At 60.5% G+C, this 54,669-nt stretch carries 58 protein-coding genes, 1 pseudogene and 1 riboswitch (2 of these 60 cut by a window edge); of the genes and pseudogenes, 27 read left to right on the forward strand and 32 right to left on the reverse strand.

The window, feature by feature from the left end; genetic code table 11:
• The 5 genes from ptsP to AC15MQ_RS17070 all read left to right on the forward strand — a co-directional run.
• Window positions 1–45: the final stretch of a phosphoenolpyruvate--protein phosphotransferase gene (ptsP, locus tag AC15MQ_RS17050; protein WP_287670038.1), read on the forward strand. 1,704 nt of this gene lie to the left of the window's left edge; the window shows 45 of its 1,749 coding nt (coding positions 1,705–1,749); its start codon lies off the left edge, out of view; the stop codon is at window positions 43–45.
• Window positions 46–75: 30 nt separating this feature from the next.
• Window positions 76–150, forward strand: a riboswitch (SAM riboswitch).
• A 53-nt stretch (window positions 151–203) separates the two neighbouring features.
• Entirely contained in the window at window positions 204–1,331 is a 1,128-nt protein-coding gene (gene metX, locus AC15MQ_RS17055) for a homoserine O-succinyltransferase MetX (protein ID WP_332336708.1), read from the forward strand.
• Window positions 1,328–1,951 carry a methionine biosynthesis protein MetW gene (metW, locus tag AC15MQ_RS17060; protein ID WP_287670034.1) on the forward strand — a complete coding sequence of 208 codons (624 nt, stop codon included), beginning with the start codon at window positions 1,328–1,330 and terminating at the stop codon, window positions 1,949–1,951. The genes metX and metW overlap by 4 nt, the downstream gene beginning before the upstream one ends.
• Window positions 1,951–3,210: an AmpG family muropeptide MFS transporter gene (locus AC15MQ_RS17065; protein ID WP_332336707.1), complete on the forward strand. Its 1,260-nt coding sequence runs from the start codon at window positions 1,951–1,953 to the stop codon at window positions 3,208–3,210. The genes metW and AC15MQ_RS17065 overlap by 1 nt, the downstream gene beginning before the upstream one ends.
• Window positions 3,177–3,911, forward strand: a complete 735-nt coding sequence (locus tag AC15MQ_RS17070; protein WP_483080767.1) for a uracil-DNA glycosylase family protein — start codon at window positions 3,177–3,179, stop codon at window positions 3,909–3,911. Before AC15MQ_RS17065 ends, AC15MQ_RS17070 begins: the two co-directional genes overlap by 34 nt.
• A 73-nt stretch (window positions 3,912–3,984) precedes the next feature.
• On the opposite strand, the gene AC15MQ_RS17075 is transcribed toward AC15MQ_RS17070, so the two are convergent.
• The 4 genes from AC15MQ_RS17075 to AC15MQ_RS17090 form a co-directional block, all read right to left on the reverse strand.
• Window positions 3,985–4,308, reverse strand: coding sequence for a YqjK family protein (locus AC15MQ_RS17075; protein WP_287670030.1), 324 nt, complete (start codon window positions 4,306–4,308; stop codon window positions 3,985–3,987).
• A complete protein-coding gene (locus tag AC15MQ_RS17080; protein WP_287655259.1) occupies window positions 4,305–4,700 on the reverse strand; it encodes a phage holin family protein in 396 nt (131 codons plus the stop codon). Before AC15MQ_RS17080 ends, AC15MQ_RS17075 begins: the two co-directional genes overlap by 4 nt.
• Window positions 4,701–4,716: 16 nt before the next feature.
• The gene (locus AC15MQ_RS17085) at window positions 4,717–5,037 is read right to left on the reverse strand and encodes an ElaB/YgaM/YqjD family protein (protein WP_287670027.1); all 321 of its coding nucleotides are present in this window, start codon (window positions 5,035–5,037) and stop codon (window positions 4,717–4,719) included.
• A gap of 217 nt (window positions 5,038–5,254) precedes the next feature.
• Complete coding sequence (locus tag AC15MQ_RS17090; RefSeq protein WP_483080768.1) at window positions 5,255–6,145, reverse strand: LysR family transcriptional regulator; 891 nt, start codon at window positions 6,143–6,145, stop codon at window positions 5,255–5,257.
• Between the two features lie 97 nt (window positions 6,146–6,242).
• Here AC15MQ_RS17090 and AC15MQ_RS17095 point away from each other — a divergent pair, with 97 nt between their 5' ends.
• The gene (locus AC15MQ_RS17095) at window positions 6,243–7,142 is read left to right on the forward strand and encodes a DMT family transporter (RefSeq protein ID WP_483080769.1); all 900 of its coding nucleotides are present in this window, start codon (window positions 6,243–6,245) and stop codon (window positions 7,140–7,142) included.
• A gap of 128 nt (window positions 7,143–7,270) precedes the next feature.
• Here AC15MQ_RS17095 and AC15MQ_RS17100 read toward each other — a convergent pair whose 3' ends face one another.
• Together AC15MQ_RS17100 and AC15MQ_RS17105 are read right to left on the reverse strand one after the other, a co-directional pair.
• A complete protein-coding gene (locus tag AC15MQ_RS17100) occupies window positions 7,271–9,004 on the reverse strand; it encodes a cytochrome D1 domain-containing protein (protein WP_483080770.1) in 1,734 nt (577 codons plus the stop codon).
• Window positions 9,005–9,341: 337 nt separating this feature from the next.
• Window positions 9,342–9,542: a hypothetical protein gene (locus tag AC15MQ_RS17105; protein WP_483080771.1), complete on the reverse strand. Its 201-nt coding sequence runs from the start codon at window positions 9,540–9,542 to the stop codon at window positions 9,342–9,344.
• A gap of 533 nt (window positions 9,543–10,075) precedes the next feature.
• On the opposite strand from AC15MQ_RS17105, the gene AC15MQ_RS17110 reads away from it, so the two are divergent.
• The 3 genes from AC15MQ_RS17110 (at window position 10,076) to AC15MQ_RS17120 (ending at window position 13,290) form a co-directional block, all read left to right on the forward strand.
• Window positions 10,076–11,392, forward strand: coding sequence for a cbb3-type cytochrome c oxidase subunit I (locus AC15MQ_RS17110; RefSeq protein WP_483080772.1), 1,317 nt, complete (start codon window positions 10,076–10,078; stop codon window positions 11,390–11,392).
• Window positions 11,389–11,964, forward strand: coding sequence for a TlpA family protein disulfide reductase (locus AC15MQ_RS17115; RefSeq protein ID WP_287655253.1), 576 nt, complete (start codon window positions 11,389–11,391; stop codon window positions 11,962–11,964). Before AC15MQ_RS17110 ends, AC15MQ_RS17115 begins: the two co-directional genes overlap by 4 nt.
• Before the next feature lie 186 nt (window positions 11,965–12,150).
• Window positions 12,151–13,290, forward strand: coding sequence for a hypothetical protein (locus AC15MQ_RS17120; RefSeq protein ID WP_483080773.1), 1,140 nt, complete (start codon window positions 12,151–12,153; stop codon window positions 13,288–13,290).
• Window positions 13,291–13,468: 178 nt separating this feature from the next.
• Here the strand turns inward: AC15MQ_RS17120 and AC15MQ_RS17125 are convergent, their stop codons facing one another.
• The 4 genes from AC15MQ_RS17125 to AC15MQ_RS17140 form a co-directional block, all read right to left on the reverse strand.
• Window positions 13,469–15,385: a 2Fe-2S iron-sulfur cluster-binding protein gene (locus AC15MQ_RS17125; protein ID WP_483080774.1), complete on the reverse strand. Its 1,917-nt coding sequence runs from the start codon at window positions 15,383–15,385 to the stop codon at window positions 13,469–13,471.
• Between the two features lie 96 nt (window positions 15,386–15,481).
• Complete coding sequence (locus tag AC15MQ_RS17130) at window positions 15,482–15,979, reverse strand: hypothetical protein (protein ID WP_483080775.1); 498 nt, start codon at window positions 15,977–15,979, stop codon at window positions 15,482–15,484.
• The gene (locus tag AC15MQ_RS17135) at window positions 15,972–17,525 is read right to left on the reverse strand and encodes a hydrogenase iron-sulfur subunit (RefSeq protein WP_483080776.1); all 1,554 of its coding nucleotides are present in this window, start codon (window positions 17,523–17,525) and stop codon (window positions 15,972–15,974) included. The genes AC15MQ_RS17130 and AC15MQ_RS17135 overlap by 8 nt, the downstream gene beginning before the upstream one ends.
• A gap of 267 nt (window positions 17,526–17,792) precedes the next feature.
• Window positions 17,793–18,206 (reverse strand): hypothetical protein, encoded by a 414-nt coding sequence (locus AC15MQ_RS17140; RefSeq protein ID WP_287655245.1) that lies wholly within the window; start codon window positions 18,204–18,206, stop codon window positions 17,793–17,795.
• A gap of 653 nt (window positions 18,207–18,859) precedes the next feature.
• On the opposite strand from AC15MQ_RS17140, the gene AC15MQ_RS17145 reads away from it, so the two are divergent.
• Together AC15MQ_RS17145 and AC15MQ_RS17150 are read left to right on the forward strand one after the other, a co-directional pair.
• The gene (locus AC15MQ_RS17145) at window positions 18,860–19,120 is read left to right on the forward strand and encodes a hypothetical protein (RefSeq protein ID WP_483080777.1); all 261 of its coding nucleotides are present in this window, start codon (window positions 18,860–18,862) and stop codon (window positions 19,118–19,120) included.
• A 287-nt stretch (window positions 19,121–19,407) separates the two neighbouring features.
• Window positions 19,408–20,013: a trimeric intracellular cation channel family protein gene (locus AC15MQ_RS17150; protein ID WP_287670013.1), complete on the forward strand. Its 606-nt coding sequence runs from the start codon at window positions 19,408–19,410 to the stop codon at window positions 20,011–20,013.
• A gap of 855 nt (window positions 20,014–20,868) precedes the next feature.
• Here AC15MQ_RS17150 and AC15MQ_RS17155 read toward each other — a convergent pair.
• From AC15MQ_RS17155 to AC15MQ_RS17185, 7 genes are all read right to left on the reverse strand, one after another.
• Window positions 20,869–21,477: a hypothetical protein gene (locus tag AC15MQ_RS17155; protein WP_483080778.1), complete on the reverse strand. Its 609-nt coding sequence runs from the start codon at window positions 21,475–21,477 to the stop codon at window positions 20,869–20,871.
• A gap of 31 nt (window positions 21,478–21,508) precedes the next feature.
• Entirely contained in the window at window positions 21,509–21,793 is a 285-nt protein-coding gene (locus AC15MQ_RS17160) for a hypothetical protein (RefSeq protein WP_483080779.1), read from the reverse strand.
• A gap of 6 nt (window positions 21,794–21,799) precedes the next feature.
• Window positions 21,800–23,566, reverse strand: a complete 1,767-nt coding sequence (locus AC15MQ_RS17165) for a zinc ribbon domain-containing protein (RefSeq protein ID WP_483080780.1) — start codon at window positions 23,564–23,566, stop codon at window positions 21,800–21,802.
• Window positions 23,563–24,804, reverse strand: coding sequence for an N-6 DNA methylase (locus AC15MQ_RS17170; RefSeq protein ID WP_483080781.1), 1,242 nt, complete (start codon window positions 24,802–24,804; stop codon window positions 23,563–23,565). Before AC15MQ_RS17170 ends, AC15MQ_RS17165 begins: the two co-directional genes overlap by 4 nt.
• A 388-nt stretch (window positions 24,805–25,192) precedes the next feature.
• A complete protein-coding gene (locus tag AC15MQ_RS17175) occupies window positions 25,193–25,807 on the reverse strand; it encodes a tyrosine-type recombinase/integrase (protein ID WP_483080782.1) in 615 nt (204 codons plus the stop codon).
• 398 nt (window positions 25,808–26,205) lie between these two features.
• The gene (locus AC15MQ_RS17180) at window positions 26,206–27,264 is read right to left on the reverse strand and encodes an EF-hand domain-containing protein (RefSeq protein WP_483080783.1); all 1,059 of its coding nucleotides are present in this window, start codon (window positions 27,262–27,264) and stop codon (window positions 26,206–26,208) included.
• A 317-nt stretch (window positions 27,265–27,581) separates the two neighbouring features.
• Window positions 27,582–28,229: a Spy/CpxP family protein refolding chaperone gene (locus AC15MQ_RS17185; RefSeq protein ID WP_287670001.1), complete on the reverse strand. Its 648-nt coding sequence runs from the start codon at window positions 28,227–28,229 to the stop codon at window positions 27,582–27,584.
• 48 nt (window positions 28,230–28,277) lie between these two features.
• Here AC15MQ_RS17185 and AC15MQ_RS17190 point away from each other — a divergent pair, with 48 nt between their 5' ends.
• From AC15MQ_RS17190 to AC15MQ_RS17205, 4 genes and pseudogenes are all read left to right on the forward strand, one after another.
• Window positions 28,278–28,964 carry a response regulator transcription factor gene (locus tag AC15MQ_RS17190; protein WP_287653604.1) on the forward strand — a complete coding sequence of 229 codons (687 nt, stop codon included), beginning with the start codon at window positions 28,278–28,280 and terminating at the stop codon, window positions 28,962–28,964.
• Window positions 28,964–30,073 carry a HAMP domain-containing sensor histidine kinase gene (locus tag AC15MQ_RS17195; protein WP_483080784.1) on the forward strand — a complete coding sequence of 370 codons (1,110 nt, stop codon included), beginning with the start codon at window positions 28,964–28,966 and terminating at the stop codon, window positions 30,071–30,073. The genes AC15MQ_RS17190 and AC15MQ_RS17195 overlap by 1 nt, the downstream gene beginning before the upstream one ends.
• Before the next feature lie 225 nt (window positions 30,074–30,298).
• Window positions 30,299–30,900: pseudogene (locus AC15MQ_RS17200) on the forward strand (tyrosine-type recombinase/integrase).
• A gap of 371 nt (window positions 30,901–31,271) precedes the next feature.
• The gene (locus AC15MQ_RS17205; RefSeq protein WP_483080785.1) at window positions 31,272–33,335 is read left to right on the forward strand and encodes a M13 family metallopeptidase; all 2,064 of its coding nucleotides are present in this window, start codon (window positions 31,272–31,274) and stop codon (window positions 33,333–33,335) included.
• 426 nt (window positions 33,336–33,761) lie between these two features.
• Here AC15MQ_RS17205 and AC15MQ_RS17210 read toward each other — a convergent pair whose 3' ends face one another.
• From AC15MQ_RS17210 to AC15MQ_RS17235, 6 genes are all read right to left on the reverse strand, one after another.
• Window positions 33,762–33,887, reverse strand: coding sequence for a hypothetical protein (locus AC15MQ_RS17210; RefSeq protein ID WP_483080786.1), 126 nt, complete (start codon window positions 33,885–33,887; stop codon window positions 33,762–33,764).
• A 118-nt stretch (window positions 33,888–34,005) separates the two neighbouring features.
• Window positions 34,006–34,890, reverse strand: a complete 885-nt coding sequence (locus AC15MQ_RS17215; RefSeq protein WP_483080787.1) for an SCO family protein — start codon at window positions 34,888–34,890, stop codon at window positions 34,006–34,008.
• A gap of 17 nt (window positions 34,891–34,907) precedes the next feature.
• Complete coding sequence (gene cyoE, locus AC15MQ_RS17220) at window positions 34,908–35,873, reverse strand: heme o synthase (RefSeq protein ID WP_483080788.1); 966 nt, start codon at window positions 35,871–35,873, stop codon at window positions 34,908–34,910.
• Between the two features lie 63 nt (window positions 35,874–35,936).
• Entirely contained in the window at window positions 35,937–37,631 is a 1,695-nt protein-coding gene (locus AC15MQ_RS17225) for a cbb3-type cytochrome c oxidase subunit I (protein ID WP_483080789.1), read from the reverse strand.
• Window positions 37,632–37,647: 16 nt separating this feature from the next.
• A complete protein-coding gene (locus tag AC15MQ_RS17230) occupies window positions 37,648–38,187 on the reverse strand; it encodes a cupredoxin domain-containing protein (protein WP_324573169.1) in 540 nt (179 codons plus the stop codon).
• Window positions 38,188–38,218: 31 nt separating this feature from the next.
• A complete protein-coding gene (locus AC15MQ_RS17235; protein WP_287669996.1) occupies window positions 38,219–38,368 on the reverse strand; it encodes a hypothetical protein in 150 nt (49 codons plus the stop codon).
• A 296-nt stretch (window positions 38,369–38,664) separates the two neighbouring features.
• On the opposite strand from AC15MQ_RS17235, the gene AC15MQ_RS17240 reads away from it, so the two are divergent.
• Window positions 38,665–39,714 (forward strand): COX15/CtaA family protein, encoded by a 1,050-nt coding sequence (locus AC15MQ_RS17240; protein WP_287653591.1) that lies wholly within the window; start codon window positions 38,665–38,667, stop codon window positions 39,712–39,714.
• Window positions 39,714–40,676, forward strand: coding sequence for a COX15/CtaA family protein (locus AC15MQ_RS17245; RefSeq protein ID WP_483080790.1), 963 nt, complete (start codon window positions 39,714–39,716; stop codon window positions 40,674–40,676). Before AC15MQ_RS17240 ends, AC15MQ_RS17245 begins: the two co-directional genes overlap by 1 nt.
• 26 nt (window positions 40,677–40,702) lie before the next feature.
• Here AC15MQ_RS17245 and erpA read toward each other — a convergent pair whose 3' ends face one another.
• The 4 genes from erpA to rplM form a co-directional block, all read right to left on the reverse strand.
• The gene (gene erpA / locus AC15MQ_RS17250) at window positions 40,703–41,053 is read right to left on the reverse strand and encodes an iron-sulfur cluster insertion protein ErpA (RefSeq protein ID WP_034941160.1); all 351 of its coding nucleotides are present in this window, start codon (window positions 41,051–41,053) and stop codon (window positions 40,703–40,705) included.
• A 268-nt stretch (window positions 41,054–41,321) separates the two neighbouring features.
• On the reverse strand, window positions 41,322–42,350 hold the full coding sequence (gene argC, locus AC15MQ_RS17255) for an N-acetyl-gamma-glutamyl-phosphate reductase (RefSeq protein ID WP_287653613.1): 1,029 nt from the start codon (window positions 42,348–42,350) through the stop codon (window positions 41,322–41,324).
• Window positions 42,351–42,443: 93 nt separating this feature from the next.
• Window positions 42,444–42,836 carry a 30S ribosomal protein S9 gene (gene rpsI, locus AC15MQ_RS17260; protein WP_287653589.1) on the reverse strand — a complete coding sequence of 131 codons (393 nt, stop codon included), beginning with the start codon at window positions 42,834–42,836 and terminating at the stop codon, window positions 42,444–42,446.
• A gap of 9 nt (window positions 42,837–42,845) precedes the next feature.
• The gene (gene rplM, locus AC15MQ_RS17265; RefSeq protein ID WP_287653588.1) at window positions 42,846–43,274 is read right to left on the reverse strand and encodes a 50S ribosomal protein L13; all 429 of its coding nucleotides are present in this window, start codon (window positions 43,272–43,274) and stop codon (window positions 42,846–42,848) included.
• A 790-nt stretch (window positions 43,275–44,064) separates the two neighbouring features.
• Here rplM and AC15MQ_RS17270 point away from each other — a divergent pair.
• Window positions 44,065–44,484: an OsmC family protein gene (locus tag AC15MQ_RS17270; protein WP_483080791.1), complete on the forward strand. Its 420-nt coding sequence runs from the start codon at window positions 44,065–44,067 to the stop codon at window positions 44,482–44,484.
• A 36-nt stretch (window positions 44,485–44,520) separates the two neighbouring features.
• Here AC15MQ_RS17270 and coq7 read toward each other — a convergent pair whose 3' ends face one another.
• The 3 genes from coq7 to AC15MQ_RS17285 all read right to left on the reverse strand — a co-directional run bounded on the left by coq7 (window position 44,521) and on the right by AC15MQ_RS17285 (window position 46,308).
• On the reverse strand, window positions 44,521–45,144 hold the full coding sequence (coq7, locus tag AC15MQ_RS17275; protein WP_287653586.1) for a 2-polyprenyl-3-methyl-6-methoxy-1,4-benzoquinone monooxygenase: 624 nt from the start codon (window positions 45,142–45,144) through the stop codon (window positions 44,521–44,523).
• 46 nt (window positions 45,145–45,190) lie between these two features.
• Window positions 45,191–45,673, reverse strand: a complete 483-nt coding sequence (locus AC15MQ_RS17280) for a CNP1-like family protein (protein ID WP_287653612.1) — start codon at window positions 45,671–45,673, stop codon at window positions 45,191–45,193.
• An 89-nt stretch (window positions 45,674–45,762) separates the two neighbouring features.
• Window positions 45,763–46,308 (reverse strand): RNA pyrophosphohydrolase, encoded by a 546-nt coding sequence (locus AC15MQ_RS17285; protein ID WP_287653585.1) that lies wholly within the window; start codon window positions 46,306–46,308, stop codon window positions 45,763–45,765.
• A 230-nt stretch (window positions 46,309–46,538) separates the two neighbouring features.
• Between AC15MQ_RS17285 and AC15MQ_RS17290 the strand changes: the two genes are divergently transcribed.
• On the forward strand, window positions 46,539–48,263 hold the full coding sequence (locus tag AC15MQ_RS17290; RefSeq protein WP_483080792.1) for a proline--tRNA ligase: 1,725 nt from the start codon (window positions 46,539–46,541) through the stop codon (window positions 48,261–48,263).
• Entirely contained in the window at window positions 48,251–48,853 is a 603-nt protein-coding gene (locus AC15MQ_RS17295; protein ID WP_287669987.1) for a lytic transglycosylase domain-containing protein, read from the forward strand. Before AC15MQ_RS17290 ends, AC15MQ_RS17295 begins: the two co-directional genes overlap by 13 nt.
• A 21-nt stretch (window positions 48,854–48,874) precedes the next feature.
• Here the strand turns inward: AC15MQ_RS17295 and ffh are convergent, their stop codons facing one another.
• Window positions 48,875–50,230, reverse strand: coding sequence for a signal recognition particle protein (gene ffh, locus AC15MQ_RS17300; protein WP_287653581.1), 1,356 nt, complete (start codon window positions 50,228–50,230; stop codon window positions 48,875–48,877).
• 30 nt (window positions 50,231–50,260) lie between these two features.
• On the opposite strand from ffh, the gene AC15MQ_RS17305 reads away from it, so the two are divergent.
• From AC15MQ_RS17305 to AC15MQ_RS17330, 6 genes are all read left to right on the forward strand, one after another.
• A complete protein-coding gene (locus AC15MQ_RS17305; RefSeq protein ID WP_287653580.1) occupies window positions 50,261–51,100 on the forward strand; it encodes a cytochrome C assembly family protein in 840 nt (279 codons plus the stop codon).
• A 146-nt stretch (window positions 51,101–51,246) separates the two neighbouring features.
• On the forward strand, window positions 51,247–51,477 hold the full coding sequence (locus AC15MQ_RS17310) for a hypothetical protein (RefSeq protein ID WP_287653579.1): 231 nt from the start codon (window positions 51,247–51,249) through the stop codon (window positions 51,475–51,477).
• Between the two features lie 3 nt (window positions 51,478–51,480).
• Window positions 51,481–52,377 carry an MbnB/TglH/ChrH family RiPP precursor modification enzyme gene (locus tag AC15MQ_RS17315; protein ID WP_287653578.1) on the forward strand — a complete coding sequence of 299 codons (897 nt, stop codon included), beginning with the start codon at window positions 51,481–51,483 and terminating at the stop codon, window positions 52,375–52,377.
• A gap of 7 nt (window positions 52,378–52,384) precedes the next feature.
• A complete protein-coding gene (locus tag AC15MQ_RS17320) occupies window positions 52,385–53,056 on the forward strand; it encodes a hypothetical protein (RefSeq protein WP_287653577.1) in 672 nt (223 codons plus the stop codon).
• Window positions 53,046–53,339, forward strand: a complete 294-nt coding sequence (locus tag AC15MQ_RS17325; RefSeq protein ID WP_483080793.1) for a hypothetical protein — start codon at window positions 53,046–53,048, stop codon at window positions 53,337–53,339. Before AC15MQ_RS17320 ends, AC15MQ_RS17325 begins: the two co-directional genes overlap by 11 nt.
• Complete coding sequence (locus AC15MQ_RS17330) at window positions 53,323–53,706, forward strand: VOC family protein (protein WP_287653575.1); 384 nt, start codon at window positions 53,323–53,325, stop codon at window positions 53,704–53,706. Before AC15MQ_RS17325 ends, AC15MQ_RS17330 begins: the two co-directional genes overlap by 17 nt.
• 109 nt (window positions 53,707–53,815) lie before the next feature.
• Here the strand turns inward: AC15MQ_RS17330 and AC15MQ_RS17335 are convergent, their stop codons facing one another.
• Window positions 53,816–54,295 (reverse strand): OsmC family protein, encoded by a 480-nt coding sequence (locus AC15MQ_RS17335; protein ID WP_287653574.1) that lies wholly within the window; start codon window positions 54,293–54,295, stop codon window positions 53,816–53,818.
• 209 nt (window positions 54,296–54,504) lie between these two features.
• Here AC15MQ_RS17335 and AC15MQ_RS17340 point away from each other — a divergent pair, with 209 nt between their 5' ends.
• Window positions 54,505–54,669, forward strand: the beginning of a protein-coding gene (locus AC15MQ_RS17340; protein ID WP_287653573.1) for a hypothetical protein. 273 nt of this gene lie beyond the right edge of the window; only the first 165 of its 438 coding nucleotides appear in the window; the start codon lies at window positions 54,505–54,507; the stop codon falls past the right edge of the window.

The raw sequence follows: 54,669 nt of genomic DNA on the forward strand, positions 1-54,669 counted from the left end.
GCAAAGATTCGCGAGCAACTGGAGAAACTCAACAACCTCGCCTGATTGACTTTTCCTCCGGCTGCGGGTAACTTTCGCCGCCTTGGCGCCGATTTGAACGATCAGCTTGCGGGCGCCTTACAAATACGGCTAAAGCGCGGCAAGCCCGGTCCGCTTTGGCAGCCGACCGGGTTTTTTCTGCCCTTGGTACCGATACGATCACGATGTCACAAGAGAATTCTGTCGGATTTGTCACGTCGCAGCGAGCGTACTTCAACGAACCGCTGAAGTTGAAGAGCGGTGCCGAGTTGCCCCGCTTCGAACTGGTATTCGAAACCTACGGCACGCTCAACAGCGAACGTTCCAACGCCGTGCTGGTTTGTCATGCGCTTTCCGGTAGTCACCACGTGGCTGGCCGTTATGCAGACGACCCGGAGAACGTCGGCTGGTGGAATAACCTTGTCGGCCCGGGAAAGGCGCTCGACACCCGGAAGTTCTTCGTGGTCGGCGTCAACAACCTGGGTGGGTGCTATGGCTCGACGGGGCCACTATCGATCAATCCGGAAACCGGCAAACGTTACGGTGCCGTCTTTCCGCTGGTGACGGTCGAGGACTGGGTGGCAGCACAGGCCCGGCTGGCCGATTATCTGGGCATCCGGACATGGGCCGCGGTCATCGGCGGCAGCCTCGGTGGCATGCAGGCGCTCGAATGGTCTCTGCAATTCCCGGATCGCATCCGCCACGCCATGGTCATCGCCTCGGCACCGAAGCTCTCGGCCCAGAACATTGCCTTCAACGAAGTGGCCAGGCAGGCGATCATCTCCGACCCTGATTTCCACGGCGGTGACTACGCGGAGCACGGCGTCGTTCCGACCAGGGGTTTGCGGCTGGCGCGCATGATCGGCCACATCACCTACCTGTCGGACACGCAGATGGCCGAGAAATTTGGTCGGCAGTTACGGCATGGCGAACACAAGTTCAGTTACGAGGTGGATTTCGAGATCGAGTCCTACCTGCGCTATCAGGGCGACAAATTCGCCGCTTTTTTCGATGCCAATACCTATCTGATGACCACCAAGGCGCTCGACTATTTCGATCCCGCCTACGACTTCGACGGCAATCTGGCGGCGGCTCTGGCGCGTGCCAGGGCCAGCTTTTTTGTTGCCGGCTTTTCGACCGACTGGCGTTTCGCGCCGGCGCGTTCGCGCGAGATTGTCTTCGCCCTGCTGCACAACCGCTTGCATGTCGTTTACGCCGAGATCGACTGCAGTGCCGGGCACGACTCGTTTTTGCTGGACGATGCACATTACCATGACCTGCTGCGCGCCTACCTGGAGAACATCGCCACATGACCGAGCACGACAGGAGAGTCAGGGCCGAGCAGCGCGAACGCTTCGACTTTGCGGTGATTGCCAACTGGATCCCGCCTGGCGAGCGTGTCCTCGATCTCGGCTGCGGCGACGGCAGGTTGTTGCGCTACCTGAGCGAAACCCGTGACGTCACGGGCTACGGTGTCGAAATCGACCGCGAAAGCGTTCTGGGGTGCATCCGCAACGGCGTTGACGTGATTCAGATGGACATCGAGTGTGGCCTTTCGGGATTTGAGGACGCTTCCTTCGAACACGTGATCATCTCGCAGGCGCTGCAGACGATGCACACCACCGAGCGCATCCTGGGCGAAATGCTGCGCGTCGCGGCCGAGGCGGTCGTCAGCTTTCCCAATTTTGCCTACCGTACCAATCGGGCGGCGATTGCCGCTGGACACATGCCGGTATCCGAGGACCTGCCGTATGACTGGTTCGATACGCCGAACGTGCGCTTCTTCACCATCGTCGACTTCGAGAATCTTTGTGCTCGGCTCGGTATCGAAATACGCGAGCGACTGGCCTTCGACGAGGCCGGGCGTGCGGTTTCCGAGGATCCCAATCTCAACGGCAGTCTTGCCTTTTATCGCCTCGGACGAAGAACCTGATGCCGGGCTGGCTGCGCCTGCTGCTGACCCGGCAGATGTTGATCTGTGTATTCACCGGTTTCAGCTCGGGCCTGCCGCTGTACCTGTTGCTCAATCTGCTGCCCGCATGGCTGCGCAGCGAGGGCGTCAATCTCAAGACCATCGGCTTCTTCGCATTGATCCAGTTTCCGTACACCTGGAAGTTCCTCTGGTCGCCGTTGCTCGACCGCTATCGGCTGCCACTGGGGCGCCGCCGTGGCTGGATGCTGCTCTCGCAACTGGGGCTGTTGTTCACCATCGGTCTGCTCGGAGGCTTCTCGCCGGGCAGCGATCTGGTGCCGGTGATCTGGCTGTCGGTTGTCCTGGCTTTTCTGTCGGCAACCCAGGATGTTGCCCTGGATGCGTTTCGCCGCGAGATCCTGAGCGATCAGGAACTCGGCCTCGGCAACTCGGTGCACGTCAACGCCTATCGGATTGCCGGTCTGGTGCCGGGATCACTGTCGCTGATTCTCGCCGACCTGCTGCCCTGGTCGCAGGTGTTCTGGATTACCGCAGCTTTCATGCTGCCGGGTATGGTGATGGTGCTGGTCGTCCGCGAACCGGCCGTGCTGGGGGTGCCAAAGACCCTGCGGCAAGCGGTCGTCGAGCCATTTCACGAGTTCATTGGCCGTCAGGGCTGGCGCGGCGCCATGCTCGTGCTCGGTTTCATCTTTCTCTACAAGCTCGGCGATTCGCTGGCGACAGCCCTGGCGACTCCCTTTTATCTGGATCTCGGCTACAGCAAGACCGATATCGGTGTGATTGCCAAACATGCCGGACTATGGCCGGCCGTCTTCGGGGGCCTGCTCGGTGGCCTGTGGATGGTCCGCCTGGGCATCAACCGCGCGCTGTGGCTGTTCGGTATCGTCCAGATGGTGACCATTCTGGGCTTTGCCTGGCTGGCGTGGCACGGCGTGCAGTCGCCCGTCGATGCCGCTGATCGGGTTGCGCTGGCGGCGGTGATCGCCGCCGAGTGTCTGGGCGTCGGCCTGGGCACCGCCGCTTTCGTCGCCTTCATCGCGCGCGCCACCAATCCTGCATTCACGGCGACGCAGTTCGCGCTGTTCACCAGCCTCGCCGCCGTTCCCCGGACCTTCATCAACGCCACGGCGGGCGCGCTGGTGGAGTCGATGGGATGGATCAGTTTCTTCCTGTTGTGCTTTGTGCTCGCCGCGCCGGGCATGCTGCTGCTGCTGAAGGTTGCGCCATGGAACGAGATTCGCTCATCGCCGCAAGGCTGATCGACGCGGCCCGGCAGTTGTCGGCAAGCCTGGCGTCACTGCATTTCTCGGCTCCGGTCAGCCACATCTACAACCCGCTGACCTATGCCTGGGGTGCGCACGAGCTGTACTTGCGCCGTTATGGCGCTGGCCCCAGGCGCGTGGTCTTTCTGGGCATGAATCCGGGTCCTTTCGGGATGGTGCAATGCGGCGTTCCTTTCGGCGAAGTGACGGTAGTGCGCGACTGGTTGGGAATCGCATCCGGCGTGCAAAAACCGGAACTCGAGAATCCCGCCAGACCCATTGAAGGCTTTGCCTGCCGGCGTTCGGAAGTCAGCGGAAAACGCCTGTGGGGCTTGTTTCGGGAGCGCTTTGGTTCACCCGACGTGTTTTTCAGGGAACACTTCGTGGCCAACTATTGCCCGCTGGCCTTCTTCGACCACGCACGCAATCTGACCCCAGACAAACTTGCCGCAGCGGAGGCGGTACCATTGCGCGCGGTTTGCGACGCCCACCTGCAAGCGCTGGTCAGCGCCTTGCAGCCCGAGTGGGTGATTGGCGTCGGTGCCTTTGCGGCAGCACGTGCAGCCGAGGTGCTGGCCGGGAGCAGCGTCAGGACCGGGCGCGTGCTGCATCCCAGCCCGGCAAGTCCGCTGGCCAATCGGGGCTGCTGGGCGGTGGCGGCGACGGAGCAGCTTCAGGCGCTCGGCGTCTGGCGGTGAGTTCCTTGCCGTGCAGGTAGTGCACCAGATGATCGCATCAGGGCGATGTGCTCGGACCTGCTGCGTTTGTCCGTTATGGGCGGTCGGGGACCAGACCGAGGTCTGCCATTTGCCTGTGCAGCAGGCGCCAGGTGCGCCACACGAAAAGACCGCGTGTTGTCCAGCGCCAGACCCGCCGAGGATGCAGCACGACCAGCACGGCGACGGCGGCAGTGACCACATGCGGGTGTTGGCGGACGTAGAGGCAACCGCTGCGCACCGTGGCGACGACTCGGTCGGTGGCGTGCAAGGTGTCGCCAATGGGCTGCAGTTGCTGGCCAAGCAGTTGCCGCTGGCTGCTGATCCGTTCGATCAGCCTGCCGCGCTCGATGGCCAGATCAATCAGCTCTTGATTCACTTGCGGGCAGTGTCGTGCAACCGACGAAGGTCTTCTTCCAACTCGGCAATGCTGGTGCTGAAAAGGTTTTCGGGCGCTTCGGTCAACCGTTTCAGGGCCAGGTACGCGAGGCCGGCGATAACAAAGAAGAGGCAGGAAAATGATCCCAGGAGGACCACCCGGTTGTCCCAGAACAGGACCAGCAGCAAGGCGATGGCCAGGAGTGTGCCGACCAGTAGACAGAACGCCACGGTCTGCGACACGAGCAGCAGGTGGACCGCGCGCAGCTTCTCCGCCTTGATCTCGTTGCCGAGGAGTTCAAGGCGAGTTCGCCCACTGGCCAGCAGGGTGGCGGCGCTGTTTCTGGCGGCCGCCAACAGACCGCCGCCACCACCGCCGGTAGTTTCGCTCATGTCCTGGAGGTGTCGTTCAGCGGCGGCCGATGATCACGCCGAGCAGCAGACCGATGCCGGCGGCAACGCCGACCGCCCGCCATGGATTCTCGTGGACATAGTCGTCGGTGGCGCGGGCTGCGGCTTTGGTACGGTCGACCAGTGCGGCTTCGGCATCGGCCAGGCGCAGTTTGGCGTCGCGCAGCCGCTCACCGAAGCGCTCGCGCAGATCACCCATCTTGTCGTTGGCCACGCCGGCGGTGGCGCGCAGGATTTCCTCTGCGTCTGCGACGACGACCTTCATGTCGGAGACGAGTTTTTGCTTGTTGGCGGTGGAAAGTTCGGTTACTTCGGACATGATGAACCTCGCAGTGGAAGGTGATTTCAGGAAGAGCCTGGATGTCGCAGCCGTAACGCCTGCAACTAGGTTATCAGGTTATACAAATCGCGCGCCGAGAGCAATGCCAACCGCCACAAGCGGCCGCGTTCATTGCGGGGTGCGCTGACCGGAGGTTGAGTTTGACCCTGGTGGGTCCTTTGCCCGCTGCTCCGGGCAGGACGCGGGTTTCCAGCCGTTAGCCGGTGGCGCCTGCAAGGCTGCGCACCAGATCTGCGGCGAATCCCGACAGGTCCTCGCGCCTGCGCACGCACACCTGCAGGTCGCGCTGTGCCCAGGTCTCGTCCAGGGTTACCACGGTGGGTGGTTCGCGCAATCCTCCCTGTGGAACGGCGCTGCGCGGGACCAGGCCGATGCCGATGCCGGCTCCGACCATACGGCAGACGGCCTCGAAGCTCCTGACCTGGATGCGCACGTTGACGTGGCGACCGAGGGTGGCAGCGGCATTCATCGTGAAGGTGTGGATAGCCGATCCCGCGTGCAGCATCACGAAGGGGTAGTCAAGCACCTCGGCCAGGCGGGCACTGGTCTGTGTCGCCAGCGGGTGCGTGCCGGGGGTGATCAGCACCAGGCGGTCGGCGCGGTAAGGGAGCATTTCCACCTCGGCCCCTTCGACGCGTTCGGCAACCACGCCGACTTCGACCTCGCCGCGTGCCACGGCCATGACAATCTCGGGACTGGTGTGCTCGGCCAGCGTGACGCTGACCTGCGGGTACCGGCGCAGGAATTCGGCCAGGTCGTCAGGCAGGAAGCTGTGCGTGGCGTGCGTATTGGCCCACAAGGTCACGTGCCCACGCACGCCTTTCGCGTAGGGTGCGAGGTCGGCGTGCATTTGCTCGAGTTGGGCAAAGACCTGTCGCGCATGTCGCAGCAGCGCCTCGCCGGCGCGGGTCAGGGAAACGCCACGTGCCTGTCGAAGAAGCAGTGGTGTACCGATACCCGCTTCAAGCAGGCGCATGCGATGGCTGGCCGAGGAAGGCGCGAGGTGCACCCGTCCCGCGCCGCGGCTCAGGTTCTGTGCCTCGGCGATGGCCACGAAGAGACGCAGGTCGGTGAGGTCGTAATTCATACCATTCGTTTCTGACGAACACAGGCTTGTCAATATAGCAATTGTTTGGCGGCTTGGAGAGCGGCATCATTCGTTTTTTACTAATTCTGGCTGAGCCATGCCCTGGAAAGACTGGTCCGCCGAACGCCTCGGCGTCGCCCTCGCCGTGCTTGCAGCACTTGGTTTCTCGTTCAAGGCGATCTTCGTCAAGCTGGCATACGGGGCTGCCCCGGTCGATGCGGTCACGCTGTTGTCGCTGCGCATGGTGTTTGCGCTGCCGGCCTTTCTCTGGGTCGGCTTCGTCGCAAGCCGCTCGGCGCCGCCGTTGACGCGCCACGACTGGGGTATGCTGGTGGCACTGGGTCTGCTCGGCTACTACGGTGCGAGCATCCTCGACTTCATCGGCTTGCAGTACATTTCGGCCGGCCTTGAGCGTCTGATCCTGTTCACCTACCCCACGCTGACCGTGCTGATCGGTGTGTTGTTCATGGGCAAGTCGCTGACCCGGCGCGAGATCGGTTCCCTGGTGCTTTCGTACGCCGGTATCGGCCTGGCCTTTGCGCACGACCTGCAGGTGGCGGGCGAGATGGCGGCGGTACTGGTCGGCGTGGCTTTCGTTTTCGGGTCTTCGCTGTCCTACGCTTTCTATCTTTCCGGCAGCGCGCCGGCCATTCAGCGGCTCGGCGCAGCCCGCTTCACGGCGCTGGCGATGCTGGTGTCGACGCTGGCAACGCAGTTGCATTTTGTTGCGACGCAGCCGCTCTCGGCGCTGATCCAGCCGTTGCCGATATACGCCTATGGCGCTGCGATGGCCCTTTTTTCGACGGTCCTGCCGGTATTCATGCAGTCGGCGGCGATTCGTCGCATCGGCTCGGCGAAGGCCGTGCTGATCGGCACGCTGGGTCCGATACTGACCATCTTCTTCGGCTGGTGGTTGCTTGCAGAGCCGCTGTCGGCGGCGCAACTGGGCGGTGCCGCTCTGGTATTGGCCGGAGTGCTGCTGGTCAGCCGGAGGTAGATTGCGGTGGTGCGTCGCCGGTTGGTGGCGCGGTGCTCTTGACGGACGCAGGATCGCACACTCTGCGCAAAGCCGTAGGCGACCGGACGGGGTCACGATGTCCCCCGCCGGTCGGTGCCCGGTATGCCTCAGTAGATGTCGTTCTGGGTGTTGTAGACGTTGAATTTTCCGGTCGGCGTAATCACGCGTGGGTCCTTGATGACCGCCTTGAGCTTGCGCGTCTTGTCGTCGACGACGACGATCGCCGACTCCTCGCTGCCTGCACTCCAGACGGAGAACCAGACCTCATCGCCATCGCGGTTGTACTCGGGTTGTACGACGCGTTTGGAACCCGGCTTGACACCGGCCCATTCTCCGATCGGCAGGAGAGTGAAGCCTTTGTCAAGATTGTTGATGTCGAACACCGCGACCGACTGCGAAATTGCCGGATCAGGATTCAGCGGTGCGTCGACCCACAGGTTTCTCGACTTCGGATGGGTCTTCAGGAACAGCGATCCGCCACCAGAGCCCTTGAGGGTTTGCACCACTTTCCACGCGGACTGGCTGTGTTTCACCGGATCGGTACCGATCAGCGACACGCTGTCGTCACCGAGGTGGCTGGTTGCCCAGACCGGTCCGAACTTCGGATGCACGAAGTTTGCACCGCGCCCGGGGTGCGGCGTCTTGCCGACGGCCACCACCGCTGCCAGTTTGCCCTCCTTGGTGTCGATCACGGCAATCTTGTCCGATGCGTTGGCCGCATCCATGAAGTAGCGACCGGTGGACTCGAAGCCGCCATCGTGCAGGAAGCGAGGCGTCTTGATCATCTTCACCTTGAGGTTTTCGAGATCGCTGTAGTCGACCATATGCACCATGCCGGTTTCCTTGGCGTTGACCAGGAACTCGGGGTGATAGTGCGACGCGACGATTGCCGCTACCCGCGGCTCGGGGTGGTACTCGTTGGTGTCCGAGGTCATGCCGCGTGTGCCGATGACCTTGAGCGGCTTGAGCGTATCGCCGTCCATCAGCGTGTATTGTGGCGGCCAGTAACTGCCGGCAATCGCGTAGCGGTCCTCGTAGCCCTTGTACTTCGAGGTTTCGACCGACCGCGCTTCCAGGCCGACCCTGATTTCCGCAACTGGTGCCGGTTTCTCCATCCACAGATCAATCAGGACGATCTTGGCATCACGGCCAATCACATAAAGGTAACGACCGGACTTCGATATGCGCGAAATGTGGACGGCGTAGCCGGTATCGATGACGTCGATGATCTTCTTGCTGCTGCCGTCGATCAGCGCGATCTTTCCGGCGTCGCGGAGCGTCACCGAGAACAAATTGGCCAGGTCGAGGTTGTTCATTTTCTTCGTCGGGCGCTGCGACGGCGGAACGATCAGCTTCCAGGTCGCGTTCATTTCCTTCAGGCCGTACTCCGGCGGGGTCGGCGGTTCGTGCTGGATATAGCGCGTCATGATGTCCACTTCCTTCTCGCTGAGCGTGCCGGAAGTCCCCCAGTTTGGCATGCCCTGTGGTGAACCATAGAAGATGAAGGTCCGCAGATAGTCGGACCCGCGCTCCAGGGTGATGTCCGTCGTCAGCGCCTTGCCGGTCGCGCCCTTGCGCAATACGCCGTGGCACCCCGCACAACGCTCGAAGTAGATCTTCTTGCCGACCTCGAAATCGGCCTTGGTCATTGGCGGTGATTTCGGGTTCAGCGTATGTACCATTTCGACGCTCCCGACTGGCGACGAACCACCAATCTGCATCGGCCCCTCTTCGAGCGCTTTCTTCTTGCCGGGTTGTGCATCCTCCGCATGCAGGCTACCGATTGCCAGCGCCATCATGGCAATTGCGACGGCGTGCTTTTTCGAAATCATCTGCTTCATTCGTGCCTCCAATTTTTCAGTCAATCGGAATTTTGGCAGCAGGGGCAAGATCCGCGCGACGAGGATGTTGTTGTGGTAACCAGAGACGCAGGCTTCCGGAGCGCCAAGGTCCACATCAAAGCATTGTTTTCTTTACGATGCATTGATTCAGGTCAACTAACCGATTACCCAATGGTGGTAAATCCCACGGCTCTACCAGGGGGGACTGGAAAAGTTTGACATTTCAGAGGGGCCATCAGGGACCTTCAAGCCGTGCGTCGCCAAGCCCACGAGAGACCTGCCAGTCTGCTGCCACCATTACCCAGCCGAGTCCACCGGCCTGCCGGTGGAGTTGCGATCAGTGGGCCTTCGGGCTGAAAAACTTGACGAGTTGGGAGATTCCCCAGACCATCAAGGTTGGCAAGGCGGCAATGATCGCAGCGCTTATCGCGAGCCTGGAGAAGGTGCCGGCCGTCAGTGCCGGGACTCGCTGAGCGATGGTGGCGAAGGCCACCACGAAGGCGGTGGCGAAGACGAAGCCCAGGGTTTTCATGGTCATGTTTTGCGGGTCAGGAAGGGGTTGGAAGGCGAGTACTCAAAGGTGGGCGGTGCGTGCTCGGTTTGCGAAGCGTGTCGATGAGGCGTCAGAGCACACTACGTTTTGGTGCTCGGCGGTGCCTTGGGTCCGTTCATGAAACTGCACCAATTATGTGTTGTGGGTTTCGCGACACCAGGAACTATTTCTCGGCTCTTGACGAGTTGTGACATCGCTTGCGCCAATATTGCGGGCGTGCCCGCGGCCGGCTTTGGCGGCAGCGAGTTCTCGCATACAATCGCCGTGCCCGTCAGTCCGGTGCTGGCACGGAAGAAGTTTCCGGCCCCGCGTCCGCTGGTGGGTGGGCGCCTCGTTGCTGGGGCGGCCGAGCCAGCGCAATGACCGCTGGATGGAAGGCGGCGGCGGAGGTTTGTGAATGGCGTGCGTTGTGCCGCTTTCCCGCCTGCCGCGCATGCTGTTGTTGACCCATTGGAATGCGTGAGGCAGTTGTGGATTCACAAGTGGTGACGGATTCTTCAGGAGCGCCTGCAGTACCGGTGCTTGTTTCAGGAACACCGACCCGGCTGGCTCGCGCCTGGCTGTGGCTGGGGGTGTTGGCGCTGATCGGCTCGGGTTTGCTCGCCGTGCTGCTGGTGCTGTCACGCACACCGGGCATTCAGGATGTCTTTCCGCTCAAGGATCTGTTCCGGGCGGCGCTGGTGGTGCATGTCGATCTTTCGGTGGCCGTCTGGTTCATGGCCTTTGCCGCCGTGATCTGGTGTGCGCTAGGCTCTGCCGGACTGGCCTGGCTGGGCTGGGGTGGCTTTGGGCTGGCGGCGCTGGGGACGGCGCTGATGAGTGTCTCGCCGTTCTTTCCGGACGCCGATCCGGTGCTCAACAACTACATTCCGGTACTCAAACAGACGCTGTTTTTTGTCTCGATCTGGACCTTTGGTGCCGGCTTGAGTCTTACGGTGCTGCGGGCGCTGCTGACCACCTGGCCACAACGCTTTCTGGCCGAGCCGCTGCGGCTGGGCGCTTTTCTGGGTGCTGTCGCGGCCTTCCTGTCGTTGGGCGCTTTCGTCTGGTCGTGGGCGATGGTTCCCTGGATCGAGGGGGTGATCTATTACGAGGTCGTGTTCTGGGGCGGCGGGCACACGCTGCAGTTTCAGCATGCACTGCTGATGGTCGTCGCCTGGTTGTGGATCGCGACACGGCTTGGTAGCCCGTCGGTTGCGTCGGCGCGCGCGGTGTCGGTTCTGTTTCTGGTGGCTGCCCTGCCGCTGCTGCTGGTGCCGGCCATCTATCTGCTGGTGCCAGCCGGTTCGCTGCCGCACATGGAGCTTTTCGCCAAGTTGATGCTCTGGGGCCATCCGTACATGGGGCCGCTGATTCTGCTCGGTGCGGTTTCACTGTGGGCTTTGCGCGGCCGGCCGGCGGACCCCGCCAAATCCGCCCTGCTGGCCTCCTTCACGCTGTTTGCGTTGGGTGGTGTGCTGGGTTATTTGATCCAGGGGGTCAACGTGGTCATCCCAGCCCATTACCATGGTTCGACGGTCGGCGTAACGCTGGCTTTCATGGGTCTCGCCTATGTACTGCTGCCGACCCTGGGATTCGGCCGTGCCGAGGGCCGGATGGCGATCTGGCAACCGTACGTCTATGGCGCAGGTCAGTTGATCCATGTCCTGGGGCTGGCGTGGTCCGGTGGCTACGGTGTGCAGCGCAAGGTTGCCGGCGCCGAGCAGATGCTGACGACGCTGCCGCAGAAGGTCGGTATGGGCATGATGGGCCTCGGTGGTCTGATCGCGGTCATCGGCGGACTGATGTTCGTTCTGGTCTGCCTGCAGGCGATGTCGCGGCGCGGCGCGCGATGAAGCATGCATGGAGTCTGGCACTGGCGGCTGGTATGGCGACGCTGGCGACCATCGGCTGGCTGGGTTATCGTTTGCTCGATCAGAACCGTTCGCCGGCCGGTATTCCTCCCGGCCTGGTCGCGTCGCAGGAGCTACCGCCGGAGCAGGCGCAGGCCGCGGCCGACGCGATCATGGCGCTGACGCTGCCTGATCTCGATGGGCGTCCGCAGGCGATGGCACAGTGGCGAGGCAAGGTTCTGGTCGTCAATTACTGGGCCAGCTGGTGCGCCCCCTGCGTCGAGGAAATGCCCGCTTTTTCGCGCCTGCAGAGCCGCTACGCTGCGCAGGGTGTGCAGTTTGTCGGCATCGGTATCGATGAACTGAAAAACATGCGGACTTTCGTCAAGGCAAATGCAGTGGCGTATCCCTTGCTGGTTGGGGACGCTGCGGGCACTCAGACCCCGGCCCTGCAGGTCAAGGGTCTGCCCTACACGGTGGTGATCGGCCGCAATGGGCAACTCGCACATAGTCGCCTGGGTCGCCTGGACGAAGCCAGGCTTGAGCCGATCCTGCAACGGCTGAGCTTGCGGTGACATAGGTGATAGATGGATGGCTGCGCAAGGTACGCGTCGAGGTTTGTGAACAGCTTGCCTGATCCGCTCCTTGAGCGGGTCAGGCGGAGAGCGTCGGAGTTGAGAATCGCCTGGACGCCCGGCGCTGTTCACTGAGGCGAATTGCGATGAATTGTCGATAAAATAGCAGTTGCTGATATTTCGACAATGAACGACAATCCCGGCATGGACACCTTTGACGACATCGAGGTCAGTCGCCCAGCCCTGGCGGAGAGTTATCTCGGCCTGCTCGCGGCGCAGCCCGGTCGCCCGCTGGCGCTGTTCGCACCGCGGCGGGTCGGCAAGACTTACTTCCTTGACCATGACCTTGCCCCGGCGGCGAAGCGAGTGGGCCTGGTACCGGTCTATGCCGACGTCTGGTTGCACAAGGCGGCGCCGCTGGTAGCGATCAACCATGCACTCGAAGAAGCCATCGATGATCTGACGGTACCATCGGGGCCCTTGGGGCGGCTGGCGAAGACACCGGTCACGAAACTGGGGGTGCTTGGCACCAGTCTGGAGATCGGCAGCCCTCCGGAACGGCGGCCGCTCCCGAACGAGCCGGAATTGCGCCTGGACGCACTGGCCGCCCGTTTGGCCGAGAAGTCGGGCCAGCAAGTGCTGTTGATGCTCGACGAGATCCAGTCGCTTGGCGACTTGCTGAACGGAGAAGCCGCCATCGCGACCTTGCGCGCTGTGCTGCAGAAACGCAAGCGACAGCTCATGGCGGTGTTCACCGGTTCCTCGCAGGATGCTCTTGCCGCGATGATGACGGCAGTGGGTGGACCAATGTACCAGTTTGCGCAAATCATCGACTTTCCGGTACTCGGTGTCGAGTATCTGGAACGTCTGGCCGATCACTTCGAGCGAGTCCATCGTGGGACGAAGCTTTCCGTCCCTGATCTGCAGCGCGTGTTCGGACAGATCGGCTGCAAGCCGGCGCTGATGAAAGACCTGGTCAAGGCCATGTCGGCCGAGGGTAGCGCCGATGTTGACCTGGGACTGAAGCGGTTCATGCAGGATGACCGACAGCTTGCCGGATGGCGAGCCCTGCTGCTCTCGCTCCAGCCCTTCGAGCGTGCGGTGCTGGTGATGATCGCCCAGGGCTATCCGCCCCTGGGGCGGGAGACTCTGGCGCGATTGCGAGAGGTTCAGGGATTCAGCGCGACGGTGGCCAAGGTGCGCGTCTCACTCGACAAGCTCAAGAAAGCGGGAGTTCTCGCCAGGCCGCTGGTCGGCGGCTACACCATCGAGGATCGCTTGCTTGCCCAGTACCTCGCCGACCTCGAACTCAAGAAGGTCGTGTGAAGCACCGGTGACAGCGGGCTATCGGCGAGTGTCGCGGTGCTCGGGGCAAGCGCCGTCAATCGAGCATTTGCCCAACCGGACGTGCCGCCAGGGGCCGGAGTCTGGTTAGCCGTCGGCGGCACCCGCTGCGGGTGCCGATCGTGTGCCCCTTGTGCCTGTTGCACTCCGGATTGCGCGCCTACCCCTGCCGCGGTTGGAAAGCCATGGACCGTGCCGAGACGCTGAAGGCATCCGAGAAGCATGCGCCGTCCTCGGCGCCGTGTTGCTTGAGGAAGGGGAAGATCGCCTCGACCATCCGCACCGAACCGCAGGCGTAGATCTCGTGCTGCTTGAGTTCCGGGAAGTCTTCCAGAATCGCTTCATGAACCAGGCCTGTGCGCCCCGTCCAGTCGTCCTCGGGCACCGGATCGGAGAGTACCGGAATGAAGTGGAAGTTCGCGTGTTCGCGTGCCCACAGCGCGGGCAGGTCGGGAAGGTAGAGGTCCTTGAGGCTGCGCACACCCCAGTAGAGATGGATTTGGCGTTTCAAGCCGCGCTGGAAGGCGTCCTCGACCATGCTCTTGACCGGGGCGAAGCCGGTGGCGCCGGCGACGAAGACGATCGGTCTCTCGGATTCGCGCAGGGTGAAGTCGCCGATCGGCCCCTCGAAGCGAATCTGGTCGCCTTCCTGCATCCTTTCGAAAACGTGTGTCGTGAAACGGCCACCGGGCATCAGACGGATCTGCAGTTCGACGAATTCCGCCTGTTGTGGCGGGTTGGCGAACGAGAACGCTCGCCGCTGGCCGTCCTCGAGAATGATGTTGATGTATTGCCCGGCCTTGAAGGCGATCCGCTCTCCTTCCGGCAGCTTGAGGAGCACCTGCATGACGTCGTGCGTGAGCTTCTGCATCTTCACCACGCAGGCCTGGTACTCCTGAAAATTCTTTGGCGCCGTGCTGGCCTGGTACTCGATTTCGACATCTTCGAGTGCCGTGGCGCAGCACAGCAGAACCTTGCCCTGCGCCAGTTCTGCGGCCGACAGCGCGCTCGGCTGATAGAGGCCGGGGTCGACCCTGCCCTGCAGGACGGTGCACTTGCATACCCCACAGCCGCCGTTGCGGCATTCGTAGGGAAGATCGATGTCCTGCCGCAGACCGGCGTCGAGCAGCGTTTCGCCAAAACGTGCGCTGACCGCCTGGTGATCCGGGTGGAAGGTGATCGAGGTTCGTGCCAGCGCAGAACCCCGCCGTTTCGGTGGTAGCCAGGGAGTCAGGAAGAGGACGGCAGTGAGGCCCAGTACCCAGTACCAGAGGTGCAATGGGTTGACGACATAGACCAGCGCCAGGACCGGCAACTCGAACCAGTCGAAGTCGATGTTGCTCGGCACGACCGACATGTCGGCCTCGCCACCCTGGCTGAGGATCGGCTTGACCAGGGCGAGCGCGAGAAACATCAGGGTGACCGCGATGGCGATCGGACGCGGCGGGTTGATGTGCGCGCGCGGTACGCGCTGCACATGCACCCACATGATGAAGGCGACGATCAGCGGCGCACCGAGGTGGATGAAGGCGAGCAGCGTAAAGAGGCGGCTGTTGACGCTTTCGAGGTACAGGAAGTTGCGAATCAGCGTGCCGTTGAACATCGGCAGGACATCGAACCACTCGGCGGCGGCGATGACCACGAACTGTGCCAGTTTGTCCCAGACGAGCATGAAACCGTTGACGCCGGCGATGTAGATCAGCCACAGCAGGGCGACGCCGGTCAGCCAGGAGAACGAGCGAAAGCCACGGTAGCGGTCATAGGCGAAGTGCCGAAGCATGTGCAGCAGCATGGTCAGGATCATGCCGTCGGTCGCGTAGCGGTGAATGCTGCGCAGGATGCCACCTGCCCACCACTGCTCGTGCGTGATTCGCTCCACCGATTCGAAAGCGTCATGCACCCCGGTATCGGCGAAGATGTAGAGATAAAAGCCGGAGCCCACCAGCAACCAGAATTGCCAGAAGCTGATTGTCCCCAGGTGATAGAAAGGGTTCATCTTGTCGCCGAAGGCGACGTTGAAAAGATTCTCGATGCGCATGAACAGCCAGCGCAGGATTTGTTGCAGGACTTTGACCATGGTCGATGCCGGTTCAGGAGATGGGTGCGGCGTGCGGGGCTGCTGGCAAGGAGTGGTGCTGCCGGCAGCGTGCAGCTTGGTTGGCAGGATTGGCGATCATTTGAAGAACAGGCCACCGCGGTCGGGGTTGAAGTCGATCACCATGACCTGGCCCGGCGCAAGCTTGATCTGCGCTTCCTTGACGAAGTTGAAGCCAGGTTTGATCAGGTTGTCGTTCATCCTGACCGCGAGCTGGTAGGTGCCGGCCTTTAGCTCGAAGCGTTTGTATACGGTCGACACGCCATCCTTGTAGAGCCCGGTGGGGTGCATGGTCGTGCGGAAGGCGGCCTGGCCGTCGAGATCGACCTCCAGCCTGATGTCCGAGCGCTCGCGCGGGCAGTCCATCGGAGCACGCATGTTTGGCGGTAGCTTGGCGAGTTCCTCCGGCGTGCGCTTGCGGCATTCGCGATCGCCGAGGTGGCTGATCGACAGCTTGATCAGAGCGATGTCGTCGGCAACCTGCCGGTACTTGGGCGAGGTCGCAAAGTAGCCAATGAAAGCGGCGAAAGCGCCGTAGAGGATCACCTGACCGACGATGGCGACGGGATTAAGCATGACGTGAGGCTTTCCTGTGATAGGGTGGAAGTCTGTCGCTGGCATCCGCCTTGTTTTCGAGCCGGCTTCTGAAACTGGCCAGACTGTCGGCGAGTGCGCTGCGATCGTGCACCGTGGTGGCCACCAGGAGTACGCGTGAGGCCGGTACCGTTCGACGGAGATGGGGCTCGCGCCGGCCTTGCAGGCGATCCCCGGTCCACCGCTCGCCGAGGCGGAAATCGCAACCGCCGCTCCGGCAGGAGGTCAGGAGAACCCCGTCGGCACCACCGCGCAGCGCGTATTCGACGAACGCCGGCGGCAACATGCCAGTGCACAGCAGGGGAATCACCGCCGTGTCGGTGGCGCCCAGGAGGCCTGCGTCGGCACCGCGCGCGCAACTGAAGACGACGATTCGCGTGCGGCCAGCGAGGCGCGCCAGGGCTTGTTCGAGCTGTTCGCGCAGCGCGTTGACCGGCTGCTGCGGCATGTCGATGCCCGTGACCAGCATTTCCTGTCTTCGGAACGGCGTCGACGACGGGCAGGACCCGGCGCAGATTCCGCAACTCGCGCAGAGATCAGGATCGACAACGGCGAGCTTCAGACCAGGCCGTTGCGGGTGCGCCTGCATGGCGATCGCGGCATAGGGGCAGTCGGCAAGGCAACGGTCGCAACCGGTGCAATTGGCTGCATCGACGACGGCTGCTGGCTGCGGCCGCGGGTGCGGCAGCACCGGCAGGGCGAAGAGCAGGGCGGTCAGGCCGAAGAGCAGCGCCCAGACGATCGCCGGCGAAGTGAGGTCGGTCAGCGGGTGGACGAACAGGATGAACCAGTCCATGCCGAGTTCCCCGGGCGTCGTGGCCAGGTTGGCCGGCGGGTTGCTCAGCGCCGGGGCGAATAGCGAGAGCGCGATCAGCACGGCCAGCGTGGCCAGCATGACCCGCCGGGAAGGCAGGTAGTCGACATGGCCGATGCGATGGACGTGCGCCCAGAGGCCGAGAATCAGCAGCAGCGGCACGCCAAGGTGGATGAACACCAGCATGGTGAAGAAGCGGTCGCTGAGCGAGTCCGGAGTCAGGAAGTTGCGCGCCGATGGTTCGCTGAATATCGGCAGCCAGTCGAGTAACTCGGTCGTCGCGATGGCCGACAACTGCGCGAGCTGGTCCCAGACGATCCAGTAACCGCCGATGCCCGCAATGTAGGCCAGCCAGAGCAGTGGCACGCCGGTCACCCACGAATACAGGCGGAACCCGAAATACCGACCGTAGCACCATTCGCGCAGCAGGTGCAGCAACATCACCAGCATGAAGCCGTCGGACGCATAACGGTGCAGGCTGCGCAGGATGCCACCGAAATACCGCTGCTGGAGAGCGAGATCGCCAATCGAGCGGTACACGGCGTCGATGCCGGTGTCGAGCACGGTGTACAGATAGAGCCCGCTGCCGACGACGATCCACAGGAGATATAGTCCCATCGCGCCGAGGTGACGCAACGGATTGTCCTCGCCACGGAAGAAGGCATCAAGAACCTCTTCGCAGCCCAGGAAGACGCGCTTTACGCCTGTACGCAATGCCGCATGCAATCTCAAGTCGCTGGATTCCCAAGCCGGTACCGGCCACAATAATTAGCTGTTGATGATATTGATGGCGTGGCTGTAGGGAATTGACGCGTGTCAATTCTGGAAAAAGCAGTCCGCGCAGCCGCTGAGGCAGTTTTCAGGCCTTCGCGGCTGGCGATGCCTTCCTGACGTTCCTTCCTTGCATGCGACCTTGTGGCCAGAGTGGGCCCCGGATCAGGCCGGTGAGCGACTCGCCAAGCCCGCGCTCGGGTGCTTGCCTCAGGTCCCCTGCAGTGTGCAAGGGTCATACTCCGGGGATCGTCTGCGGTCGGCGCAACTACGGCGTTCGACATCACCCGGAGCCGCCGCGAAGCCGTGCAGGATGGCATTCCAACTGCGCCGTTCGTCGTGACGGCGGTCGTCGTAGTGTGCGTAGCGGCATCGACAGCTTGATGAATCGCAGACATTCATCGGCAGCAGGGGTGCCGCATAGGGCAGAAAGCGCCGGCCCTCGATCAGCCGGGCTCCCGCGCAGGCTTCGTCGTGGGGCTTGATCGAGACACAGTGATACGGCTGAAGCGGGTGCGCACGTTCCGCGCCAGGTACCGGGGATGGCACGCGACGCGTGCGTTTCCACCACAGCCAGAGAGATGCGCCGACGAAAGCAAAAGGAAACAGTATCCAGATAGACATGGCATGGTCCTCCTGACGATTGCCTGGTTGGTGATGCATTGGACTCGTGTTTGACCCGTGTACGTCCGCTAATTCCCGATGGATGCGCCGTGACGATCGTCAGGAGTCAGCCTGGAACGGTGCGTCGATCATCGCGAGTTTCTCTCTGAGAGTGATCTGGCGTGCGCAGACCCTGTGCGCGGGTATTCGCGGCAATGCCCTGATTCGGTGCAAATTCTCGGGCGCGGACCGGCTTGCCGGGTAGTGGAAAAACTCCCGGAATTTCCGGGAATGTTTCCCGGATTTCTCCAGGGCGGGCGATCAATGACGGATCGCGACGGCGATCCCGGCGCAAAATCCGCTGACGGTCAATCGGGAATGATTCCCCGAGGGAACTATCGGTCATCAGCCGACGGCGGCGACCTTGCCGCATAGCCGGTGTTGACCGCGGAGCGATCAGCCCGAAGCGGCCCATTCGACGGGGGATGTCAATTTTTTCTCGCCTGGTCGGTTGCCAGGCCGCGGGAAGCGGCCCGTACGTGTAGGATAGCGTTAGCCGGCAACCGGCCAACACCTGCCGTTGGGGTCTCCGATGCGGACGTTGGTTCAAGCCTGGCAACGGTCGATGGGCCGAGATGCGGCGCTGACCGGTTCCATACAAAATGGAGAATATGATGACTAAATGGATTGCGTTTGCTTTGTTGAGCCTTGCGTTTGCTGTTCCGCCGGCTGGCGCGGTTGTCTATTGCAAGGCCGTGGGCGTACCCAAAGGCTGTGTCGCACGCCCGGTAGCGTCACCCGGCGTCGGCGCTCCTGGTGTGGGCGTGGTCGACCCCGGCATCAACCAGCCCGGTGCTGCCGGGAATGTCGGCGCCGGGGCGGTGGGTGGACCGGCCAACCGCGGTGGCCCAGTGGACCGCGTTGGCCGCCGCTGATTTCTCGTCTACCTGGCGCCGCCAGAGTCGGGAGGCTCCAGCAGCACGGCCCGTTCGATCTCCCCGGGTGCGATGGTCGGGCGGCAGCAAGGCGTCATTAGGCGCCAGGCCGTTATTCCCAGTCCCCGCCCAAACCGACGCACACCAATGACCCCGCGCCTGCGACCCGGAGTCTCCGAACGTGTCATCGTATCGAACTCCGGATACGTGACCCGTATATCCGGTGGGGTGGGAGGGAGGCGTCGCGAGGCTTCTTCCGATCCCGATTCGGCAATGTAGGACGGCGCGTGCTCTTGTATTACCTTGACCTTGCCGGCGTGGCCGTGTTTGCCGCGAGCGGTGTACTTGCGGCGCGAGATCGGCATCTGGACCTCCTCGGGGTGATCGTGGTCGCGGCGATTACAGCCATCGGAGGAGGTACGCTTCGCGATCTCCTGCTGGACCGCCACCCGATATTCTGGGTCATCGATGCCTGGTACCTCGTCGTGATCATCGCATCCGCCCTGTTGACGGTCGTGTATGTACGGATATGGCCACCGCCGAACGCCACACTCCTCGTGGCCGACGCGTTGGGACTGGCGCTTTTCGCGCTTTCCGGGGCCCAGTTGGCCGAAGCGGCGCAGTGCCCAGCGCTCATCGTGGTGCTGATGGGCACGATGACGGGTGTTACCGGAGGGGTCTTGAGGGACGTCATCACGGCGCAGGTACCGCTTATCCTGCGGCGGGAGATCTATGCGACGGCCGCCATCGTGGGCGTCGCCGTGTACCAGACGTTGCACGCGCTCGGGACGCCACGTGCAGCGGCGTTTTGGGCCGGAATGATCGTGGTCGTGGCGATGCGCTTGCTTGCCATCCGATGGGGCCTGCACCTACCCGTGTTCCGCAAATTCTAGCGTCAAAGGTCAGATGCGAGAGGGGTGTCGAGCAGTTGCACGGAGTCGACGCGCGCAAGCGCGCCGCTCACACTTGCCCTTTCTTGGCCAAACCGATGCTGCCGCGACCCAGGAATCCGCGCCGCGGGAGACGGCCTGCGGCGACGTCCTGGAAAACTTGCCCAAGATCGATGCGACCGGACGGCAGTCTGGTGATGGCACCAGACGATCGGGAGACCCGGGCGGGATCGAGACCCTACCACCGCTGCCGATTTCCTGCTGACCTTTTCGGTGGCGCACGCGCAAGTCCAGTTGAAGGAGGGCTGCAGCGAGCGATCAACGCCTACCTCCATCGCCTGGGGCAGCACATGGGCGGGTATCAGTCTTGACGTGGTGACTGCAGGCAAAGTGTGTGTCAGTTTTGAAGTGCCGTTGACCACCGGGAATCGACAGCATCAGTGACCCGAGGTCGGCTTCTGCGGACAGTCGCAAACAACGTCGGTGGTGCGTCAATGGCTGCTTTGCGGGTGTCTGGGTTCAAGGGATACTATCGGCCATGAGCGGCAGTAGCGGACCCGAAAAACGAGCTGCCCGAACGACTGGAAACTGATCAGAGATCGGCCGCTCGGCCCTGCAGTAGGTCGGCCCGTTCATCGGCCAATGCCGACCTTGGGTATCTCTCCAGACTCGGGCGGCAATGTGCCGGTTACCTGCCGTTCAGCCGAAAATTGCGTTGAAGGGCCGCTTGCCAATCAGGTGAACTCACACTACCGACCCGTAGCCGCCTGATGACGATTTCATGATCAATGGCGGCTTACTGATCCGCAAGCTGCCGGTCACGGGAATCTGGGCCAGCAGGCCGGATTTTATGAAAGATTACTTCTTGTTTTTGTTAGGACTAGTGTCGTAATCCTTCACGAAGGCCATGAAAGCCGAATATACACGCTCGATTGGTTGAGATTTCTCAGCTGCTTGCGAGGATGAGAATATGGAGTAGTACTTTTCAAACCGTGCCCTATCCACCTCAAATTCCATCTGCCAGCTCTCAGCATAAAATCTATCTCTATCGCGTCCTGCGGGGCTAGCAGTATGGGTCCGCTTAATAATATCTGAAAAGCAATATGAGTTAACACCACTTATTAATGCCTCCAACGCCTCTGCAATGTCCTGCAGATGTGTAATGTTGAGATTAAGTGGTTTTTCAAGCAGTACTCGGAATTTTCCTATTCCAAGCCGAAATGCTTGCTGACTTCCCAGCTTACCGAAGCGATGAATGCCACAATGCCTTATCTGGCAAATGTCTTCAAAATTATCGAAGAGCAATTGTAGCTGATGAGGAACGCTCTCTTTATTCATCTGAGTAACACTGCAAAGACCTTTTAATTCCCCCGCTACTGCTTTGGCCGATGCCAAAGAGATGCCTTCAAGCAGCGCCTCTGGAAGCAGGTCCGGCTCATGGTGAACCGCAGCGCCGTAACTGACCATACGGCTAGACGCGTTGGCTTGGCACACTTCATCAGTTAGAATTAACCTGCGTAGCAGAGACCGCAGAGCATCCCTCGGCGGCAGATACCATGCCGAGGTAAACTAGAGAACCCAGCATTGACGTATAGTCACCGCGTCCCTGTGCTTGCAAATAAAGCTTGTTGATGCTGTACAAATTCTCCAAAAATTCGTCGATTGGAGAATGTGCTGGAGCCGCATGCGCGCTATCGAACCACAATGCAGTATCCAATCTGGCAATTGCCGGAGCGGCTGATGGGGTTAGAGTCCCCAGAAGTTCTTCTTCGTCCTTTGTCATGGGAGCTCAGGAAAGGTATTCTTCAAGGAAGGCTTCTACTGCGTCAATGACCGTTTTTGCACGTTTTTTACCAATCCGGGGTATTGTCCTTAGCGCAGTTCCTCGGTCTTGGAGTGCCAAAAATTCTCCTACTGTTTTGGGCACCGAACCAGATTGACTCAGTTTTTCTCGCTGCCAATCGGTAAGACCCGGCACATCCGAGAGCAGGGATTGCATGATTCGATCATATGACGATTCGTCGGTGAGCTTTGCGCCACAAGAGAAGCAATACTTCGCACCTTCAACTCGCTTAGTTTGGCAGTTTAGGCAATTGGGCAAGTCAAGCCCAAGCCCTTCGAAAGTCGCAGTTAGCAGCAGTGTTGAGATGGAGCGGCGTACCGGATGTTTTTCATCTGGACGCTGTAGCATCTCAATCGATAATTTTGGCGAAAAACCTCCTTTGCGCGAAAACGCACGTCGATTTTGCAGTGCTGCTAAATGTGGAACATAGCGAATGTAGTCGCGATCACCGTGGGATACGGTGGGATATTTGTAGACCAATCCAACCTCTTCAAGCAACCTCAACATACGTTCCACGTAGGGCTTGCCGTTGACGCCTGCGGTTGCTAAGCCAATGTGTATCTGCCGAGTACTTGCCTCAGCGAGCGCTTGACTCGCCTCTGCTACATCAACGACCATTTTATTAAAACACTCAGCACCAGCAGTAATGATAGTTGCCAATTGTGGTTTTTTCTCTCGAAGGCTCCAGTACTCCTTCATCTTGTCAGAGCAAAAATCCTCGATCACGCGATTCAATAAACTCTGTGGTGTCTCAGATGGCGAAGACTTGTTTATCTTGAGATAGCTTCTGACAAGTGACATGAACGAACGTGGCACCCCAAATGCCGCGTAGGCTAGTAACATACGGATTTCTTCAGGCAGTTCTACAACGTCAGGAAAACGTTTATTACCAATATTTTGCATAAATGCTTGGTAATTCCCATCCGTGACCGCCTTCCAGACAAAGACAGATTCTGCATCGTGGGCCACATGGAAATTTGGGCCATACTCAGTCGTTCCCGGGTATACGGATGCCTTTGGTGCAATACGAGCGGACTTCAGCGCCCGATAGATGTCGAAAAAATTCGAAAGGTATTCTGGCGTCAAAGTCAGAGCCGCATCATCGAGAAATAGCACAGATCGACGCCTGCCCAATGATTGCGTTGCGCGGACCAATAAAACTTTAACTCTATCAATATTCAACCGAGCAGCGATAGCATTTTCTGCCTCGTCGAGTGGGCGCGACTGCTCCAAGGTTCCAATCAAATCTCGCATTACATTTACGTCAAATTCTAGCAACGTGTCCAAATCGATTGGAACGCTTTGGGACAAAGCGAATTCGCTTACTGCTTCGTGCAAGCCAACAAAGACGTTGGACAGTACCCACGTATAGAACATTGCAATAGCATCTGGACGCTTACGCAACAATGGCTCAAGTCGGTAATACCTGTTCAGGTTTATGTAGATAGCGAACGGATAGTCCGGATTGTCTCTACACTGTGAGAAGGCAAAACGCATCAAGTGGGTCTTACCGCAGCCCCGTGGTCCCACGAGCAGTTTCGCTCCTGTTCCAGTGAGTGCTTCTACCCAGCCTTCGGAATCGCTGGTCAAAACGGTGTTGTGTTTGAATTCTTCGAGTTCAAGGTGGTCGGCACGTTCCTCGTAGAACTGAACAACCTCTTGCTCTTCAGCTAGGGATAAAATCGTGTCCACATTTAATTCTCGCTCGCTCATGGGCAATCTAACGGAAAATTTAATAGGTCACTCTTGCTGATATGGCGAGCAGCAACGCCATAGGCATGCATCTCAAGCCATCGCTCTCCGGCCTCAGATGCAAGGCAACGTAACACCTGTTCGCGATACTCTGGAAGAATTCGTAATCGATAAAGACAATCGCTAAACATAACATGCCCTTTCGAAATGCCTATGACTTTACCTGCAGCATTGCGCCCGACACGAGCCAGAATCATGTCTCCCGGTTCGGCAATGGTTGTGCTCAGCGAACCATTGCTTGGCTTATAAAAGCGCCGGCTGAAGTCGGTCCATTTACCGTGCATTTCAGTGGTGATGTCGGTGGTGTGTAATACGAACGACTCTGCTGACCGAACCTCTGCGCTATTTAGGGTGCCGCGTCTCAGATCAATGACGACGTCACCTAGCTTTGTTAGGCCATCGCTCCCGGTCATTTCGGATGCATGGTAAGCATAGTCCAGTCGGCGTATCGCTCGGTCTCTATGTACATCAATAGTGTGTGTTAGGCCACCTTTGGACGGTAGACATGACAGGTGAACAAAATCGGACGTCGGAAGGCGCTTGCTGAGAATAAGTATGTGTGCCAGTGCATCAGTTCCCGCGAAAGATCCGCGTGGTAAGCGGATAGCGTGCAAGATTTGATACTTTTCAAGCAGCGAAGCCCTAAATCGCAGGTATTTGTCAGCGCAAACCAGAGAGTCGGGGACGATGATGCCAACGCTGCCGCCGTCGGCAATCAATCGCAGGTTTTGAGCCAAAAACAGCACCGCAGCATCTGTTGAGGTAATGGCAGGAAGTGAACCACTAAAACCCGCGTCTTCTATAATCTCACTGTATTCTTTGCGCCATTCGTTAACCAAAAATGGTGGGTTGCAAACAGCTACTCCGGGAAGAGCGCAATTGTAACGAGTTAGTACAGACCGAAGCCCTGCACCTAATGCGTCTTGGGGAAAATGGTGATGATGCCCTTTGAATCCGCCGCATTTTAATCGGTGAGTCAGTACGCTCAGTGCTTCGACATCGACATCTACCGTAATGAGCGCTGCATCCGACCATTTCGAGGAAGCTGCAATGGTTAATGCGCCTTCACCCGCCCCTAAGTCGAGCACCGCACCCGGTTGCTCGGCGGGCAAATGCTCCACCAGAAAGCGGCTGATCAAACTCTGTGTGTAGTATCGGCCGAGGTAATCCGTCAACTTTGCATGTTGGTAAGTGCGCATTTGTTGTTCTCTCTTAGGCGCCAGAGCAAGCACCAACCCTGCGATTTGGTATCTAGATCCCAGCTACTGCTCACTCAAATTTTAACATTGGAATGCTGCCCCGAATTGGCAGAATACACCTGCTCACCCCGGTTAGATCAGCGCTCGGAAAGACCTTCTGTCACCAAATCCGCTTTTCGGGGAAGTCGCGCTTCAAATAGCCGCCACGGCCGAGAACTGGACCGACAGCGAGCAGAGTGGAGCGGCGGGTTCCGGATCAGCTAGCCGTCGTTCGGTCCGGGCGATTTTTCGCTGCCGCTACGTCTCTTGATGGCCGAAAGCACGAATTCGACATGATGCCAGAAAGCGGCCGCACGGGTAATGTGCTTGTGCAGCCGCAAGGTGCTGGTTAGATCTCAGTCTGCTCCGAAATCTCCAGCGCATCGTCAACCTCAATGCCGAGGTAGCGAACTGTACTTTCTAGCTTGGAATGACCAAGTAACAACTGGACAACCCGCAGGTTCTTCGTGCGCTTGTAGATCAGCGTTGCCTTGGTTCTCCGCATGGAATGCGTCCCGTAGGCCGATGAGTCCAGGCCAGCAGATTCGGCCCAATGATGCACGATACGCGCATATTGGCGTGTCGAAACGTGGGGCGACTTCGCCACTCTGCTTGGGAACAGGAACTGATCGCCTCGCAGATGCGATTTTTCCAGCCAGGCAGACACCGCCGCCCTTGTAGGCTCCGTTAGCTCGAACTGCACCGGCCGTTGCGTCTTTCTCTGAATCACCATGGTCCGTGGGAGAACCTGGTTCCCATGCGTAACGTCGCGAACGCGTAGGCCGACAAGATCGCAGCCTCGTAGCTTGCTGTCGATGGCCAGATTGAACATGGCGAGGTCGCGAACCGCATGTGCATTCTGGAGGTAGATACGGATGGCCCAGATGTCCTTCGGCTTGAGGGGTGGCTTATGGCCGACGAGCTTTCCCTTGTTCCAGGCTCCGCGCTTGTTGATGGTTTCCATGACTGACTCCTTGTTTGTTGATCGGAGTCATATTGTTCGGTCTGTGCGGGAATGGCTGCTGTGGGGTAGGATGCTGTATGCGGGCTATCGGCCAGTTGGAGTCATTCGACCGCTGAAGCTGTCGGGCCGCTCCAGACTGTCAACGGACGGTCAGATTTCCGTAGACACCGGCAAGTCCGTGCCCTTTGGCGACTGATGACATTTAGAATGTCGGTCGGCCGGTTGCGCCATCAAACAGACATTCGAAATGCGGAGGCGGACGCGGATTGGGCCTAGCACAAAGGAGTAAGCCGCCCGCCGTGCGCTGAGGGCCAACTTTCCAAGCAGGAAGTCCGTATTGCGCTTGATACGAGCGATCATCGCTGGCGAGCGTTCCGTTACGCTCGCCAGCAGCTTCATTAGACCGATACCGATATTTTGAATTGCTGGTCTTTTCCGGAAGTCTCGTCCCCGGCGCTGTAAGCCTGCAACAATTTCATGATCTGCATCATTACTCGGGTATCGAGATCGTTACTGGATGCAGACGAAGCGTCGCTGGCTGATGATGGTGAAGAACCCGAAGCGGCGGTCTTCTGTTGGTAGTTCATTGCCTCCTGAAAACTGACCTTGCCGTCGCCATCGGTGTCGGCCTTGTCAAAGTTGTTGACGAGATCCTTGATCGAACTGGAAGCCGAGCTGTTGGATGAACCGATTGCATCGGCCACGCTGCTCAGTTGATCTTTACTCAGCCCGCCGCCTTGCCCGCCTGGCGGCATACCGCCCATGCCGCCAGGTGGCATCCCTCCCATACCGCCCGATGGCATTCCACCCATGCCGCCACTCATGCGACTGCTCATGAACTGATTGTCGAGTTCTTCGGCAACCTTCTTCAAGGCGTCGGTGAATTCCGATTTGGTGACCTTGCCGTCACTGTTCGTATCGATTTTCGTGAACAACTCGTCAACGCTGGACGACTGGTCCGACGAAGACGAAATCTTGTCGAAGGCGGATTGCAGGTCGGACTTCTCGACATAGCCTTGCCCTCTGGTGTCGAGCTTGGCGAACAGATTCTCCGCCATCTTCGCCGGATCGGGGCGGTGCATGCCCTGCATCATCATTCCATTGCTACCACTGATTCCTCCGATGCTACTCATGATGGTTTCCTTTCTGGTGAATGAATCAGCGTGCCGTTCTTGGCACGTGGGTTTGCCGATGCAATTTAACAGCCTGCGATGCTTGAAATGAACTGGGGTTGGGGTAAATCCCGGTAAAACCGGGTAAAGAAAACTGCTGATTCGCGGGCAATTCCACTGACCACCTCGGCGCGCTTCGCCGGTAACGGAACTTGCTGCCACCGCGCGGCAAAACGTGTGGCAAATATCCGGCATGTAAATCCGGGTTAATGCTGTTTTGAAATCGCGACTTGGGACGAACGATCTGGCTATGACAGCCCCTGCTGCGGCAATATTTGCCTTCACTTCGCCTCCAGCTTCGCCAGCGAGACGTGCTCGACGATCACGGTTTGACGCTGCATCCTCTGGCGGCAAAGCTGCGAGTCATCGCTTCATCAGGGGGGGCGTTGTGAATTCTGCCGGGGCCACCTATTCCACCCGGCTGTCAAAATTCATCACGCGCCACTTTGACAAAGTCGCCGCTGCGTCCTGCTTCGTTGGTCCACAGGGCGGTTGCCGGATCGTCAGCTACGCAGCAGCGCCGGCTGCTATTGCGCCAACAATCCGCCGGCGACAACGGGAGACCGGTTCGCACCTAGTCTCCCGGCGTACACCGCCGCAATTCATGGCCGTTTGAAAACAGCTCGCGGATCGGATGCTTTGCCGGCGGCGTCGAATTGCGTGCGTTGTTCTGGAGTCATCAGCTCACGCACGCTAGCATCGCGTTTCACATGCATCAGCATTAACTGGGCGACGGCCTGTCCGTGGCGATCGGCGAGTGCACGCGCCCGCTCAAGGTCAAGCGGCTGCGTGGTGGCAAGACCTCGCATCTCCTCCATCGTCTTGAACACCCGCTTCATCACTTCCCGCTCGGCCGGTATCTCGGCGTGCAACAGTGCGAACACTTTGTCCCGCTGTGCTTCAGTCAACTCCACGCCGCGCATCGGATCGAGCATCACCATCGGCAGCATGCCGGGCGGCATGCCACCCGGAAGAAAGGGGGCTGCGCCGGCCATCATGGGCGGCGGCAGGCCGATGCCCGGCGCGTCGGGTGTCGGGCCATGCGCTGCCACCACGAGCGGCACGGCGACGATCGCGAGCCCCAGTGCCCAGCGTTCCAGCATTTGCTTGTGTTTCAACTTCATGTCGTTTCTCCTTGGTGAGTTGAACTGCCCGATTGGCAGCTCTGTGTGACGACCGTATTTTCTGAGCTGGCGACGTAAAGGGCCGTTAATCAGGCAGTAAAAACCGGTAAAGAGATCCTTCGGCATGGAGCATGCGGCCTATGATTGCGATCATCGGTTTTCACGGATTGGAAAATGAAGCACCGGATACTGCTGGTTGATGACGACGTCGAACTCGTCGAGTTGCTGCGCGATTATCTGGAGCGCGAAGGGTTTGCCGTCACGGCCGCGCACGACGGCATCGCCGGGGCGGCCTTGGCGCTTTCGGGCGAACACGAGCTCGTCGTGCTCGACGTGATGATGCCGGGCATCGACGGTATCGCTACCCTGGGCTTGATCCGCGCCGGCAGCAGCCTGCCGGTGATCATGCTGACGGCGCGCGGCGATGATCTCGACCGCATTGCAGGGCTTGAGCTGGGGGCAGACGATTATGTGCCGAAGCCCTGCTCGCCACGCGAGCTGGCCGCACGAATCCGTGCCATTCTCAAGCGCTCAAGTGGGCAGGTGGCGGCGATGCCTAGCGTGATCGTCAGCGGTTCCCTCACTGTCTGGTCAGCACAGCGTCGCGCCGAACGCGACGGCAAGGCTCTCGAACTTACCAGCACGGAATTTAACCTGGTAGAAGTACTCGCCCGCAACGCCGGGCGACCGGTCAGCAAGGCCGAGCTGTCGGAAGAGGCGCTGGGCCGTGCCCTGACGCGCTTTGACCGCAGCATCGATGTGCACATGAGCAGCATCCGGCAGAAGCTAGGCAATCTGGCCGACGGGCGATCGTGCATCCAGACGGTTATCCGCAAAGGCTATCAACTGGTTGTCGAATAATGGGACGTCTTTTCTGGAAATTCTTCTTCATTTTCTGGTTGGCCCAGTTCGTCACCGCGGCGGGCGTCGGAACGGCGATCTGGATACTCCGGCCGCAGCACTTTCCTGGCCCCGGACTGGTCGTTCCCGGCCCGCCACCGCCGGAGTTTTCCGGCATGGAGGGTCACCCGCCACCCCATCGCGGGCCGCCCATGGAACCGGGGATGTCGCTGCCCTTGCTGCCGATCGCGGCCGGAAGTCTGGTCAGCCTGCTCTTTGCCGGCTTGCTGGCCTGGTATTTCGCCCGCCCGATCCGCCTCTTGCGCGGCGCTTTTGCCGCGGTTGCCAGTGGCGAAATTGACACGCGGGTGGGCCCGGCGATGGGGGGGCGAAACGACGAACTCGCCGATCTCGGCAAGAATTTCGATGACATGGCTGGCCGGCTGGGTGATCTGCTGCTCGCCCAGCGGAACTTGCTGCACGATGTCTCGCACGAACTCCGTTCGCCGATGGCTCGACTGCAGGCGGCAGCAGAGCTGATCCGGCAGCAGCCTGAACGCGGTGCGGAACTTGCCGAACGCATCGTGCGCGACACCGAAAGAATGGATCGGCTGATTGGCGAATTGCTGACTTTGGCCAGGCTCGATTCGGGCATCCAGGATGCTATTCCTGAAAGCGTCGATCTGCGTGAAGTCATTGCCGACATTGCCGAAAACGCGCGCATTGAGGCTGACGAAAGGGGCTGCACGATCGACCTTGCCCTGATCGGCGAACCACGGGTACCGGGCGATTGTGAACTGCTCCATCGCGCCATCGAAAATCTCGTGCGCAACGCCGTGCTTCATTCGCCGCAAGGCGGGCCGGTGTCAATCGGCGCCTCAGTAGCCGACGGAATATGCAGGATCACCGTCGCCGATCGCGGCCCCGGCGTGCCTGAAGCCCATGCTCAGGCGATCTTCGATCCGTTTTTCCGCAGCAGTATCGCGACATCGTCCTCCGGCTATGGCCTTGGCTTGGCGATCACGCGGCGGATCGCCGAGAAACACGGCGGCCGGGCATTTGCGACGAATCGACCGGAAGGCGGGCTATTGTTGACGATAGAGTTGCCCATCGGCAAGGCGCCATTTTAGGCAACGTAAGATCAGCCAGGTACTCAGCTTCTCAGACCACGAGACGGTAACTTTCTCGGCGAAAAGTCTGCTCGGCATCGATTACCCGACGTTCGACCCCCGGGACCTTCGCTACTTCGGACGTCCGTTGATGGCCGTCAGCCCGCATACAGCATCCTACCCCACAGCAGCCATTCCCGCACAGACCGAACAATATGACTCCGATCAACAAACAAGGAGTCAGTCATGGAAACCATCAACAAGCGCGGAGCCTGGAACAAGGGAAAGCTCGTCGGCCATAAGCCACTCCTCAAGCCGAAGGACATCTGGGCCATCCGTATCTACCTCCAGAATGCACATGCGGTTCGCGACCTCGCCATGTTCAATCTGGCCATCGACAGCAAGATCTTGTCAGCCTACGCGTTCGCGACGTCACGCATGGGAACCAGGTTCTCCCACGGACCATGGTGATTCAGAGAAAGACGCAACGGCCGGTGCAGTTCGAGCTAACGGAGCCTAAAAGGGCGGCGGTGTCAGCCTGGCTGGAAAAATCGCATCTGCGAGGCGATCAGTTTCTGTTCCCGAGCAGAGTGGCGAAGTCGCCCCACGTTTCGACACACCAATATGCGCGTATCGTGCATCATTGGGCCGAATCTGCTGGCCTGAACTCATCGGCCTACGGGACGCATTCCATGCGGAGAACCAAGGCAACGCTGATCTACAAGCGCACGAAGAACCTGCGGGCTGTCCAGTTGTTACTTGGTCATTCCAAGCTAGAAAGTACAGTTCGCTACCTCGGCATTGAGGTTGACGATGCGCTGGAGATTTCGGAGCAGACTGAGATCTAACCAGCACCTTGCGGCTGCACAAGCACATCACCCGTGCGGCCGCTTTCTGGCATCATGTCGAATTCGTGCTATCGGCCACAACCTGCCGGTCATCCGTTCCCAGACGTTGCCATTCGAGAGGCAGCTCCACCCCAGAACCTGACGGAGTGCCTACGCAAGCACGTCGGCCTGAACAGCCATGGACCCAGATCCTGTTTGCGAACGGGTTTGCTCGGCCAAACTGCCCTTAGACAGGCTAGGGAAGCAGGGATGATTTACTCGGCGGGGCACTGTTTGCCGCCAAGATTCCCCCGCGAACCGAAGCGCGGCGGTGTCGCCAGCCGGGGCTGGCCTCGCACGGGCAAATGACAAGTAACACAAGGGGATAAACCATGAAATGCCACAACACCATTGTCGTCGCGCTGGCGACCGCTTTCGCTGCCGCTGCGGTAAGCGCCCAGGAAGCACCGACCTTCGGTTACCCGGTCGGCTTCTCGGTCGGCAAGATGGACACTTCGGTCAGCCCGCGCAAGGATTTTACGCGCTACGCGGCCGGAAAATGGTATGACGCCATGGAAATTCCCGCTGACCAGAAGGGGGTTTCCGGACTCTCCCTGATGTCCAAGCGCACTGACGTATTGCTGGGTCAGCTTGTCGAGGAGGCCACGCGAAAGGCGGCGTCGGCGCCGAAGGGCAGCCCGACCCAGCAGGTTGGCGATCTCTACGCCGCCGGCATGGACGAAGCAAGGCTCAAGGCGCTTGGCAACGCCCCACTGCAACCGGTATTCCAGCGCATTCGCGCGATCAGCGACAAGCAGCAACTGCCCTCCGAGATCGCCCGTCTCCAACTTGCCACCAACGACACAATTATGCTGGGTGGTGCAGTGACACCCGGCATCCGCGACAAAAGCAAGTACATCTTCGTCGTTTCCGACAGTTCGCTGCTGCTCAGCAATTTCGAGGATTACTACAAGCCGGAGGCGGCAAGGTATCGCGAGGCCTATCTGAAGAACGTGACCGATACCCTCGTCCTTGCCGGCTTCAACATCAGCGAGTCCAGGGCCTTCGCCGACAAGGCGCTGGCCATCGAGACACGGATCGCCAAGGTCCGCCAGCCCCTGCTCGATCAGAACGAACCCGATAAGCGTTATCTCCTGATGCGCTACGAAGAACTGAAAGCGCTGACTCCGGCTTTTGACTGGGATGCCTACTTCGCGACCATCGGGCTGACGCCGCCGACCGAGGTGACCGCCGTCGAGACGAAGGCGATGGCCGAGCGCAGCGCCATCCTGTCCGAGTTGTCGCTCGATGATCTGAAGATGTTGCTGATGTGGGAGTACCTGCGACGGGTCACCGGGGGGCTCTCTCCCGATTTCAATGAACCCAAGTTGGCCTTGTCGCGGACCTATTTCGGCGACAGCTTCGCTCTGCCGACGCGGTCGAAACAGGTCTTGGATACCATTGCCGGCACGATCGGTCACTCGATGGCACGACTCTTCGTCGAGAAGAACTTCAGCGCCGAATCGAAACGGGCCGTAGAGGACATGGTCGGTCGGGTCCATGCGGAGTTCCGTTCTCGGCTCGCGAAAAACACCTGGCTGACCAAGGCGACCCGCCAGCAGGCCCTTTACAAGCTCGACAAGGTGAAGATTTCGGTCGGCTATCCGGAGAAATGGATCGATTATTCCGCCGTCGACATTCGTCCCGGTGAATACTTCGGCGATCTGGAGCGCATCTCCGAATTTCTCGCTCAGCGCAACCTGGCGCGCTGGGGTGGCCCCGTTGCCGAGGACGAGTTCGCCAATCCGTCGGAGACACTACCGACGCTCATTAATGCCGGCTACGACCCGCTGCGCAATGCCATCGAGATTCCCGCCGCCTTCCTGCAGCCGCCGATCTACGATCCGAAGGGCGATCCGGCGACCAATTTCTGCGCCATAGGTGCCGTGATCGGACATGAAATAACCCATGGTTTCGATTCGGGGGGCCGCCACTACGACGAAATCGGCCGCGCCCGCAATTGGTGGGTCAAGATGGACGAGGTCAAGTTCAACAAGGAGACGCAAAAACTGGTTCGCCAATCGAGTAACTATCAGGTACTGCCCGGCCTCCAAGCCAACGGCGAACTGACGGTTACGGAGAATCTCGCGGATGTCGGCGGTATCGCCTTCGCCTATGGTGCGCTGACCAAGTACCTGAAGGCGCACCCCGAGGAAGACTCGTCGATCGACGGGCTAAGTCAGGCGCAGCGCTGTTTCATCGCCTGGGGCCAAGTATGGTCGGACAAGATACGAGAGGGTTTCCTGCGCCAGATCACGGCGACCAATCCACACGCGGCCGGTCAGTATCGCGCTTACGCAGCAGCGCAGCACGAGCCGGGGTTCTACGCGGCTTTCGGCATTCGCCCTGGTGACCCGATGTGGCTGGCGCCGAAGGATCGGGCCCGAATTTGGTAGGGCACGCCAATCGGCATAATCGAGCCGGAAATTGAGCAAAGCTGGCAGGAATGGGTCCGTTTATCGCGTGATCTGTCAACTCAGACAGGCGGCTGACTGCGTGGTCGACATGCTGTCTTCCCATACTCACGGCATGTGAATGCACAATTTTGGAATCTCTCGTTCGACGATTCTCCGCTGAGTTGCCGGTAACCGACGCCATTCTGTTTGAGCCGAAAAGACAGCCGAACGTCTGATTGGCCAAGGTGCTGACCGTGAGTGGGCGCCTCGAGCGACAGTTCCACTCGGATAGCGGCCGTTGAACCTCCGACGGCGCGACCGGCCGCTGAGGGTCGTCGACTGCGGTCCGCCTACCCCGAATTGATCTGACCGCCGGTTCGGCGTCCTCTGGGCTGCGGCGCACGGCTGACCGTCGGCATGGCTGCGCTACGTGTCGCCCAGGCGGCGGCGATCGTCGCGAGGGCTGTCCTGATCGTCTTCGCGGCCCGCGTTGACATGCACCGAGCGCTTCTCCGACAAGCCTGCTGCGGGAAGACGGCTTGCGCAGGTCATTGAGTTGCCTCGCCACAACGCGGGGCGTCCTGGAAAGCTCAAATGATGCCGCCGTGCTCCAGGCGTGCGTCTGTCACCGGGTTGCCGTCGGGTCTTGCCCGGCCTGAAGCCATGCCGTTCAGGGGGCCTTCGTTTCGCTCCGGCGCCGGTTCTTCCAGAAATTGACCGACAGATAGATCATGAAGACGACGAAGGTTAGGAAGCCGGCGAACTGGAAGTAAAGCGAGTAGTTGGTCCGGTAACGGCCGGTGAGTGGGTCGTAGACCGAGCAGAGGATCCGCACACGCGCCATGATCTCCTGCAGCGTACCGACCTCCGGCGGGATGGCCGAGCCGGTGATCAGGCGCTTGAGCGGTTCGGCGAGATCCGCGGCGGTGAACTTCTCGCCATAGACCTGGCGGACGATCCTGCCCTCGGCGTCGACCAGGGTGACCTGGTTGATGTGGTCGAAGCCAGCGGGGGTCGCGATGTAGCTGAAGCCGAAATTGCTGGTCAATTCTCCGACGATGGCCGGGGCAGGGCTCAGGAACTCCCAGTTGGACAGGTGAATGCCGTATTGCCGGGCGAAGTCGCTGAGCGCCGCCGGTGAGTCGAAGGGCTGATTGAAGCCGATGCTGATGACGTTGAAGCGGTCGGCGCCCATGACGCTGACGGTATTGTCGACTGCTTTCTGCAGGTTGCGGGTGATCGTCGGACAGACCTGGAAGCAGGCGGTATAGATGAAGGTGACCAGCAGCGGCTTGCCCCGGTAGCGCGACAGTTCGACCGGTCGCCCCTGGCGATCAAGCAGGACGAAGTCGCCGACCGGCTTGCCGATGGCGCTTTGCGACAACGCGAAGGCAGCCTTCTCGTCGAGCGTGGTCAGTGTCAGCGTGCCGTTGACACCCTGTGGACGAGCGGTGAGCCTGGGCTTGTCGGCCGCCGCGTCGTCGGCGAGTGGGGTGTTCGCGGCCAACAGGAAGAGTGTGACGACGAACGTGCGTGCGAAACGCTGCAGAGTCACCGCGAGGTGTCCATCAATTACCAGAACCGTAGCTGGGTATCCACGATGGCCCCCAGCAGCACCAGTGTCAATTGCATCAGCGAGGCATGAAAGCAGACCATTGCCGATTTGCGGTTGGGTTCGCGCGTCAGCCGCCAGGCCTTCTGGATGAACAGGAAGCCGCCGCTGGCGGCGCCGGCGAAGTAGATCGCGCCGAGGCCGAAAGCCAGCGGCAGCAAGGAGGCGGCAACCAGGATCAGGGTGCTGAACAGGATCGTGTCGGCTGCGCGTTGGTCGCCGACGACGACCGGCAGCATCGGTACGCCGGCGGCGGTGTAGTCGTCGCGGTAAGCGATCGCCAGGCTCCAGAAATGCGGTGGTGTCCACAGGAAAAGGACCAGCGCGAGAGCCAGCGGCACCGCGCGCAATTGCGGATCGGCTGCGGTCGCCCCGGCGAGGACCGCCCAACTACCGGCCAGCCCCCCGAAGACGATGTTCAGCCAGGTGCGGCGTTTCAGCCAGACGGTGTACACGATGGCGTAGAAAAAGGCGCCGAGGAAAACGAACAGCGCTGACCAGGCATTGAGTGCGATCCACGCGGCGCCCACCGACAGTGCCATCAGGGCGGCAATCACCAGCAGCCAGATGGGACCATGGCGGATTTCGCCGGTGACGAAGGGGCGCTTGCTGGTGCGCGACATCAGGTGGTCGCTGTCGTGTTCGTAATACTGGTTGAAGGCGCCGGCGCTGGCCGACGAGACCAGCACCGACAGCGTCAGCACGAGCAGTTGCAGCAGGCTAAGGCTGGGGCCAGCACTGACGGCGAGTCCGGCGAGTGCGGTAAAGGTGATGACGATGCCGATACGCAGCTTGAAAACGCCCAGAATGGCACGGATAGGGAAGCCGGGGGTGCTGTTCGATGGGAGTGTGCTGGGCATTGGCGTCGATAGCGTGGCGATCAGGTGGTTGAAGGCGGGTGGGTGCAGAGTTGTTTGCGTCGGCACTGTGCTCCAGGCGGCGGGATTCAGGCAGGCCCCCACGCCAGTGGCGTGGGGGCGATTGCCGAATCAGCTCAGCAACCAGACTTCGGACAGGTACTTCCAGTTAACAAAGTAGTAGAGGACGAAGGACACCAGCAGCAGCAGCGCCAGCACCACCGTGCCGGGGACCCCGACGTGGTCGCTGCCGTGGGCGACAGCCGAAGCCGCCTGGGTGTTGGCAGGGATCGGCGTCGGCCGGTCCGCCACCTTGCCGCCGTCGAGTTTCCTGCCAAACAGCAGCGACCCGACAACCAGCAGGATCCACAACCCGCCGCCGATCACGGCGATGACGCCGAAGATGCCGGTCAGGCCCATCATCAGGTAGGCCGCGCCCGGCCATTCATACTGGAACGGCGCGCCGGAGAAGGCCATGTCCCAGTGCCGGCGGGAAACGCCCAGCGTGCCGGCGCCCATCATCACCAGTCCGAGCACCGACATGCTGATGCCGAACAGGTAAGGCTGGATCTGGCACAACTTGGGCAGGATCATTTCACGCCGGAAGAGCACCGGCACCAGCAGGTAGGTGATCGACATGAAGGCCAGCGTCGTGCCGGTCACCACCGTGGTGTGGAAATGGCCCGGAACGTAGAAGGTGTTGTGCATCAGCATGTTGATCTGCTCGGTGCCGAGCACGACTCCCGAGATGCCGCCGAGGAAACCGAAGCTGACCAGCGAAATGAACATGCCCGAGAACACCGGGTTGCCCCAGGGTGCCTTGCGCAGCCATTCAAACAGGCCGTTGGTGTAGCCCTTGCGTCGCTGTGCCGCCTCGATCGCGCCGGGGACCGTGAAGCCGTGGATCATCGAGGCCATCACCGCGAAATACATGAAATAGGAGGTGTTGAGAACCTTCCATTCTGCACTCATGCCGGGGTCGGAGAGCAGGTGATGCGCGCTGGCGAGTTGCAGGAACAGGATGTAGAGCAGGAAAGCGAAGCGCGAGACCTTTTCCGACAGGGGTTTGGCACCGAAGATTACCGCCGCCGTCAGGTACCAGACCGAGACATGCGCGGCGACGTTGATCTGCTGCGAGGAGTGCCCCAATCCCCACCACACCATGCGGTACAACTGCGCATCGATTTCCTTGATCAGGCCGACCGACCACAGGAAGGTCGGGATGAGGATGCCGGCGCCGGCGAGGATGGTGAACGTGGCGATGATCGCTGCGGTCAGCGCGCCGAATGTCACCAGCGGCAGGGAGCCCTGGTAGGTCCTGTCCTTTTTGGCGACCACCAGGGTACCGAAGAAGACGGCGACGCCGAGCAGTGCGCCGACGGCCACCAGGATGATTCCCAGGTAGAAGTGCGGCGCGGCCTGCATCGGGACGTACGAGGTGAACATCACGCTCGATTCGCCCTGGAAAATGGCGATGTTGGTCGTGATGCCGCCAATCACCATCAGCCAGAAGCCGAGCCACGCAATCTTCGGTGTTGCCAGTCGGCAGCGGAGCAGCGTCGATGAGGCAAAGTAGAGTACGGCCATTTCGAAGAACAGGATCCACAGGATCAGCATGTCGATGCCGTGGGCGGTAAGAATCAGGTAGAACTGGTCGGCCGGCAGCAGTTTGATCGCCGGCCAGCGGGTGAGGATGACCAGCAGCGCGGTAATGCCGCCGACCAGCAGCCAGAGTACGCCGGCAACGGCGTTCCAGCGCATCAGCTTTTCGGCCTGGTCCTCGAATTGCAGTCCGGAGACGGGACAGGTACGGTAGGTGGTTGCCATCAATTTACTCCCCCTCTTATTTCACGTAGATACGGCCGAGCATCGAGTGGTGGCCGATGCCGCAGTACTCGTTGCAGACGATGGCGTAAGTGCCTTCCTTGGTCGGCGTCATCTTGACGACATGTTCATAGCCGGGGATCACCTGGATGTTGATGTTTACCGGTTGCAGCGAGAAGCCATGGTTGTAGTCCATGGAAGACAGATGAATCCTGTAGGTCTGACCTTTTTCGAGTTCGAGGATCGGGTACCAGGCCCACAGGCGGGCAATCAGGTAGCCGTCACCGCCGGCCGGTACCTTGACCACCGGGATCTGCTGCTCGGTTTCGGTGCGCACGGTGTTCTCGGCGATGAACTTCTCGGCCTTGGCGGCGAACATCTCCGGGCTGGTCTTGTAGGCCTCGTTGGACAGGTTCTGCTTACCGTAGATATGCCAATAGATCATCATCACGAACATGATCATCCCCCAGACGAAGGCGATCCCGATCCACGCCCATTCGACCTTGTCGATGGGTTGCTTCCACCAGAGCCGATCGGACGGCGGCAGAATTGCACTCATAGTTGACTCTCCCTGATGTGAACGGATGGACCTATCTGGCGACCGGCGTATTCATGATGTCGATGATGCCCCACAGGATATAGAGCAGCCCAGGTGAGGCTACGCCGAGAAACAGCAGCAGGAAGTGGTTGTCCAGCAGCTTTTGCATGAACGGAAGGTCGTCATCGTTGTGGTCGGCCATGTTTTTGTATCCTCCATCACTGATTGGCGCGCGCGGCGCATGCCGGGTTGCAGATAAGTCGAATTCCTTGGGCTTTTGGGGCACAATTGGCCACAGAATACCTGCAGGCAGGTGTTCATTGATTTGATTCACGTCAAGAACGGGAGACCATGCGGGCACCGGCAAAGCCTGCTGGCATCTGTGTCGCAGCGCCAGACCTGCGGCTGAATGTCGCAGCCGGCGCGGCCCTCAAGGAGCGCGACAAAGGGCATATAATTCGCGCCTTTTCCCCTTTTTCCGTTCCCCGGTGACATGTCATGGATAAAGTCGCTCGCCGACAAGTCGCGCTTTGGCTGCTGCTTTGCAGTGCCATGGTCTTTGCCATTCTGGTTGTCGGTGGTGTCACGCGGCTGACGCACTCGGGTCTGTCGATCGTCGAGTGGCAACCGATCGTCGGCGTCATCCCGCCGTTGAACCAGCAGGAATGGGAGGATACGTTCGAAAAATACAAGCTGACGCCGGAATACCAGCAGGTGAACCATCGGATGGCACTTGCCGAGTTCAAGGGCATCTTCTACTGGGAGTACTGGCATCGCGTGCTGGGACGCCTGGTCGGCGTCGTGTTTCTCCTGCCCTTTCTCTATTTCTGGCTGCGACGCAAACTCGCCCCTGCGCTGGTACCGAAGTTGCTGGGCATCTTCGTGCTGGGCGGTCTGCAGGGGGCAATGGGCTGGTACATGGTCAAGAGCGGACTGGTCGACGATCCTCGTGTCAGCCACTACCGCCTGACCGCGCATCTGTCGCTGGCATTCCTGATCTTTGTCGCGATGTTCTGGCTGGCGCTGGGCTTGCTTTCCGAGCGCGTGCGTACCACCCATGATGTGCAGTTGCGGCAGTTGCAGCGCGTCGCTTTCTGGCTGGCGTTACTCGTGGGCTACATGGTGGTCAGTGGCGGCCTGGTTGCCGGGATACGCGCCGGCAAGGCCTACAATACCTTTCCGCTGATGCACGGGCATGTGCTGCCGCCGGAGAGCTTCATCATCGATCCGTGGTATCTCAATTTCTTCAACAACATGGCCCTGGTCCAGTTTGACCATCGCCTGGGAGCGTGGCTGTTGGCCTTCCTCGTGCCCTGGCTCTGGTGGAAGCTCAGCCGCGCAGTCGTCTCCCGTAGGGTGCGGCTGGCGGCAACATTGTTGCTGATCGTGCTCCTCGCGCAGATCGGACTCGGGATTGCGACACTGCTGCTGGCGGTTCCCGTGGGTCTGGGTGCCGCGCATCAGGGTGGCGCCATGGTCGTCCTGGGTGTGCTGTTGTGGTTGAATCACGAACTACGCGCGGTGCCCTCGTCCGGCGGCGCCACCTGATGGCCAGCCTGGGTCTGCGCCTGCGGAAAGTGCGCGCGCTGGCACTGCTGTTGACGGCGCTTTCGCTGCTGGTGGTGTTGCTCAGTGCCTACCTTCGTCTCGACGGTGCCGGCCTCGGTTGTGCCGATTGGCCCGCCTGCTATGGGGCGTTGCTGAGTGGTGAACCGCAGGAACAGCATTTCGGCGTCGCGCGGCTGCTGCATCGCGCCGCCGCGTCGTTGTCGCTGCTGCTGGCCTGCACGCTGGTCTGGCAGTGTCGGCGGCGACCCATGATCGAGTCGGCGGCCGCTCCGGCGACGCTGCTGCTGTTGTTGATGCTGGCGCTCTCGGCGCTTGGAATCTGGAGTTCAGATCCCAGGCTGATGCCGGTCGGTTTCCTGAACATCCTGGGTGGCCTCGGTCTGGTCAGCTTCTCGTGGCGGGTGGTGCTGGCCAGTCGCCCCGGATCTGCGCTCGACCAACCGGACGAGCCGAGGCTCTTGCTGCGCGTCGGGGCCGTTGTCCTTACCAGTACTTTGGTCCTGGGGGCGCTGCTCGGTTCAGGCTACGCCGCGCCGTCCTGCCCATCGTTTCCGGACTGTGCCGGCCGGTGGTGGCCGACAGCGGCCGGCTGGACGGCACTCCAGCCATTGTCGATCCTGACTTCGGTGCCGCAAGCCGGCGATCCCGGTGGCGTCACCCTGAATTTGCTGCACCGCTACAGCGCAATGTGCACGCTGATCTTGCTGGGCACCGCGGCGGTACGGGCGATGCGCGATGAACAACGACGCCGGGCAGCGATGCTGGTGCTCGTCCTGCTCATAACCGAAGTCGCGCTGGGTACCTTGACCGTCATCAGTGGCTTCAGCCTTGGGCTGGCGATCAGCCACGGAGTGTGTGCTGCGGCACTGCTGGCGGCAGTGGCGACGCTGCTCCGAAGAAGTCTGTCGCCAGCAGTAAATGTGTGCGCCAGCAGTGTCTGAAGCCGCAAAGCGGTGCCTTGCCGCAACTACACCGAGAACGACGAACCGCAGCCGCAAGTCGATGAGGCGTTGGGATTCTTGATAACGAACTGCGAACCCTCAAGCCCTTCGGTGTAGTCGATTTCAGCACCAACGAGGTACTGGTAGCTCATCGGGTCGACCAGCAGGGTGACGCCGTTTTTCTGCAGCGCCGTGTCATCATCATTGGCGACCTCGTCAAAGGTGAAGCCATACTGAAAACCCGAGCAGCCACCACCGGTGACAAATACGCGCAGTTTCAGGTCCGGGTTGCCTTCCTCTTCGATCAACTCCTTCACCTTGCCAGCCGCGCTGTCGGTGAAGACGAAGGGCATCGGCATTTCGGTTGCTACATTCATTACGCTATCCTCCTGATACTGAATCTGGGTGAGTAGCCTGCTCAAGCCAGGCGCGGTGACACACGGTTGGTTAGGGTTCTACAAATGGCGCCTGCCTGATCGATCAGGCGCTTTGCGGCAAGCATGTTGCGTTGCGATCCATCGCTCCCCCTGTGCAACGCCCGGGGTTTGCGTTGAGGCCACAGCGAACACGCGCATTCGACACGGACAGTGCTGAGGAGTTCCAGAGCTTTCCCGAACGCTGGCGCAGCAATCATTGGGTCGAGCGCTAGGGTAGCACTGCCAGTTGCCACAGGCCCTCTGTTTCCGGCAATCCGAACATGATGTTCATGTTCTGCACAGCCTGTCCGGCAGCGCCTTTGACGAGGTTGTCGATGACCGACAGGACAACCACAATATTTCCCTGCTGAGGCCGGTGAACGGCGATACGGCAGACATTTGCGGCGCGTACCGAGCGGGTGTCCGGATGCGAATTCGAAGGCATGACATCGACAAACGGCTCGGCTTTGTAGCGGCTTTCGAATACCTCCTGGAAATCCGCTTCGGTCTTGATGCGCGCGTACAAGGTGGCATGAATGCCACGGATCAACGGCGTCAGGTGTGGTACGAAGGTCAGGCCGACCGGGTTGCCGGCCATGGTCGACAAGCCCTGTCGAATCTCGGGCAGATGTCTATGGCCGGCGACGGCGTAGGCCTTGAAATTATCCGCGGTTTCTGAAAAGAGGGCAGCGATTTCGGCCTTGCGTCCAGCACCGGATACGCCCGACTTGGCGTCCGCCACGAGATGATCGACTTCCACCAGGCCGGCTTCGAGCAGAGGCATGAAGCCCAATTGCACAGCCGTTGGGTAACAGCCGGGGTTGGCCACCAGTTGAGCGTTGCGAATGGCCGCGCGATGATGTTCTGGGAGGCCATAGACGGCTTTTCCAACCCACTCCGGGCTGGCATGCTGCATCCCGTACCACTGGCCCCACTCGCCCACATCCCTGATGCGGAAGTCGGCCGCCAGATCGATGACGCGCACGCCAGCGTCCAGCAGCGCCGGTGCCTGTTGCATCGCCACGCCATTTGGCGTGGCGAAGAAGACCACGTCACAAGCTTTCAGATTGGCGCTGGCCGGATCCTGAAACTTGAGGCTCAGTCGCCCGCGCAAGCTGGGGAACATGCTGGAGACGGCAGTGCCCGCGTCCCCCCTGGAGGTGATGGCTACGATTTCTGCCTCAGGATGTTGCGCCAGAAGGCGCAATAATTCTACGCCCGTGTAGCCGGTACCTCCAACAATGCCAACCTTGATCATGCGAGCCTCCCTGATAGTGGCCAATGATAGACTCCCACTCCCGAAAACACAAAAGCCGCCCAAAGGCGGCTTTCCCTGCAGTGCAGGACTCGCTTAACGTTTGGAGAACTGCTTGCGACGGCGAGCCTTGTGGAAGCCGACCTTCTTGCGTTCCACCTCGCGAGCGTCACGCGTAACGAATCCGGCTTTCGATAGTGCCGGCTTGAGCGACAGGTCATAGGCGATCAGTGCCCGAGTGATACCATGCCGTACCGCTCCAGCCTGTCCGGATTCACCGCCGCCTGCGACATTGACCAGAATATCGAAGCCTGCCATTTGCTCAATCAGTTGCAGTGGCTGCCGAACGATCATGCGGCCCGTGACTCGCGAGAAAAACTCATCGACTGGCTTGCCGTTCACGACGAACTTGCCGCTGCCGCGCTTCATGAAAACCCGCGCCACGGCGCATTTCCGCCGCCCGGTGCCATAGAAGTAATTTTCAGCCATTGTGACCCCTTAGAGTTCCAGAACCTTCGGCTGCTGGGCAGCGTGCGGATGGGTTGCACCGGCGTAACATTTCATTTTCTTGAGCATGGCGTAACCGAGCGGTCCCTTGGGGAGCATGCCCTTTACCGCTTGCTCAAGGACGCGTCCCGGGAAACGCTGCTGCATCTTGGTGAAGCTGGTTTCGTAAATGCCGCCCGGATACCCCGAGTGGCGATAGTATTTCTTGTCCTCAGCTTTGTTGCCAGTGACGCGCAACTTTTCGACATTGGTTACGACGATGTAGTCGCCGGTATCCACGTGCGGAGTGAATTCGGGCTTGTGCTTACCACGCAGGCGGCGCGCAATTTCGGTTGCAAGGCGACCGAGCACCTTGTCCGTGGCATCAACCAGAAGCCATTCGCGCTGCACTTCGTGCGATTTGGCAGAGAAAGTCTTCATCAAAAACGCCGTCCTTTTTTGCCTGATAACGGAAAGCCCAGCATCTTATTGCAAGTTCGCAAGACCTGTCAATCGCTGTTTTGCTGATTTGACAGACTGCACCGGCTTCTGCGTGTCGGGAGAAACGCGGATCAAGCGACCAGGGCCCGCGTTGCATGCCATGCCGGTGAGCTGCTCAAGTGCCTTGCGCAGCCCAATTCTGCGCAACAGGCGGTGTTGCCGGGCGACAGCGTGGTTCAAAGCTGCGCGCCGCGATTGCAAAAAAAAGCGCGGCTCGTTGGAGCCGCGCTAAATCCACACCAAAGGAGGAGGGTGGAGGAGACAAGGGAATCTGGCCGGAAAGGCCTGAAGCAAAGTCGTTACGTTGAAGAGATTATGGATCTTCCCAGGCTGAGGGTCAAGTATTTTTTGTGCATTGCGCCATATTTTTTTTGCGCCGGTGAACGTCAAGCGACGTCTGCCCTATAAATAAATAATGTTCAACAAGTTGCATACATAAAATGATATGCCTTGCATGATACGTAATCAAAATTGACGATATCCATGGCGGTTTTCTGACTTTTTATGTTGCGCCGCAGCATTTGTGACGTTGGCGTATCAAGCGGTACTTGGCGCTACAATCACGGTTTGGGGCGAAGGCTGGGCGGTCGCTTGTCGTGGCCCCTGTCGGGGCCGTGAGGGGAGCGTTCAGTCAAGTACCGCGGGCTGGCGGCGCTGCCGGCCAACGCAGGTTTGGCTGATATATAAGTCCGACGTCCCCTCACAACGGTCTTTGGAAAAGGAGTAGCACATGGAATGCAAGGTGAGGTGGACCGGGGACGGGGCGTCGTTCATTGCTGAAACGGAGAGCAATCACGCGGTAGTGATGGATGGCGCGCCAGAGGCCGGTGGGCGCAATCTGGCGCCTCGACCGATGGAACTGCTACTTGCCGGGACCGGCGGGTGTACCGCCTTCGACGTTGTCCTGATTCTGAAGAAGGGGCGTCATGCAGTGACCGGATGCGAAGTCAGCCTGCAGGCCGAGCGTGCCGACGTCGAACCGAGAGTGTTTACCCGCATTCATTTCCACTTTCGCGTTACCGGCAGGCAACTCAAGCCGGAAGGGGTGGCGCGTGCCATCGAACTCTCAAAGGACAAGTACTGCTCGGCGTCGATCATGCTTGGCAAGACCGCCGAGATCACCCACGACTTCGAGATCGTCGAAGCCTGACCCACCCAGCACCGGCCAGCGCTGGCACCTCGACGGTCAGAGGTAATACGCGGTATGCGTCATGGTCTGCGATGCCAGCCGCATGGCCTTGATTGCGGATGCGGGCAATTGGCGCGCGCCAAGACGTATGGCCGTTTCGGCGTGCGCGATTTCGTCGAGGCGCATCTGCTCCACGATCGCCCGCGACCGGTTGTCCTGGCTCGGCAGTTCCTTGAGGTGATGGTCGAGGTGCGCCTCAACCTGCCTTTCGGTTTCGGCGAGAAACCCGAGGCTCCAGGGATCGCCGAGTTTGCCGGCGGCAATTCCGATGCCGAGCGCACCGAGGTACCAGACGGGATTCAACAGGCTGGTGCGCCCGCCGAGTTCGGAGAGGCGGTGCTCGATCCAGGCCAGGTGTTCGGTTTCCTCATTGGCGGCCTTCTCCAGCGCCTGTCGTACCTGCGGATCACGGCAGGTCAGGGCCTGCCCCTGGTAGAGGGCCTGCGCGCAGACCTCGCCAACGTGATTGATCCGCATCAGGGCCCCGGCATGCGCCCGTTCATGATCGGAAAATGACGCCTCCGGCTCGTCGCTTCCGGGTCTCTGGCGAAGGCTCGCGGCGGGTGCGAAAAGCGTACGCAGGGCCTTGTCGAACTCGATGAGGAAGCGGTCGGTAAGCATGTGTTGCTTTCTTGGTGCTGCGCTATCGGAGCCACTGGACAGGGTCCTAGCGCTGCATGGTCGATGAATGTCCGCCGTAACGGAGAGCACGCCGAGCGTCATCGGCATCGCGAAGCGTCACCCCAACGGGGCAGAAATACTCGCTAAAGAGCGCTGCATGGTGGCGATTGAGCGAGTTCTCGATGATCCGCGTCCACTGGTCGTTGCGTGCTTTCGACCAAGTGCCGTCCGGGCGGCCAAATGCATAAAGCCGACGCTCCCCGGTGGAGCAGTTCATGCCCTCGTAACTCACATTGCGCGCGCCGGAGGGGCTGACAATCACCAGCGTAAAGCGCAGCACGCCGTTGCCGCTCACATTGAACGACTCTCCGTCGATCATGAACTGGTTGTCGGTTGTCGCACTGACGACAAACGGGATCAGGTTTTCCGCCTGTGGAGACGCCGGGAATTTCACCTCGATCTCCTCGGCGGGCTTCTCGTCCGCTTCGCGGAGGGCTGCCGCCGCCGTACCTGCAGCATAAACCACCATCAACAAGGGCCAAAGGCAGCGTGCCAGTGTCGGCAACGGCAAGCACCACCGGGGTGCCGTGCGGAACGACAGCGAATTCGGAGGTCGAATCATTCCTTGCCTGCGATATCAGGAATTGCGGAGAACTGCTCGTGAGCTGGTGGGCTGCGCCCGCGACGCTGATCGGCATTGAGAAAACGGGCCAACTCATTTAAGGCTTGCTCGTACACCCGCCGCTTGAACTCGATGACCGCGTCAAGCGATACCCAGTAGTTGTTCCAGCGCCAGGCGTCAAACTCAGGATGGTCGCAGGCGCGCAACGAGACGTCGCAGTCGCGTCCGACAAGCCGCAGCAGAAACCAGATCTGCTTCTGCCCTCGGTAGCTGCCACGCCATTCGCGCCTTACCCAGTGCGTTGGCACGTCGTAACGCAACCAGTCTTTCGTTCGGCCGAGAACGAATACGTGCTCGGGTAGCAGACCGATTTCTTCATGTAACTCCCGGTACATCGCCTGCTCGGGCGTTTCGCCCCGCTTGATGCCACCCTGTGGAAACTGCCATGAATGCTCTCGGATTCGCTTGCCCCAGAAGACCTCGTTCCTGGCGTTACAAAGAATGATGCCGACGTTCGGGCGATAGCCTTCACGGTCAAGCATTATTTAGAACCTGCAAATTGATTGATTGGACGCATTTTTCCACATTTCAACAGCCTTGGAAAGCAAACCGTGACCGAGGGGCGGGTGGTTTTTCGCTCCTCTTGCCGGAGCCGTTCCCCTGCGGCTGCATCCGCTGCGCCGACGAGGGTTGGTTCGGTGTGCTATTGGGGGTCGCAGTTTGACCCTCTGTCTAGTAAGATTGTGCCTTCGCCGTCCGTCAGTTCATTCCCATGCGCACCTCCAGGTTTTTCATTTCCACTCTCAAAGAAGCACCGTCTGAGGCTGAGGTGGTCAGTCACCAGCTCATGCTCCGCGCCGGGATGATCAAACGGCTGGCTGGCGGAATCTACACCTGGATGCCGATCGGGCTGCGGGTGCTGCGCAAGGTCGAGCAGATCGTCCGCGAGGAGATGAATCGGGCCGGGGCCATCGAATTGTCGATGCCGGCCGTACAGCCGGCGGAACTATGGCAGGAGTCCGGGCGCTGGGAAAAGTATGGTCCCGAGTTGTTGCGGTGCAAGGATCGGCATCAGCGCGATTTCGTGATCGGTCCGACGCACGAGGAAGTGATTACCGATGTCGTGCGCCGGGAGGTCAGGAGCTACCGTCAGTTGCCGCTGCACTTTTACCAGGTGCAGGTGAAGTTCCGCGACGAGATCCGACCCCGTTTCGGTATCATGCGCGGCCGCGAATTCCTGATGAAGGACGGCTACTCGTTTCACAGCAGCTTCGAAGACCTGCAACGCGAATACCGCAACATGTTCGACACGTATACGCGTATCTTCAATCGTCTCGGGCTGAAATTCCGTGCCGTCGCCGCCGATACCGGTTCGATTGGCGGAACGGGATCGCATGAGTTCCATGTGCTGGCGGATTCCGGCGAGGATGCCCTGGCCTATTGCCCCGACTCCGGCTTTGCGGCCAACGTCGAACTCGCGGAGGCGCTGGCCCCATCAACAGGACGCGCGGACGCGAGCACCGTCATGCAGAAGGTGGCCACACCCGGACGGGTCAAGTGCGAGGATGTCGCCGAACTCCTCGACATCGAACTGACCCGGATGGTGAAGGCGATCGCCATCGTGTCAAGTTCCCCCTCAGGCACCCTTGACCGGTTTGCTTTGATCCTGCTGCGCGGCGACCACAACCTCAACGAGCTCAAGGCACAGAAGACCCTCGGCGAGTTCCGCTTCGCGCGCGACGACGAAATCGTCGCGGCGCTTGGTTGCCCGCCCGGCTATATCGGTCCGGTCGGAGTTGCCGATGTGCCGGTTTTCGCCGACCGCAGCGTGGTGGTGATGAGCGACTTCGTGTGTGGTGCCAATGCGGTGGGTTTTCATCTGACTGGCGTGAACTTCGGTCGTGACCTGATGGAGCCGACGCTGGTCAGCGATTTGCGGAATGTCGTCGCCGGTGATCGTTCTCCCGATGGCCGCGGCACGCTCGAACTCTGCCGTGGCATCGAGGTAGGCCATATCTTTCAACTGCGCAGCAAATACGCCGAAGCACTCAAATGCAGTTTTCTCGACGAAGCCGGGCAGAGCCGCCTGATGGAAATGGGGTGTTATGGTATTGGTGTCACTCGTATCGTCGGGGCAGCCATCGAGCAAGGCCACGATGGACGGGGAATCATTTTCCCGGCGGCGATTGCGCCGTTCGAGGTGTGCATCGTTCCCATGGCTTATGCCAAGAGCGAAGCGGTGAGGGCGGCCGCCGACGCCCTTTACGCCGATCTGGCGCGTTCCGGGATCGACGTTCTGCTCGATGATCGAAACGAACGTCCGGGCGTCGCGTTCGCCGAAATGGAACTGATCGGTATCCCGCACCGGGTGGTCGTCGGCGAGCGCGGCCTCGCGGAGGGAAAACTCGAGTACAAGGGCCGGGTCGACCGCGAGTTGCAAATGGTGCCGACCGCAGAGATCGTCCAGTTTCTGAAGGCTCGCCTGTGCGCAGCCTGATCGCGCTTTGCGCTTTTCTGCTACCTCTGGTTGCGCACGCCGGTGCCCAGAAGTACGAGCCCCTCTCGGCAAGTGTGCAGGCGGCGCTGTCGCGATCAGTTTCGGATCGGGCGCCACCGCGGAGTTCCTTTCAGGATTCGATGGACGCGATCGACTGGTTGGCGGAGATGTCGCGCCGCCTGGAAAAGCGCATACCCGACCGCGAAGCACGCTTTGAATTCCTGCGTTCGGTGCACTACGAGGCGACGCGCGCGGGTCTCGATCCGCAGTTGGTGCTCGGCTTGATCCAGGTCGAGAGCGGCTTCAAGAAGTACGCCGTGTCAACGGCGGGCGCACGCGGGTTCATGCAGGTCATGCCCTTCTGGATCAAGGTCGTCGGCTTGAGCGACGACAACCTTTTCCACTTGCGTACCAACCTGCGCTACGGGTGTACGATTCTTCGCCACTACCTCGACATCGAACGGGGTGATCTCTTCCGTGCGCTGGGTCGCTACAACGGCAGCCTTGGCCAGGCCGAATACCCCAACATCGTGCGCATGGCGTGGCAGAACCAGTGGTCGTATTCGAAGAGCAAGCTGGCGCTGCGCTGACCCTGTATTGAATGCCGGGACTCAGCGCATGCCCGGCAACATGCCTTTGATGCCACGCATAAGCTGCGCGATGCCGCCGCGGGAAAACTGCTTCATCATCTTTTGCGTCTGCTCGAACTGCTTGAGCAGCCGATTCACTTCCTGCACCTGAACCCCGGCACCCAGGGCGATGCGTCGCTTGCGTGCGGCCTTGAGCAGTTCCGGTCGCGTGCGCTCGGTCGGGGTCATCGAGTTGATGATCCCTTCGATGCGTGCGACCGCCTTCTCCTCGCCGCCTGCGGGCAACTGGCCTGCGGCCTGCGAGAACTGTGCGGGCAGTTTGTCGATCATCGACGACAGGCCGCCCATCTTGCGCATCTGGCCGATCTGGTCCTTGAAGTCATTGAGATCGAAGCCCTTGCCTGACTTGAGCTTCCTGGCGAACTCGACGGCCTTTTCTTCGTCGATGCCTTTCTGCGCATCCTCGATCAGCGACAGCACGTCGCCCATGCCGAGGATTCGCGAAGCCATGCGCTCCGGGTGGAAGGCTTCGAGGCCGGTCAGTTTTTCGCCTATCCCCGCGTACTTGATCGGTCGGCCAGTGACGTGACGAACCGACAGGGCGGCACCGCCGCGCGCGTCACCATCAAGCTTGGTCAGCACGATCCCGGTCAGGGGCAGGGCCTCGCTGAAGGCGCGGGCGGTATTGATCGCATCCTGACCCAGCATCGCATCAACGACGAACAAAGTCTCGATCGGCCTGATCGCCGCGTGTATGTCGGCGATTTCCTTCATCATCGCGGTATCGATGGCCAGGCGGCCAGCGGTGTCCACCAGCAGGACATCGTGGTAGTGTCGTCTGGCCCAATCGACCGCACTGCGCGCGATATCGACCGGTTTCTCGGTGGTTGTGGAAGGAAAGAAATCGGCCCCCGCCTGCGCGGCGACGGTTTTCAACTGCTCGATGGCCGCCGGGCGGTAGACGTCGCAGGACACCACCAGGACCTTTTTCCGCTGCGTCTCACGCAACATCTTGGCGAGCTTGCCGACGGTGGTGGTCTTGCCCGAACCCTGCAGGCCGGCCATCAGGACGACTGCCGGCGGTTGTGTCGCCAGATTCAGTCCGCTGTGGGCGTCGCCCATCAATCTGGTGAGTTCACGGTGAACGACACCGACCAGAGCCTGTCCCGGGCTCAGCGATCCGATCACCTCTTCGCCGATGGCTTTTTCCTTGACGGCGGCGATCAGTTCCTTGATTGCCGGCAAGGCTACGTCCGCCTCCAGCAGGGCCAGGCGAACCTCGCGCAGGGCATCGGCGATGTTGGCTTCGGTCAGGCGTGCTTCACCGCGCAGTGTCTTCATGACGCGGGCAAGGCGTTGGGTCAGGTTGTCGAGCATTTGGATTCCGGCTTGGTGTAAACTCAAAAAATGCCAGACATTCTACTGCACCTTCTGCCGCACGTCGTTTCATCGCTGCTTTACGGTGTGCTGGGCATGCATTTCTGGCATACGCGCTGGCGCGAAACCGACCGCCCTCTGGTCACGCTGCCGATGCAGCCGTGGGAGCGGGCGGCCATCCTTGCGGCCCTGGTGGTGCAGGGAATAGGGCTTTACCAGGGGCTGTTCAGTGCTGGTGGCATGCGTTTTTCCTTCAGTTTTGCACTGTCGCTGATGCTCTGGCTGGCGGTACTGATCTACTGGCTGGAGAGTTTCCATGCCCGCATGGACGGCTTGCAGCCGATGGTCCTGCCGCTTGCCGCAATCAGCGCACTGGCGCCGGCACTGTTTCCCCAGTTGCGCGTCGTCGCCAACGCCGGTGCCTGGGGTTTCCAGCTCCATTTCCTGACGGCCATGCTTGCCTACAGCCTGTTTACCCTATCTGCGCTGCACGCGGTGTTCATGGGTTTCGCCGAACGCAAGCTGCATCAGCGGGCGGTCACCAAGAGTCTCACCAGCCTGCCGCCGATCCTGACCATGGAGGCCCTGCTGTTTCGCATGATCCTGGTCGCCTTCTGTCTGCTGACGGTGGCACTGCTCAGTGGCGTCATGTTCGCCGAAGCGATATTCGGCAGAGCCATGGCTGTGGACCACAAGACCTTGTTCGCCTTCGCCTCGTGGGGAATCTTTGCCGCCCTGCTGCTGGGGCGTCGCGTCTACGGCTGGCGTGGCCGCATCGCGCTGCGCTGGACTCTGACTGGATTCATGGTGCTGCTGCTGGCGTACATCGGCAGCCGGTTTGTTGCCGAGGTCCTGCTGGGTCGCCTCTGATCCGCGTGCGCCGGCGGGCGTTCTGTAGCGACTTGTCGATCGGCAGGCCGTTGACACGATTTTGCAGCGAATCGATACTCTCGCTCGTGGTAACGGGCGAAAGGTCCAGCCACAGACCCCAACTGGAGAAGAAAAGGAGATACAACATGGCAATCACGATCTCGGCAACAAAAGCTGGTCCGTGCTCCGGCAAACCGGCCGTTGAAATCGCCTACGATGCGGGCAGCACTCTGGATCAGATTCTCGAGGCTCAAAAACTCGTTTTCAGTGACAAAAAGCTGGCCAAGGCGATCGGGTTCAAGTTCTGCGGAGGGTGCTACTCAGGCCTGGACCTGAACATCAAGCAGAAATTCGAACAGGTCGTCCAGCAGGGCTGATGTGTGTATTCAGAACAGAAGCTCGGCATCGGCCTGTTGTTCAACCCGGCGCTGCCGCAGTTTCTCGAAACCCGACCGGAGTCGTTTGACTATCTGGAGGTGATCCCCGATCGGGAATGGGCGGACCGCGGCGTGCATGGCTCGCCGCGGTTCCTGCTCCTCGAACAGTCGCTCGAATTTCTCGAGCGCAGCCGCGAACGGAAGCCCATGCTTTGTCATTCGATCGGCCTGTCGATTGGCAGTGCGGCAATTTTCGATAGCGGCCATGTCGAACAGATTCGCTGGTTGCACCAGAAGCTGGACTTCGCGTGGCACAGCGACCATCTTTCGTTCTCCCGCTTGCCGCAGGACCTGGCCGCGGCAGGCAACGGCCCCGAAATGCACGCCGCCATCTCGCTGCCGGTACCTTACGATCAACAGGTTTTGCAACTCATCGCCGAGCGCGTCAGGTATATCCGCGCCGTGATCGACTGCCAGTTCCTGCTCGAGAACAACGTCTACTACGCCGCAATACCGGAAGAGGAGATGAGCGAAGCCGAGTTCCTCAACCGCCTGTGCCAGGTTTCCGGCTGCGGGATCCTGCTCGATCTGCACAACCTCTACGTCAATTCGCGGAATCACGGGATTTCCATGGAGGCTTTTCTGCGCGACATCGATCTGCGTCACGTCGTGGAAATTCACGTCGCAGGTGGCGACGAGTTGCTCGGCTTCTACACCGATTCGCACGCGGGACCCGTTGCCGAGCCGGTTTGGGAACTGCTGGACGAGACGCTCCGGGCGGCCCCCTGGATCCGCGCCGTGACCTTCGAGTTCCATGAGTCTTCGTATCCCTTGCTCAAGACCGAAGGCATTGCCGCGCAATTGGCGCGCGCACGCCGGATCTGGGAACGGCATTGCTGAGCTGAACATGGCCCTCGACGCCTTTCAGGACATCTTCTGCCGGATGATCGCCTCGTCGGACTACCGTGCACGCTTGATCGACAACCCCGAAGCCGAGTTCGATCAACACGACCTCGATGCACGCGAGAAGCGTCGTCTGACGGCGATGGCGTCGCATCCCGGCATGCGGATCAACACGGCGATTCATCGCGCCAATCGCTTGACGCCGCTGGACCAGACTCTGCCATTGACCTGCTTTCTGCTTGGTTCACGACTGGGGGCCTTATTGGACCGCTACTGGCACTGCAATCCCACCGAAAACCTGCAACTGCCCGCCGAGTGCGCGCGTTTCGCGGACTTCATCGTCGGCGAACTGCATAGTGGACGACTGGTCGACCCTTTCGTCGGCGAAGTTCTGGCCTTCGAAAGGGCGTGCACCGAACTTCGTTTCTTCAGCGCCGAGGAACTCGCGTCGAGAACAGAGACGCAGCCGCGACTGCCAGCCAAAGTGCGTGTCCTGCATTTCCAACATGATCCGGAACCATTGCTCGAAGCCTTGAGTGAACTGAAACCGCCGCCGGAGAACCTTGCCGAAGGCGATTTCCATCTCGCGGTCGACGCGCGTTCCGACGAGGCGGTATTCCGGCTGCTCGATCCCGTCGCGGCGGCCGCCTTGCTGGGCTCCCGAAATGCGTTATAACGGAAGGCTCCGCCTGTTGCGGCGCGAAGCCCGGGCGCTGGATCTGGGCTGCGGCTGGGCTGCTTTGGCGGATGGCTTGAACCATGCACGACCGCTGCTGTCAGCAGGCGAGTGGATGTCGGCGAGACTGTGCCGGGTCGGCATCCACGCCGCGCGCCGTCGTTTGGCGGCCTGCGGGTCGGCAACGATGTTGAGCGGTGGCTGGCTCGATATTCGCAGCCAGTATTTCACGATGCATTTCCCACAACAAACCAAGGAGCATGAGCATGGACAAGCCAGGTAACCCGGTTGGATGGTTCGAGATCTACGTTTCCGACATGGCTCGCGCGAAAACCTTCTACACCGCGGTCTTCGGCCGCGAGTTGACCTCGCTTCCCGAAATCGGTGAAGGTGGCGAAATGTACGCCTTTCCCTGGGTCGAGGGCGCGGCCGGTGCAGCCGGTGCGCTCGTCAAGCACCCGATGGCTTGCTCCGGGAAGGGCGGGACGATGGTGTATTTCTCCTGCGACGATGTCAGCAACGAAGCGAATCGGGCGGTCGAGGCCGGTGGCAGGATCATGCAGCCGAAGATGGCGATCGGGCAATACGGCCATATTGCACTGGTAGAAGACACCGAGGGCAACCTGATCGGCCTGCATTCCATGCAGTAGTCGCCGTCCCCGGACGCCTGACAGGGCCGGATGGCGAGCTGACTGCTTGGCCGTGGTCGTAGTGGGCCGCTACCCAACCACGGTCTGGCGCGTGCGCCGCGGCTGGGGATCAGGCTTCTGATGGTCCGAAAACCGGTTCGCAGCGAACCTCGGTCCTGACCGAATTGGCGATGAAGCACTCCGTGTGCGCCAGGTGATGGAGCTGCAGCACTTCCTCGCGGGTCGGCAGACGAACCCCCGAGAAGCCGACTTCAGGCCTGAGCGTGACGACACTCATCGCCATCCTGCCCTCGGCATTTCTTGCCATGCTGCCGGTCGGGCGGTCGGCATAGCGATCGACGCAGAAGCCTTGGCGGGCAGCAATCGCAAGAAACCACAACAGGTGACAACTGGCCAGCGAGGCAATGAAAGCCTCTTCCGGATCGACCGCGGCCGGATCGGACCAGGGGAGCGGCACGACATGTGGCGACGACGATGCGGCGACCTCGGCGCCGCCGTCAAAGCGCAGCAAGTGCCTGCGGCTGTAACGGTTATCGAGAAAGTCCTGCCCGTTGCGAACCCAGACGAGGTCGGCGGAATATTCAGCCATGGTCAATCTCCGAAAAGGCTTGGTTGATCGGGTATTGCGATCGACAGCATACCCGGCAGTGAGGCCCGAGTCATGGGCTGCGGAAGCGCGCAGCGCGGTCGCCTGACCGGCAAAGCCTTCCACACGCACGGTCTCTGACCTTGACGATTGACCGCGGCTGCCCCTACCAACATACTGCTGCCGATTCGCGCCATGGACTTCTCCCGAGCATGCCCCGTCGCCATTTGCCGATTCCCCTGATGCCCAACCGTGGGTTGCTGGTTGCCACGATCCTGCTGCTCTCTCAGCCCGTGTACGCCGAGACGCTGCGCTGTCAGGTGACCTACGGCGGGGAAACCAGGGAACTGGAAGCGCATCCGGTGAGTTCACCGTAT

The organism is Candidatus Accumulibacter propinquus, from assembly GCF_056856495.1.

What these genes read in the sequence shown, in the direction of transcription:
- AC15MQ_RS17190 (WP_287653604.1), top strand. Translation starts at nt 28,278, where the DNA reads ATGAAGCACCGGATACTGCTGGTTGATGACGACGTCGAACTCGTCGAG.
- AC15MQ_RS17205 (WP_483080785.1), top strand. Translation starts at nt 31,272, where the DNA reads ATGAAATGCCACAACACCATTGTCGTCGCGCTGGCGACCGCTTTCGCT.
- AC15MQ_RS17090 (WP_483080768.1), bottom strand. Translation starts at nt 6,145, where the DNA reads ATGAATTACGACCTCACCGACCTGCGTCTCTTCGTGGCCATCGCCGAG.
- AC15MQ_RS17155 (WP_483080778.1), bottom strand. Translation starts at nt 21,477, where the DNA reads ATGGTCAGTTACGGCGCTGCGGTTCACCATGAGCCGGACCTGCTTCCA.
- AC15MQ_RS17305 (WP_287653580.1), top strand. Translation starts at nt 50,261, where the DNA reads ATGCCAGACATTCTACTGCACCTTCTGCCGCACGTCGTTTCATCGCTG.
- metX (WP_332336708.1), top strand. Translation starts at nt 204, where the DNA reads ATGTCACAAGAGAATTCTGTCGGATTTGTCACGTCGCAGCGAGCGTAC.
- AC15MQ_RS17245 (WP_483080790.1), top strand. Translation starts at nt 39,714, where the DNA reads ATGGCCAGCCTGGGTCTGCGCCTGCGGAAAGTGCGCGCGCTGGCACTG.
- AC15MQ_RS17130 (WP_483080775.1), bottom strand. Translation starts at nt 15,979, where the DNA reads ATGCTTAATCCCGTCGCCATCGTCGGTCAGGTGATCCTCTACGGCGCT.
- AC15MQ_RS17280 (WP_287653612.1), bottom strand. Translation starts at nt 45,673, where the DNA reads ATGGTGGTTTATGCTGCAGGTACGGCGGCGGCAGCCCTCCGCGAAGCG.
- AC15MQ_RS17065 (WP_332336707.1), top strand. Translation starts at nt 1,951, where the DNA reads ATGCCGGGCTGGCTGCGCCTGCTGCTGACCCGGCAGATGTTGATCTGT.
- AC15MQ_RS17195 (WP_483080784.1), top strand. Translation starts at nt 28,964, where the DNA reads ATGGGACGTCTTTTCTGGAAATTCTTCTTCATTTTCTGGTTGGCCCAG.
- AC15MQ_RS17240 (WP_287653591.1), top strand. Translation starts at nt 38,665, where the DNA reads ATGGATAAAGTCGCTCGCCGACAAGTCGCGCTTTGGCTGCTGCTTTGC.
- argC (WP_287653613.1), bottom strand. Translation starts at nt 42,350, where the DNA reads ATGATCAAGGTTGGCATTGTTGGAGGTACCGGCTACACGGGCGTAGAA.
- AC15MQ_RS17175 (WP_483080782.1), bottom strand. Translation starts at nt 25,807, where the DNA reads ATGGAAACCATCAACAAGCGCGGAGCCTGGAACAAGGGAAAGCTCGTC.
- AC15MQ_RS17160 (WP_483080779.1), bottom strand. Translation starts at nt 21,793, where the DNA reads ATGACAAAGGACGAAGAAGAACTTCTGGGGACTCTAACCCCATCAGCC.
- AC15MQ_RS17095 (WP_483080769.1), top strand. Translation starts at nt 6,243, where the DNA reads ATGCCCTGGAAAGACTGGTCCGCCGAACGCCTCGGCGTCGCCCTCGCC.
- AC15MQ_RS17145 (WP_483080777.1), top strand. Translation starts at nt 18,860, where the DNA reads ATGACTAAATGGATTGCGTTTGCTTTGTTGAGCCTTGCGTTTGCTGTT.
- AC15MQ_RS17270 (WP_483080791.1), top strand. Translation starts at nt 44,065, where the DNA reads ATGGAATGCAAGGTGAGGTGGACCGGGGACGGGGCGTCGTTCATTGCT.
- AC15MQ_RS17120 (WP_483080773.1), top strand. Translation starts at nt 12,151, where the DNA reads ATGAACGACAATCCCGGCATGGACACCTTTGACGACATCGAGGTCAGT.
- AC15MQ_RS17230 (WP_324573169.1), bottom strand. Translation starts at nt 38,187, where the DNA reads ATGAGTGCAATTCTGCCGCCGTCCGATCGGCTCTGGTGGAAGCAACCC.
- AC15MQ_RS17290 (WP_483080792.1), top strand. Translation starts at nt 46,539, where the DNA reads ATGCGCACCTCCAGGTTTTTCATTTCCACTCTCAAAGAAGCACCGTCT.
- AC15MQ_RS17100 (WP_483080770.1), bottom strand. Translation starts at nt 9,004, where the DNA reads ATGAAGCAGATGATTTCGAAAAAGCACGCCGTCGCAATTGCCATGATG.
- AC15MQ_RS17235 (WP_287669996.1), bottom strand. Translation starts at nt 38,368, where the DNA reads ATGGCCGACCACAACGATGACGACCTTCCGTTCATGCAAAAGCTGCTG.
- AC15MQ_RS17185 (WP_287670001.1), bottom strand. Translation starts at nt 28,229, where the DNA reads ATGCCGAAGGATCTCTTTACCGGTTTTTACTGCCTGATTAACGGCCCT.
- metW (WP_287670034.1), top strand. Translation starts at nt 1,328, where the DNA reads ATGACCGAGCACGACAGGAGAGTCAGGGCCGAGCAGCGCGAACGCTTC.
- ffh (WP_287653581.1), bottom strand. Translation starts at nt 50,230, where the DNA reads ATGCTCGACAACCTGACCCAACGCCTTGCCCGCGTCATGAAGACACTG.
- AC15MQ_RS17080 (WP_287655259.1), bottom strand. Translation starts at nt 4,700, where the DNA reads ATGAGCGAAACTACCGGCGGTGGTGGCGGCGGTCTGTTGGCGGCCGCC.
- rplM (WP_287653588.1), bottom strand. Translation starts at nt 43,274, where the DNA reads ATGAAGACTTTCTCTGCCAAATCGCACGAAGTGCAGCGCGAATGGCTT.
- AC15MQ_RS17285 (WP_287653585.1), bottom strand. Translation starts at nt 46,308, where the DNA reads ATGCTTGACCGTGAAGGCTATCGCCCGAACGTCGGCATCATTCTTTGT.
- AC15MQ_RS17325 (WP_483080793.1), top strand. Translation starts at nt 53,046, where the DNA reads ATGCGTTATAACGGAAGGCTCCGCCTGTTGCGGCGCGAAGCCCGGGCG.
- AC15MQ_RS17140 (WP_287655245.1), bottom strand. Translation starts at nt 18,206, where the DNA reads ATGTCTATCTGGATACTGTTTCCTTTTGCTTTCGTCGGCGCATCTCTC.
- AC15MQ_RS17070 (WP_483080767.1), top strand. Translation starts at nt 3,177, where the DNA reads ATGGAACGAGATTCGCTCATCGCCGCAAGGCTGATCGACGCGGCCCGG.
- AC15MQ_RS17310 (WP_287653579.1), top strand. Translation starts at nt 51,247, where the DNA reads ATGGCAATCACGATCTCGGCAACAAAAGCTGGTCCGTGCTCCGGCAAA.
- AC15MQ_RS17335 (WP_287653574.1), bottom strand. Translation starts at nt 54,295, where the DNA reads ATGGCTGAATATTCCGCCGACCTCGTCTGGGTTCGCAACGGGCAGGAC.
- AC15MQ_RS17210 (WP_483080786.1), bottom strand. Translation starts at nt 33,887, where the DNA reads ATGACCTGCGCAAGCCGTCTTCCCGCAGCAGGCTTGTCGGAGAAGCGC.
- AC15MQ_RS17085 (WP_287670027.1), bottom strand. Translation starts at nt 5,037, where the DNA reads ATGTCCGAAGTAACCGAACTTTCCACCGCCAACAAGCAAAAACTCGTC.
- rpsI (WP_287653589.1), bottom strand. Translation starts at nt 42,836, where the DNA reads ATGGCTGAAAATTACTTCTATGGCACCGGGCGGCGGAAATGCGCCGTG.
- AC15MQ_RS17330 (WP_287653575.1), top strand. Translation starts at nt 53,323, where the DNA reads ATGGACAAGCCAGGTAACCCGGTTGGATGGTTCGAGATCTACGTTTCC.
- coq7 (WP_287653586.1), bottom strand. Translation starts at nt 45,144, where the DNA reads ATGCTTACCGACCGCTTCCTCATCGAGTTCGACAAGGCCCTGCGTACG.
- AC15MQ_RS17225 (WP_483080789.1), bottom strand. Translation starts at nt 37,631, where the DNA reads ATGGCAACCACCTACCGTACCTGTCCCGTCTCCGGACTGCAATTCGAG.
- AC15MQ_RS17170 (WP_483080781.1), bottom strand. Translation starts at nt 24,804, where the DNA reads ATGCGCACTTACCAACATGCAAAGTTGACGGATTACCTCGGCCGATAC.
- AC15MQ_RS17320 (WP_287653577.1), top strand. Translation starts at nt 52,385, where the DNA reads ATGGCCCTCGACGCCTTTCAGGACATCTTCTGCCGGATGATCGCCTCG.
- AC15MQ_RS17165 (WP_483080780.1), bottom strand. Translation starts at nt 23,566, where the DNA reads ATGAGCGAGCGAGAATTAAATGTGGACACGATTTTATCCCTAGCTGAA.
- erpA (WP_034941160.1), bottom strand. Translation starts at nt 41,053, where the DNA reads ATGAATGTAGCAACCGAAATGCCGATGCCCTTCGTCTTCACCGACAGC.
- AC15MQ_RS17125 (WP_483080774.1), bottom strand. Translation starts at nt 15,385, where the DNA reads ATGGTCAAAGTCCTGCAACAAATCCTGCGCTGGCTGTTCATGCGCATC.
- AC15MQ_RS17105 (WP_483080771.1), bottom strand. Translation starts at nt 9,542, where the DNA reads ATGACCATGAAAACCCTGGGCTTCGTCTTCGCCACCGCCTTCGTGGTG.
- AC15MQ_RS17115 (WP_287655253.1), top strand. Translation starts at nt 11,389, where the DNA reads ATGAAGCATGCATGGAGTCTGGCACTGGCGGCTGGTATGGCGACGCTG.